This window comes from Achromobacter sp. 46006 (assembly GCF_059761975.1).
Map to the genome: position 1 here is coordinate 1 of NZ_JCBANN010000021.1, position 55,549 is coordinate 55,549.

The 55,549-nt window shown below is 66.2% G+C and carries 51 protein-coding genes (1 of these 51 cut by a window edge); 15 read left to right on the forward strand and 36 right to left on the reverse strand.

Going from position 1 to position 55,549, the window contains the following annotated elements:
- Positions 1 to 33: 33 nt before the first annotated feature.
- The 9 genes from AC6LKG_RS12565 to AC6LKG_RS12605 all read right to left on the reverse strand — a co-directional run bounded on the left by AC6LKG_RS12565 (position 34) and on the right by AC6LKG_RS12605 (position 9,035).
- Positions 34 to 867 (reverse strand): AraC family transcriptional regulator, encoded by an 834-nt coding sequence (locus AC6LKG_RS12565; RefSeq protein WP_498164817.1) that lies wholly within the window; start codon positions 865 to 867, stop codon positions 34 to 36.
- 383 nt (positions 868 to 1,250) lie between these two features.
- Positions 1,251 to 2,189 (reverse strand): 2-hydroxyacid dehydrogenase, encoded by a 939-nt coding sequence (locus AC6LKG_RS12570; RefSeq protein WP_498164819.1) that lies wholly within the window; start codon positions 2,187 to 2,189, stop codon positions 1,251 to 1,253.
- Positions 2,190 to 2,279: 90 nt separating this feature from the next.
- On the reverse strand, positions 2,280 to 3,347 hold the full coding sequence (locus tag AC6LKG_RS12575; RefSeq protein WP_498164821.1) for an ABC transporter substrate-binding protein: 1,068 nt from the start codon (positions 3,345 to 3,347) through the stop codon (positions 2,280 to 2,282).
- Positions 3,344 to 4,516, reverse strand: a complete 1,173-nt coding sequence (locus tag AC6LKG_RS12580) for an NAD(P)/FAD-dependent oxidoreductase (protein ID WP_498164822.1) — start codon at positions 4,514 to 4,516, stop codon at positions 3,344 to 3,346. Before AC6LKG_RS12580 ends, AC6LKG_RS12575 begins: the two co-directional genes overlap by 4 nt.
- Positions 4,513 to 5,898, reverse strand: coding sequence for an FAD/NAD(P)-dependent oxidoreductase (locus AC6LKG_RS12585; protein WP_498164823.1), 1,386 nt, complete (start codon positions 5,896 to 5,898; stop codon positions 4,513 to 4,515). Before AC6LKG_RS12585 ends, AC6LKG_RS12580 begins: the two co-directional genes overlap by 4 nt.
- Complete coding sequence (locus AC6LKG_RS12590; protein ID WP_498164825.1) at positions 5,895 to 6,233, reverse strand: (2Fe-2S)-binding protein; 339 nt, start codon at positions 6,231 to 6,233, stop codon at positions 5,895 to 5,897. Before AC6LKG_RS12590 ends, AC6LKG_RS12585 begins: the two co-directional genes overlap by 4 nt.
- A gap of 37 nt (positions 6,234 to 6,270) precedes the next feature.
- The gene (locus AC6LKG_RS12595) at positions 6,271 to 7,065 is read right to left on the reverse strand and encodes an ABC transporter permease (RefSeq protein ID WP_498164826.1); all 795 of its coding nucleotides are present in this window, start codon (positions 7,063 to 7,065) and stop codon (positions 6,271 to 6,273) included.
- Positions 7,066 to 7,075: 10 nt separating this feature from the next.
- Entirely contained in the window at positions 7,076 to 7,963 is an 888-nt protein-coding gene (locus AC6LKG_RS12600; protein ID WP_498164828.1) for an ABC transporter permease, read from the reverse strand.
- Between the two features lies 1 nt (position 7,964).
- Positions 7,965 to 9,035 (reverse strand): ABC transporter ATP-binding protein, encoded by a 1,071-nt coding sequence (locus AC6LKG_RS12605; RefSeq protein ID WP_498164829.1) that lies wholly within the window; start codon positions 9,033 to 9,035, stop codon positions 7,965 to 7,967.
- 198 nt (positions 9,036 to 9,233) lie between these two features.
- Between AC6LKG_RS12605 and AC6LKG_RS12610 the strand changes: the two genes are divergently transcribed.
- On the forward strand, positions 9,234 to 10,076 hold the full coding sequence (locus tag AC6LKG_RS12610) for an IclR family transcriptional regulator (protein WP_498164831.1): 843 nt from the start codon (positions 9,234 to 9,236) through the stop codon (positions 10,074 to 10,076).
- 334 nt (positions 10,077 to 10,410) lie between these two features.
- On the opposite strand, the gene AC6LKG_RS12615 is transcribed toward AC6LKG_RS12610, so the two are convergent.
- The gene (locus AC6LKG_RS12615) at positions 10,411 to 11,574 is read right to left on the reverse strand and encodes an alpha-hydroxy acid oxidase (RefSeq protein WP_498164833.1); all 1,164 of its coding nucleotides are present in this window, start codon (positions 11,572 to 11,574) and stop codon (positions 10,411 to 10,413) included.
- Positions 11,575 to 11,793: 219 nt separating this feature from the next.
- Entirely contained in the window at positions 11,794 to 12,690 is an 897-nt protein-coding gene (locus tag AC6LKG_RS12620; RefSeq protein WP_498164835.1) for a phytanoyl-CoA dioxygenase family protein, read from the reverse strand.
- A gap of 160 nt (positions 12,691 to 12,850) precedes the next feature.
- Here AC6LKG_RS12620 and AC6LKG_RS12625 point away from each other — a divergent pair, with 160 nt between their 5' ends.
- Positions 12,851 to 13,135, forward strand: coding sequence for an acylphosphatase (locus AC6LKG_RS12625; protein WP_498164836.1), 285 nt, complete (start codon positions 12,851 to 12,853; stop codon positions 13,133 to 13,135).
- A gap of 149 nt (positions 13,136 to 13,284) precedes the next feature.
- Here the strand turns inward: AC6LKG_RS12625 and AC6LKG_RS12630 are convergent, their stop codons facing one another.
- The 6 genes from AC6LKG_RS12630 to AC6LKG_RS12655 all read right to left on the reverse strand — a co-directional run bounded on the left by AC6LKG_RS12630 (position 13,285) and on the right by AC6LKG_RS12655 (position 18,542).
- Entirely contained in the window at positions 13,285 to 14,190 is a 906-nt protein-coding gene (locus AC6LKG_RS12630) for an EamA family transporter (protein WP_498164838.1), read from the reverse strand.
- Between the two features lie 40 nt (positions 14,191 to 14,230).
- Complete coding sequence (locus AC6LKG_RS12635) at positions 14,231 to 15,289, reverse strand: threonine aldolase family protein (protein ID WP_498164839.1); 1,059 nt, start codon at positions 15,287 to 15,289, stop codon at positions 14,231 to 14,233.
- Positions 15,290 to 15,294: 5 nt separating this feature from the next.
- A complete protein-coding gene (locus AC6LKG_RS12640) occupies positions 15,295 to 16,029 on the reverse strand; it encodes an amino acid ABC transporter ATP-binding protein (protein ID WP_498164841.1) in 735 nt (244 codons plus the stop codon).
- 51 nt (positions 16,030 to 16,080) lie between these two features.
- On the reverse strand, positions 16,081 to 16,770 hold the full coding sequence (locus AC6LKG_RS12645) for an amino acid ABC transporter permease (RefSeq protein WP_054431041.1): 690 nt from the start codon (positions 16,768 to 16,770) through the stop codon (positions 16,081 to 16,083).
- Positions 16,771 to 16,778: 8 nt separating this feature from the next.
- Positions 16,779 to 17,531 carry an amino acid ABC transporter permease gene (locus AC6LKG_RS12650; protein ID WP_498164842.1) on the reverse strand — a complete coding sequence of 251 codons (753 nt, stop codon included), beginning with the start codon at positions 17,529 to 17,531 and terminating at the stop codon, positions 16,779 to 16,781.
- 102 nt (positions 17,532 to 17,633) lie between these two features.
- Positions 17,634 to 18,542 (reverse strand): amino acid ABC transporter substrate-binding protein, encoded by a 909-nt coding sequence (locus AC6LKG_RS12655; protein WP_498164843.1) that lies wholly within the window; start codon positions 18,540 to 18,542, stop codon positions 17,634 to 17,636.
- Between the two features lie 171 nt (positions 18,543 to 18,713).
- Here AC6LKG_RS12655 and AC6LKG_RS12660 point away from each other — a divergent pair, with 171 nt between their 5' ends.
- Complete coding sequence (locus AC6LKG_RS12660; RefSeq protein ID WP_498164844.1) at positions 18,714 to 19,646, forward strand: LysR substrate-binding domain-containing protein; 933 nt, start codon at positions 18,714 to 18,716, stop codon at positions 19,644 to 19,646.
- A 78-nt stretch (positions 19,647 to 19,724) separates the two neighbouring features.
- Here AC6LKG_RS12660 and AC6LKG_RS12665 read toward each other — a convergent pair whose 3' ends face one another.
- From AC6LKG_RS12665 to AC6LKG_RS12690, 6 genes are all read right to left on the reverse strand, one after another.
- Positions 19,725 to 20,180, reverse strand: a complete 456-nt coding sequence (locus AC6LKG_RS12665) for a DoxX family protein (protein ID WP_498164846.1) — start codon at positions 20,178 to 20,180, stop codon at positions 19,725 to 19,727.
- 10 nt (positions 20,181 to 20,190) lie between these two features.
- Positions 20,191 to 22,086, reverse strand: coding sequence for an amidohydrolase (locus AC6LKG_RS12670; RefSeq protein ID WP_498164847.1), 1,896 nt, complete (start codon positions 22,084 to 22,086; stop codon positions 20,191 to 20,193).
- Positions 22,087 to 22,212: 126 nt separating this feature from the next.
- Entirely contained in the window at positions 22,213 to 22,473 is a 261-nt protein-coding gene (locus AC6LKG_RS12675) for a XapX domain-containing protein (protein ID WP_498164849.1), read from the reverse strand.
- A 25-nt stretch (positions 22,474 to 22,498) separates the two neighbouring features.
- On the reverse strand, positions 22,499 to 23,203 hold the full coding sequence (locus tag AC6LKG_RS12680; RefSeq protein ID WP_498164850.1) for a pirin family protein: 705 nt from the start codon (positions 23,201 to 23,203) through the stop codon (positions 22,499 to 22,501).
- Between the two features lie 43 nt (positions 23,204 to 23,246).
- A complete protein-coding gene (locus AC6LKG_RS12685) occupies positions 23,247 to 24,836 on the reverse strand; it encodes an MFS transporter (protein WP_498164852.1) in 1,590 nt (529 codons plus the stop codon).
- A 104-nt stretch (positions 24,837 to 24,940) separates the two neighbouring features.
- Complete coding sequence (locus AC6LKG_RS12690) at positions 24,941 to 25,627, reverse strand: hydrolase (RefSeq protein WP_498164853.1); 687 nt, start codon at positions 25,625 to 25,627, stop codon at positions 24,941 to 24,943.
- Between the two features lie 315 nt (positions 25,628 to 25,942).
- Between AC6LKG_RS12690 and AC6LKG_RS12695 the strand changes: the two genes are divergently transcribed.
- The gene (locus AC6LKG_RS12695) at positions 25,943 to 26,866 is read left to right on the forward strand and encodes a LysR family transcriptional regulator (protein WP_498164854.1); all 924 of its coding nucleotides are present in this window, start codon (positions 25,943 to 25,945) and stop codon (positions 26,864 to 26,866) included.
- Positions 26,867 to 27,052: 186 nt separating this feature from the next.
- Here the strand turns inward: AC6LKG_RS12695 and gyrB are convergent, their stop codons facing one another.
- The 3 genes from gyrB to dnaA form a co-directional block, all read right to left on the reverse strand.
- The gene (gyrB, locus tag AC6LKG_RS12700) at positions 27,053 to 29,500 is read right to left on the reverse strand and encodes a DNA topoisomerase (ATP-hydrolyzing) subunit B (protein WP_498164855.1); all 2,448 of its coding nucleotides are present in this window, start codon (positions 29,498 to 29,500) and stop codon (positions 27,053 to 27,055) included.
- A 95-nt stretch (positions 29,501 to 29,595) separates the two neighbouring features.
- Positions 29,596 to 30,705 (reverse strand): DNA polymerase III subunit beta, encoded by a 1,110-nt coding sequence (dnaN, locus tag AC6LKG_RS12705; RefSeq protein WP_049077351.1) that lies wholly within the window; start codon positions 30,703 to 30,705, stop codon positions 29,596 to 29,598.
- 2 nt (positions 30,706 to 30,707) lie between these two features.
- The gene (dnaA, locus tag AC6LKG_RS12710; RefSeq protein WP_498164856.1) at positions 30,708 to 32,171 is read right to left on the reverse strand and encodes a chromosomal replication initiator protein DnaA; all 1,464 of its coding nucleotides are present in this window, start codon (positions 32,169 to 32,171) and stop codon (positions 30,708 to 30,710) included.
- Positions 32,172 to 32,597: 426 nt separating this feature from the next.
- On the opposite strand from dnaA, the gene rpmH reads away from it, so the two are divergent.
- The 5 genes from rpmH (at position 32,598) to AC6LKG_RS12735 (ending at position 36,922) form a co-directional block, all read left to right on the forward strand.
- Complete coding sequence (rpmH, locus tag AC6LKG_RS12715) at positions 32,598 to 32,732, forward strand: 50S ribosomal protein L34 (protein ID WP_003816025.1); 135 nt, start codon at positions 32,598 to 32,600, stop codon at positions 32,730 to 32,732.
- A 46-nt stretch (positions 32,733 to 32,778) separates the two neighbouring features.
- Entirely contained in the window at positions 32,779 to 33,150 is a 372-nt protein-coding gene (locus tag AC6LKG_RS12720) for a ribonuclease P protein component (protein WP_498164857.1), read from the forward strand.
- Positions 33,147 to 33,470: a membrane protein insertion efficiency factor YidD gene (yidD, locus tag AC6LKG_RS12725; RefSeq protein WP_498164859.1), complete on the forward strand. Its 324-nt coding sequence runs from the start codon at positions 33,147 to 33,149 to the stop codon at positions 33,468 to 33,470. The genes AC6LKG_RS12720 and yidD overlap by 4 nt, the downstream gene beginning before the upstream one ends.
- 48 nt (positions 33,471 to 33,518) lie before the next feature.
- Complete coding sequence (gene yidC, locus AC6LKG_RS12730) at positions 33,519 to 35,207, forward strand: membrane protein insertase YidC (RefSeq protein ID WP_498164860.1); 1,689 nt, start codon at positions 33,519 to 33,521, stop codon at positions 35,205 to 35,207.
- A gap of 269 nt (positions 35,208 to 35,476) precedes the next feature.
- On the forward strand, positions 35,477 to 36,922 hold the full coding sequence (locus tag AC6LKG_RS12735; RefSeq protein WP_020925775.1) for a catalase: 1,446 nt from the start codon (positions 35,477 to 35,479) through the stop codon (positions 36,920 to 36,922).
- A 288-nt stretch (positions 36,923 to 37,210) separates the two neighbouring features.
- Here AC6LKG_RS12735 and AC6LKG_RS12740 read toward each other — a convergent pair whose 3' ends face one another.
- From AC6LKG_RS12740 to AC6LKG_RS12775, 8 genes are all read right to left on the reverse strand, one after another.
- Positions 37,211 to 38,137 (reverse strand): PLP-dependent cysteine synthase family protein, encoded by a 927-nt coding sequence (locus AC6LKG_RS12740; protein ID WP_498164862.1) that lies wholly within the window; start codon positions 38,135 to 38,137, stop codon positions 37,211 to 37,213.
- 113 nt (positions 38,138 to 38,250) lie between these two features.
- Positions 38,251 to 38,445 carry a hypothetical protein gene (locus tag AC6LKG_RS12745; RefSeq protein ID WP_498164864.1) on the reverse strand — a complete coding sequence of 65 codons (195 nt, stop codon included), beginning with the start codon at positions 38,443 to 38,445 and terminating at the stop codon, positions 38,251 to 38,253.
- A gap of 191 nt (positions 38,446 to 38,636) precedes the next feature.
- Positions 38,637 to 39,839 (reverse strand): M20 aminoacylase family protein, encoded by a 1,203-nt coding sequence (locus AC6LKG_RS12750; protein ID WP_498164865.1) that lies wholly within the window; start codon positions 39,837 to 39,839, stop codon positions 38,637 to 38,639.
- A 132-nt stretch (positions 39,840 to 39,971) separates the two neighbouring features.
- The gene (locus AC6LKG_RS12755; protein ID WP_498164866.1) at positions 39,972 to 40,988 is read right to left on the reverse strand and encodes an ABC transporter ATP-binding protein; all 1,017 of its coding nucleotides are present in this window, start codon (positions 40,986 to 40,988) and stop codon (positions 39,972 to 39,974) included.
- A complete protein-coding gene (locus tag AC6LKG_RS12760; RefSeq protein ID WP_498164867.1) occupies positions 40,985 to 41,980 on the reverse strand; it encodes an ABC transporter ATP-binding protein in 996 nt (331 codons plus the stop codon). Before AC6LKG_RS12760 ends, AC6LKG_RS12755 begins: the two co-directional genes overlap by 4 nt.
- An 11-nt stretch (positions 41,981 to 41,991) precedes the next feature.
- The gene (locus tag AC6LKG_RS12765; RefSeq protein ID WP_498164869.1) at positions 41,992 to 42,912 is read right to left on the reverse strand and encodes an ABC transporter permease; all 921 of its coding nucleotides are present in this window, start codon (positions 42,910 to 42,912) and stop codon (positions 41,992 to 41,994) included.
- Positions 42,909 to 43,883: an ABC transporter permease gene (locus tag AC6LKG_RS12770; protein ID WP_498164870.1), complete on the reverse strand. Its 975-nt coding sequence runs from the start codon at positions 43,881 to 43,883 to the stop codon at positions 42,909 to 42,911. The genes AC6LKG_RS12765 and AC6LKG_RS12770 overlap by 4 nt, the downstream gene beginning before the upstream one ends.
- Positions 43,884 to 43,905: 22 nt before the next feature.
- Positions 43,906 to 45,492: an ABC transporter substrate-binding protein gene (locus tag AC6LKG_RS12775; RefSeq protein WP_498164871.1), complete on the reverse strand. Its 1,587-nt coding sequence runs from the start codon at positions 45,490 to 45,492 to the stop codon at positions 43,906 to 43,908.
- 115 nt (positions 45,493 to 45,607) lie between these two features.
- Here AC6LKG_RS12775 and mnmE point away from each other — a divergent pair, with 115 nt between their 5' ends.
- The gene (mnmE, locus tag AC6LKG_RS12780; RefSeq protein ID WP_498164873.1) at positions 45,608 to 46,960 is read left to right on the forward strand and encodes a tRNA uridine-5-carboxymethylaminomethyl(34) synthesis GTPase MnmE; all 1,353 of its coding nucleotides are present in this window, start codon (positions 45,608 to 45,610) and stop codon (positions 46,958 to 46,960) included.
- A gap of 203 nt (positions 46,961 to 47,163) precedes the next feature.
- Here the strand turns inward: mnmE and AC6LKG_RS12785 are convergent, their stop codons facing one another.
- Positions 47,164 to 48,555 carry a ClcB-like voltage-gated chloride channel protein gene (locus AC6LKG_RS12785; RefSeq protein ID WP_498164875.1) on the reverse strand — a complete coding sequence of 464 codons (1,392 nt, stop codon included), beginning with the start codon at positions 48,553 to 48,555 and terminating at the stop codon, positions 47,164 to 47,166.
- Between the two features lie 492 nt (positions 48,556 to 49,047).
- On the opposite strand from AC6LKG_RS12785, the gene AC6LKG_RS12790 reads away from it, so the two are divergent.
- From AC6LKG_RS12790 to AC6LKG_RS12810, 5 genes are all read left to right on the forward strand, one after another.
- The gene (locus tag AC6LKG_RS12790) at positions 49,048 to 49,725 is read left to right on the forward strand and encodes a response regulator (protein WP_498164876.1); all 678 of its coding nucleotides are present in this window, start codon (positions 49,048 to 49,050) and stop codon (positions 49,723 to 49,725) included.
- Between the two features lie 97 nt (positions 49,726 to 49,822).
- Positions 49,823 to 51,199, forward strand: coding sequence for a sensor histidine kinase (locus AC6LKG_RS12795; RefSeq protein WP_498164906.1), 1,377 nt, complete (start codon positions 49,823 to 49,825; stop codon positions 51,197 to 51,199).
- Between the two features lie 111 nt (positions 51,200 to 51,310).
- Positions 51,311 to 52,309, forward strand: coding sequence for a Bug family tripartite tricarboxylate transporter substrate binding protein (locus AC6LKG_RS12800; protein ID WP_498164878.1), 999 nt, complete (start codon positions 51,311 to 51,313; stop codon positions 52,307 to 52,309).
- A 117-nt stretch (positions 52,310 to 52,426) separates the two neighbouring features.
- The gene (locus AC6LKG_RS12805) at positions 52,427 to 52,864 is read left to right on the forward strand and encodes a tripartite tricarboxylate transporter TctB family protein (RefSeq protein ID WP_498164880.1); all 438 of its coding nucleotides are present in this window, start codon (positions 52,427 to 52,429) and stop codon (positions 52,862 to 52,864) included.
- Positions 52,861 to 54,387, forward strand: coding sequence for a tripartite tricarboxylate transporter permease (locus tag AC6LKG_RS12810; protein ID WP_498164882.1), 1,527 nt, complete (start codon positions 52,861 to 52,863; stop codon positions 54,385 to 54,387). Before AC6LKG_RS12805 ends, AC6LKG_RS12810 begins: the two co-directional genes overlap by 4 nt.
- A gap of 144 nt (positions 54,388 to 54,531) precedes the next feature.
- On the opposite strand, the gene AC6LKG_RS12815 is transcribed toward AC6LKG_RS12810, so the two are convergent.
- Positions 54,532 to 55,549, reverse strand: the 3' portion of a protein-coding gene (locus tag AC6LKG_RS12815) for a pyridoxal phosphate-dependent aminotransferase (protein WP_498164884.1). Its footprint extends 149 nt past the window's final position; the window shows 1,018 of its 1,167 coding nt (coding positions 150-1,167); its start codon lies off the right edge, out of view; the stop codon is at positions 54,532 to 54,534.

Here is a 55,549-nt window from a genome sequence, read left to right on the forward strand (position 1 = left end):
GGTCCGGGCGGACGCCGCCGCCGGCGCCGACGCTTACTTCAGCGGCATGCAGATGCGCGTGCGCAATTGCGCCGGCGGTGTGGCGCGCGGGTCGTTCAAGTACTGCTCGAACATCGGGAAGTCGGCCGGCACCATGCCGCTGCCCGGCAGCCATTCCGAGAACATCCAGTTATAGGGTTTGTCCATCTCGTTGTAGGGACCGGTGTAGGTCAGCATGGCGCAGCGCAGGGCGGGAATCTCGAACCGCTCCAGCTCGTCGCCCAGGTCGGCGTCGGGCGCGACCGGCATGCCGGCCATGGAACGCAGCCTGGCCGGCGGCACCTGTTCGGGGTCGTCGAAATACACGCCAAAGCCGGTGGCCTCGGGGCCGGCCAGGCCACGGCTGGCGGCGAGCATGAAGGCGCGGGAAAAGACCGGGCCGATGTCCTGGTAGCTGCCGTGGTGCGGCAAGGCGGCCAACACGGCGCCGGGGAAGGTTTCGATGGTGATGGGATACATGCCTGGCTCCTTGGGGTTGAAGGGTCGGGAGCGGGCCGCGCGGTAGCGCCCCGGCGCAATGCCGAAGGTCGCGCCGAACGCGCGGTTGAAGGCGGCGTCCGACTCGTAGCCGGCGCGCTGCGCAACGTCACGCAAGGAATCCCCGGTTCTGCCCAGTGAAACGGCCGCGCGGTGCATGCGGATGCGCTGCACGGTGGCGTTCACGGTTTCGCCCATCACGGCGCGGTAGACGCGGTGGAAGTGATAGGGCGAGAGGCAAGCCAGGTCGGCCAACTGGTACAGGTCGGGGTCGGCGTCGGGGTGGCTTGCCAGCCAGCGCAGGACGGGGTCCAGGCGGTGGGCGTAGGTGGCGCGGGTTTGGGGTTTCAAGTGCGTAGCTCCTTGGGGAGCAAATGTAGGCGGCCTTGGTTTGCAGATTTTGCGGTTTTTTTTGTGGGGCGGATGGAGTTTTTTGCTGGTGGAGGGCGGAGTTCTTTAGACGCCAGGAGCGCCGTGCCGAGGGGTGGGCGGGGCTACGACTGCGGTCCGGAGCGTTCGCTCCGGACTGCCCCGTCCTCATCCTCGTTGTCGCCTGCGGCGACTGCCTTCGGATTCCGTCGGGCGCGTCTACACGCCCCGCCCACCCCTCGGCACGGCGCTCCTGGCTCTTGTTGATTTCACTTTACGGGCGCTGGTGGGGGAAAGCGAGTTTTCCACAGGCCTTGGTTTTCTTGCGCAACGCGCCGGCTGTGGATAAGTGCTTGGCGGGGTTTTCAGTAGCCGCGGATGGGGTCGTAGATGTTGGGCAAGGCCTCGCCGCGTTCGTTGGCGGTGATGAGCCAGGCGGTGTGGCGGGCGCGTTCCTGGCGGTCGGGGATGGCCGCGCAATGCGGGGTGATGATGATGTTCGGGTGGGTCCAGAGGGGGGACTCGGGGGGGAGGGGTTCGGGGTCGAAGACGTCCAGCAAGGCCTGGTGCAAGTGGCCGCTGTCGAGGGCGTCGAGAAGGTCCTGCGTGACCATGTGGCTGCCGCGGCCGGCGTTGATGAGGCTGGCGCCGCGCGGCAGGTGGGCGAAGGTGTCGCGGTTGAGGATGCCGCGGGTGGCTTCGGTGGCGGGCAGCAGGCAGACCAGCAGGTCGGTGCGGGACAGGAATTCGGGGAACTGGTCGGGGCCGGCGTAGGAGGGCAGGCCGTCGGGCAAGGTGGTGGCGCCGCGCGACCAGCCGCTGACGGGAAAGCCGACTTTGGCCAGCAGGCGGGCGGCGGCGATGCCGAGGTGGCCCAGGCCCATGATGCCGACGCGCACGTCGGCGGCCACGCGCAGCGATTCGTACAGCTCCCAGTGGCGGCGGGCCTGCTGGTCGATGGCGCGCTTGAGGTCGCGCGTCAGCATCAGCGCGCTGGTCAGGACGAACTCTGCCATCTCGGTTTCGGTGCGCGGCGTGACCATGCGGGCGATGGGCACCTGGCGCGGCCAGGCGGGGTCCGAGACGATGTGGTCGACGCCGGCGCCAGCGCTGATGATGAGCTTTAGGTTGGGGAAGGTGGCCAGGCGGCCGGGGTCCGGCGCCCAGACCAGGGCGTAGTCGATCGAGGCAGGGTCGACGTCGTCGAACCAGCTGACGATCTCCAGATCGGGCGCGTGGCGCTTGAACTGCTGGCGCCATGCTTCCATGGCCGATTCGCCGCCGGACCTGATGATGAGCCGCATGCCTGGCCTCCTGCGTTGCGGGCGCGCGCACCCTGGGTGTGATCGGCGCCGTGCCGCCCGCGATGCGCGGACGGCGCGGCGCGCCTGTCGTCAGCGTTCGACCGTGCGGTTCCAGCGCGCGTTGAAGGCGGGACGGGTGGCGTTGATCTGGTCCCAGTCGAGGATCTTGGCGTTGGCCATGTAGCCCTGGAAGCGCTTGAGCGATTCTTCGGTGCCGGCCGGCGGTTGAACGTTCTTATTGGACGGGAAATGGCCGCCCATTTCCAGTGCCTTGGCCTGCGCCTGCGGCGACAGCAGGTACAGCGCCAGCTTCTGCGCCAGTTCCGGCTCGCTGTTCTTGGCGATGACGCACTCGGCCACCATCAGGATCACCGAGCCTTCCTTGGGCTGGGCGTATTCCACCGGGATGTCGCGCTTCTTCAGGCGGGCAATGGCGGTCGGCGTCAGCGGGAAGATGGCGGCTTCATTGGACTGGATCATCTCGGCCAGCTTGGCCGAGTTGGGGATGTATTCCAGCACGTTGGGGCCGATGGTGGACGGCCACTGCTTGAAGCCGGGCTCGGTGTTCTGGTCGGTGCCGCCCTGGATGCGGTTGAACATCAGGAAGCCATGCAGGCCGAAGGTGCTGCTGGAGGCGGACTGGAACACCACCTTGCCCTTGAACTTGGGATCGGCCAGGTCCGTCCAAGAAGTGGGCGGCGCCCAGCCTTTCTCCTTGAACAGGCGCGTGTTGTAGCCCAGGCCGGTCATGCCGATGTCGATGCCGGCGGCCATGCGGTCCTTCATGACGGCCGTGGGATACAGATCCTTGAGCACGGGCGCGTCCTTCAGCGGTTCGCACAGGCCCATGGTGATGGCGCGCGCCATGATGCCGTCATCCAGGAACATGACGTGCATCTGCGGCTTGTCCTTGAAGGCCTGGGCCTTGGCCAGCACGTCAGTGGACGTGCCGGGCACCACCACGATCTTGACGTTGTTGGCCTTCTCGAAATCCGGGAAAACGTACTGCGTGAAGGCGCGCTCCATGTCGCCGCCGTTCATGCCGACATACAGCGTTTTCTGCTGCGCCATGGCGCCCGCCGACAGCGCGGCCAGCGCCAGGCCCAGCAGCCACTTCCCCTTGGACGGGCGGCGAACGCCCTGTTTCTTGTGCATCATGGTGACTCCAGCGTTTGCTCACGAACAGGACCCAACCGAGGCACGGCGCCGTGAGCGGCCCCCGTGTATCGTCCGATGCCGAAGGCGTCGATGGGAATGGAAGACCGGCCGTGCACGACCAGTTCGGAAAGCACTTCGCCCACGGCCGGGCCGATCTGGAAACCCGCGCCCGACAGTCCGAAGGCATGGAACAGGCCCGGCACGGTGGCGCTGGGGCCCAGCACCGGATTGTGGTCGGGCATATTGCCCTCCACGCCGGTCCAGAAGCGGATGACCTGCGCCCCGCGCAATGGCGGCAGCATGCGCGCGGCGCCGGCCAGCAGCGTGCCCAGCGCATCGCGGCCGGGGCGCGCATAGTCGGGGCCGGACGGCACGGCGCGGCCGCCGCCGATGACGCAGTTGCCACGCGACACCTGGCGCGCATAAATGCCGCCGCCCTGCATGCCCAGGCTGACGTCCATGAACAACGGCAGCGGCTCGGTCACCATCATCAGTGGATGGATCGCGGTCTCGGGCACGGCCTCGCCAAAGCCCTGCGCGAAGCGGCCGGCCCAGGCGCCGGCGCAATTGAGCAGGAAGCGCGCGCGCACTTCCAGCGTGTCGCCCGCGCGCAGGATGAAGCGGTCGCCGTCATGGACCGCGTCGGTAACGGTGGTGGACTCGCGCACGTCGGCGCCCAGCGCGCGCGCGGCGCGGCCGAAGGCGGGCGACACCAGGCGCGGGTTGGCATGGCCGTCCTCGGGGCAGAACGAGCCGCCCACCACGTGCGCGCCGAGCCAGCCGAAGCGTTGCGCCAGCGCGGCCCGGTCCAGCATTTGCAGATGCATGCCGAAGCCGCGCGTCTGCGCGCGGTAGGCGTGCAGCGCCTGCAGATCGGCTTCGGAACAGGCCAGCTTCAAGTGCCCCGAGCGCACATATTCGCCATCGATGCCGATCAATTGCGGCAGTTGGCCCCACAGTTCGTGGGCGCGGCGCGCCAGCGGCATCTGCTCCAGCCCGCGGCCCTGGCGGCGCACGCCGCCGTAGTTGACGCCACTGGCGCGCGCGCCGCACAAGGCGGCCTCCAGCAGCACCACCGGCACGCCCAGGCGGCGCAGGAACAGCGCGGCGCTGCCGCCGACAATGCCGCCCCCCAGAATGGCGACTTCGGTGTCGATGCGTTCGGTCATGGCGCGGCCTTTGCCGGACGGTCCAGGCAGACGATGTCCACGGGGATGGGCTTGACCGGCGGCTGGCCGCGCAGGCGGCCGACCGCATCCGGCCCGGCGCCGCAGGCGTGCGCCAGCACCTCGGCCGCGCCGGCGCCGCACATGCGGCCCTGGCAGCGGCCCATGCCGACGCGGGTCAGCGCCTTAAGGCGGTTCATCTCATGCGCGCCGGTGGCGTGGATGGCCGTGCGCATCGTGCCGGCGGTGACTTCCTCGCAGCGGCACACCACGGTGTCGTCGGCGATGTCCGCGGCCCAATCCGCGGGAAACGGAAAGGCGCGCTCCAGCGCGTCGCGGATGCGGCCATTGGCGGCCAGGCGCGCCTCCAGTTTCCGCGCCCGCGCCGGCGGCTGGACATGGCCGGCGTCTTGCAGCAGGGCCAGCGCGGCGCGTTCACCGGCCAGCTCGGCCGCGTCCGCGCCGCCAATGGCGGCGCCGTCGCCGGCCAGGTAGACGCCGGGAACGCTGCTGCGCCCCGCCGCATCCACCCGCGGCGTCCAGGCCCGGTCCCGCGCGTTGAAGGCAAACTGGCACCCCACCAGGCTGGCTAGCTGGGTCTCGGAGCGCAGCGACAGCCCATAGCCCAGCGCATCGCAATCCACCCGCCGCTGACGCGTCCCCTGGCGATACACCAGCCCGGCGACACGCGCCTCGCCTTCGACCCGCACCGGCCGCACGCCGCTCGCCATCGGCACGCCATGCGCGCGCAGCCAGGCCATGTAGTAAAGCCCCTTGGCCAGCAGGCCCGGCGCGCGCAGCATGCCGGGCAACGCCGTCAGGCGGTCGGCGAAGCGCGAGGTATCCAGCACCGCCGTCACCCGGGCGCCGGCCTTGGCGTACTGGTACGCAACCAGGTAGAGCAAGGGGCCGGTGCCCAGGAATGCGACGCGCGCGCCGATGGCGCAGCCCTGGTGCTTCAACGCCACCTGCGATCCACCCAGTGTGTAGACGCCCGGCGTCAGCCAGCCGGGGAAAGGCAACACGCGGTCGGTGGCGCCGGTGGCCAGGATCAGATGGGTATAGGGCACGGGCGCACTGGCGCCATCGCGCAGCACGTCCAGCGTCTTGCCTTCGGCGTTCCATACCAGGCTGCCGGGGCGGTAATCCACCTGCGCCAGCAACGCGTCCATCTGCCGATGCAGGGCATCGGCCTTGCGGTGTTCGAAACCGTACAAGGCCGTCTTGGGCCGGGCGAATCCCGGCGGCGGCTGGCGGTAGATCTGGCCGCCGGCGCGCGGCGCCTCATCCAGCAGCACGGGCCGCAGGCCCTGCGCCGCCAGCGCCTGCGCGGCCCGGACGCCGGCCGGGCCAGCGCCCACGATCACGGGCAGGATCATGTTCATGGCGCCTGCTCCCCGGCCACGGCGTCCGCCAGGGTGCCGGCCACGCAGGTAGCGGCCGGCGGCAGGCTGCGCAGGCGCATGCCCGCTTCGATATAGGTGGAACAAGCGCGCAGCCGGGTGCCGTCCTCGCACTGCATCCAGCAGTCCTGGCAGGCGCCCATCATGCAAAAGCCGGCGCGCGGCCCGCCGCCGAATTCCGACAGGCGCAGGCGATCGGCCTGTGTCAGCACCGCCGTCAGCACGGTGTCGCCGGCCAACGCGGTGCAGGGCTTGCCGTCCAGCGTGAAGGCGACAGCGGGCCGGGCGGTTTCGGCCAGGCGTTTCAGTATTGCCATGATGGCGGGGTCTCCCGTTGCGTACCCGGCTTGCTCGTCATTTCTGTCCCACCAGCACGCGATCGAGCCCATAGACACGATCGAGCAGCAGCATGGTGGCCGCGGTCAGGCCGATCACCAGCGCCGACACGGCCGCCATCATCGGATCGATCGACTCGGTGGCGTACATATACATGCGCACCGGCAGCGTGATGGTCGAGGGCGCGGTGATGAACACCGACATGGTCAGCTCGTCGAAACTGTTGATGAAGGCCAGCAGCCAGCCGCCCGACACCCCCGGGATGATGAGCGGCAGCGTCACCTGGAAGAACACCGTGGCGCGGCTCGCGCCCAGCGACAGCGCGGCGTGCTCGACCGAGCGGTCAAACCCCACCAGCGCGCCGATCACCAGCCGCATCACGTAGGGCGTGATCACCACCACATGGCTGAACACCAGCCAGCCGAAGCTGCCGGTGGTGCCCAGCAGCGCGAAAAAGCGCAGCAGCGCCACGCCCAGCACCAGGTGCGGGATCATCAGCGGCGACAGGAACAGGCCGTTGAGCGCATCGCGCCCGGGAAAGCGGTAGCGCGTGATGGCAATGGCCGCCGGCACCGCCAGGCACACCGCGATGCTGGCCGACAGGAACGCCAGCCACAAGCTGTTCTGGAACGCCTGCATGAAGTTGGAATGCTCGAACACCGCGCGGAACCAGCGCAGCGAAAACTGCGTGGTCGGCACCGTCAGCGTCGACTCGGGCGTGAATGCCACCAGGCACACGATGGCCAGTGGCGCCAGCACGAACAGCACCACCAGGGCGTTGAAGAGCAGGGCGAAGGGACCGTTTTTCTGCATGATTCCGTCCTCAGCCCAGGCTGCGCCGGTAGGAACGTTCCACCACGCGGTTGTAGGCCATCATGATGACGACGTTGACCACCAGCAGCACGATGGCGATGGCCGCGCCCAGCGGCCAGTTCAGTTCGGTCAGGAATTCGTCGTAGACCACCGTGGCCACCATCTTCAGGCGGCGGCCACCCAGCAGCGCGGGAATCGCGAAGGAACTGGCCGACAGCCCGAACACGATCAGGCTGCCCGACAGGATGCCCGGCATGGCCTGCGGCAGCACGATGCGCAGCAGCGTCTGCAAGCGCGAGGCATTGAGCGACAGCGCCGCGTGCTCCACGGTGGGGTCCAGCTTCTGCAGCGAGGTCCACACCGGAATCACCATGAACGGCAGCATCACGTGCACCAGGCCGATGATGACCGCGGTGGGCGTGTACAGCAGCGGCCCCAGGCCCAGCGCCGCGGCCGCGCGGCCGACGGCGCCGCCGGGGCCCAGCAGCATGCTCCAGCCGAAGGCGCGCACCACCAGCGAGATCAAGAGCGGCGACAGCACCACCAGCAGGAAGATCGAACGCCAAGGCTTGCCCATGCGCGACAGGATGTAGGCCTCGGGCGCGCCGATCAGCACGCAGATCAGCGTGGTCACGGCGGCGATCCAGAACGTGCGCCAGAAGATCTCCAGGAAATAACTGTCGGTCACCACCGCCAGGTAGTGTTCGAAGGTGTGACCCGGCAGAATGCCCGCGTTGTAGTCGAACGGGCGGAACGACAGCACCAGCGTCAACGCCAGCGGCGTCAGCACCAGCGTCAGGAACACGATCGCCAGCGGAATCGAACCGAGAATGGCCAGCAGCCCGTCGGTGCGCGGCTTGGGCGCGCGGGCGGCGCCGGGTTGGGTCAGCGTCGCCATGTCAGGCCTCTTCGGCAACCGCCGCCGCGGGCAGCACGCGCAGCACGCCCTCGGCCCAGTCCAGGCCGATCTGGTCGCCATCGTCGTGCGGGCGACGGCCATCGTTGGGCGTGAGCACCGTCAGCGCCCCCACCGGCGAATCCAGTCCGTACATCCACTGGCTGCCCAGGAAGTAGCGGGTGTTGACCACACAGGACAGCTTGCCCTGTCCCGCCGCCACCGGCACCAGCTTTTCCGGGCGCAGCGACAACTGCACGCTGTCGCCGTGCCGCAGGCCCGTGCCGTCGACCAGCACGCGCAGCGCGCCGGTTTCCACTTCCGCCTGCTCGCCGCAGCGCGTCACGCGGCCCGGCAGCAGGTTGGTCTTGCCAACGAAGCGCGAGATGAACTCGCTCTGCGGATGCTCGTACATGCGGTAGGGCGCATCCACCTGCGTGGCGCGGCCGTCCTGCATCACCACCACGCGGTCGCTGATCGACAGCGCCTCGGCCTGGTCGTGCGTCACCATCACGGTGGTGGTGCCGATCTGCTTCTGGATGCTGCGCAACTCGAACTGCATATCTTCGCGCAGCTTGGCGTCCAGGTTCGACAACGGTTCGTCCAGCAACAGCACCGGCGGCCGGATCACCAGCGCCCGCGCCAGCGCCACCCGCTGACGCTGGCCGCCCGACAGCTCGCGCGGAAAGCGGTCGGCATGCTTGTCCAGCTTGACCAGCGCCAGCGCCTCGCGCACCCGTGCCTGGCGCTCGGCGCGTTCGACCTTGCGCATCTTCAGCCCGAACGCCACGTTGTCCGCCACCGTCAGGTGCGGAAACAGCGCGTAGCTCTGGAACACGATGCCCAGCCCGCGCGTGTTCGGCTTGGCATGGGTGATATCGCGGCCATCGAGCGTGATGCTGCCGCGCGTCACGTCGGCAAAGCCCGCGATCATCTGCAGCGTGGTGGTCTTGCCGCAGCCCGACGGCCCCAGCAAGGACACGAATTCGCCCTTCTCGACCGCCAGGCTCAGGTCCGAGACCACCCGCAGGTCGCCGTAATTCTTGGAGACGTTGTCCAACCGCAGAAATGACATTTTCCAAACCCCGTGCCCGGTGAGGAGCGCTGCGCGGGGCCGGCCCGCGTTGCTATCGATGCAGGGCAGTCTAGGAGTCGCCGAAAAGGGCGGTCAATTAGGGTTTTCCGAATAATCGAATTTTTATCTTTGTAATTCCGTATAACTGAATTTCTTGATAAAAATACGCTTGTATATTTTGATTACCGGAATTGAACAATGAAGAAGTCAGAAGCCAACGAAGACACCGGCGCCCAGGGCGTCCTGCAACGCGCCTTTGCCGTGCTGCGCGCCCTGTCCGACGCCAAGGGCGAAAAGCTGCGCCTGACCGACATCGCCGCCCGCACCGGGCAGGCCCAGGCCACCGTGCACCGCGTGCTGCAGGGCCTGGTGCAGGAAGGCATGGTTGAACAGCCCGCCCAGAGCAAGGGCTACCAGCTCAGCGTCGCCTTCTTCTCCCTGGCCGCCGCCGCCGGCAACCACCAATCGACCCTGCGCGCGATCTACCGGCCCGTCATGCTGCGCCTGAGCGGCATGCTCAACGACACCATCTTCCTGCTGGTGCGCAGCGGCTTCGACGCCGTCTGCCTGGACCGCATCGACGGCGCCTTCCCCGTGCGCTCGCACACCGGTGACATCGGCGGCCGCGTCCCGCTCGGCCTGGGCCAGGGCGGCCTGCTGCTGCTGGCCAACCTGCCAGACGCCGAACGCGAAGAAGTCCTGCGCTTCAACATCCCGCGCCTGCACCACCTGGGCTTCGTCGACGAAATCTCGATGCGCGCCGGCATCAAGGAATGCCAGGAACTCCAATACGCCCGCAGCAAGGGCCAGGGCATCTTCCCCAACATCGCCGGCCTCGCCGTCCCCGTCCGCGACCCCAACGGCGTCACAGTTGCCGCCCTCAGCATCGCCGCCCCCGTCGAACGCATCAGCGACGAACGCCTGCCCCTCATCCTGGAAATCCTGCGCCGCGAAGCCGCCGGCATCAGCGCCCAACTCAACCCCTTCGACCCGGCGCTAAGACGTCCCAGCCAATTTCTGGGAACAGGCAACCGCGAGTGAGACAACCGGCCAAAGCACACACTCTCTCCCCACCCACGGCCGGACCACGACAAGCCCCGCGTCAACGCCGCGCAGCGCACATCACGCCCCCCCAAGACACCGCGTATGTCACTGGCGGCTGCCCGCGCAGCCGCCAGTGACGGGCAGCGCAAACCTTGCGCATGCCCCGCCAATCCCGCAACGCCACAACGCTCGACACCCGCAGGCCGCCCCTCGCCGCGCCGGCCGACCTACGAAGCACGACTCGCCAAGCAAAAACCCCAAAGCAAGAAAACAAAAAAGCCGGCAAGCCGCAATACGCGACCCACCGGCTTCCAGCCGATCAGAGAAACCTTCAGACCGGATAAGTCCCCGGCAGCAGAATGCTCCGATCCCCGACTTCGATATTGCGCCGCCCGCAAAGCGCCATCGTCGTATCCATTTCCTTGTAAAGGATCTCCAACACGCGAGTCACGCCCGCCTGCCCGTAGGCCCCCAACCCGTACAGGAAGGCCCGCCCAATCATCGCCCCGCGCGCGCCCAGCGCCACCGCTTTGAGGATGTCCTGCCCCGAGCGCACGCCGCCATCCATCCACACTTCGATCTTCGACCCCACCGCGTCGGCAATGCCAGGCAGCGCCGCGATCGACGACATCGCGCCATCGAGCTGGCGCCCGCCGTGGTTGCTGACGATCAGCGCATCCGCCCCGCTGTTGGCCGCCAACTGCGCATCCTCGACATCCAGGATGCCCTTGATGATCAGCTTGCCGCCCCAACGCTGCTTGATCCACTCAACGTCGTCCCAGCTCAGGCGCGGATCGAACTGCTCGGCCGTCCACGCCGACAGCGACGACAGATCGCTCACGCCCTTGGCGTGGCCGACGATGTTGCCGAACGTGCGGCGCTTGGTGCCCAGCATGCCCATGCACCAGCGCGGCTTGGTCGCCAGGTTGATGAGGTTGCGGATCGTCGGCTTGGGCGGCGTCGACAGCCCGTTCTTGATGTCCTTGTGGCGCTGCCCCAGGATCTGCAGGTCCAGCGTCAGCACCAGCGCCGAGCAACCCGCCGCCTTGGCGCGGTCGATCAGGTCGCCGACAAACTCGCGGTCGCGCATCACATACAACTGGAACCAGAATGGCTTGCCGGTGGCCGCCGCCACGTCCTCCAGCGAGCAGATGCTCATGGTCGACAGCGTGAACGGCACGCCGAAATCGGCCGCCGCCTTGGCCGCCAGGATCTCGCCGTCGGCATGCTGCATGCCGGTCAGGCCGGTCGGCGAAATCGCCAGCGGCATCACCACATCGTGGCCCACCAGCGTCGTGCGCAGCGAACGGCCTTCCATGTTCACCGCAACGCGCTGGCGCAGCTTGATCTTCTGGAAATCGCTTTCGTTGGCGCGATACGTGCCTTCGGTCCAGGCGCCCGAATCGGCATAGTCGTAGAACATGCGCGGCACGCGCTTGCGCGCGATCGCGCGCAGGTCTTCGATGCAGGTGATCGTGGAGAGGTTAGCGGTCATGGTTATTTTTCTGGGGAGAGTGGAACGTGACCCCGCGGCGCCCGGCCCCGCGCGAACCAGCCGCGCCTTCCGGGGCACGCGCCGTCCACGCCAGGCGGCAGGGCGCCGCGGCGCCGCCCAGTATACGCGCCGGGGCCGGCAAGCGCCCCCTGCCGGCCCCGACTCCCCCATTTCATGGCGACCGCGGCACATGGCTGCCGGACGGCCCCGCGCGCCGCGCTAACGCGGCCAGACCTTGCTGACCGCGCGGATCGTGGCCCACGCCACCCAGCGTGGACTGGTCAGCCGCGCCGCCGGCAGGCGCCGCATCACATCCACCGCCAGGCCGCCGCGCCGGTGCCATTCTTTCTTGCGCGTCTGGCTGTCGGTCCAGCGGCCTTCCAGCCACGGAAACTCGCGCCGTCCCGGCTTGTACACCGGCGGTGTGTTGTAGATCAGGATGTACGCCAGCCGCGGCTGCGGCGAGGTGTTGGCCCCCGTGAAATGCAAGGTGCGCGCGTCGTGCACGGTGCAGCCGCCCGGCCGCAGCGGCTCGGCCACCGCCTGGTGGCGCGGAAAATCGGCGCAGCATTCAAGCGGATGCAGCGCCTTGTCGCCGCCCGGCGAACGATGCTCCAGCACCTCGCCCTTGTTCGAGCCCGGAATAAACTGCATGCAGCCATTTTCCAGCGTGGCCGGCTGCAGCGCCAGCCAGATGCTCAACTCGTTGTAGACGAAGTCCGGCGAACGGAACGCCTCGTCCTGGTGCCACGGCGTCTCCGGCCCGACCAGCGCCGGCTTGAGCAGCGCATGCTCGCCATACAGCGCGGCATCGTCGCCCAGCAACTGCCGCGCCAGCTCCAGGGTTCGCTCGTGGTAGGCCGTCTTCAGCAAGCCCGGGGCATAATGGCGCGGATCATGCAGACTGGGAAACTTGGCCGGCTTGGACGGGTCGTCGCGGCTGATGAAGTCGTATTGCGCGCCCTCGTTGTAGCCGGTCTTGTTCGCGAACAATTCCAGCAGCGTGCGGCGGATGTAACCCACCTCGTCCGGCGGGCACATGTCCTGCAGGGCCAGGTACCCCTGGTCCCTGTAGCGCGCTGTTTCTGCTTCCGACAACAGACTGGTCTCTTCCATAATGGCTTCTCCAAGCTTTGCTTGCGGGGATCCCGTTGGCACGTTTTGACATGAGCTCTAACGTATCGCTTCGACGCCCGGGGGGCCTATCGACCATCCGCTGTAGCCGGAACCGCCTAGATAATTGGCGCGCTGCGGCGCATCACCCGAAGGAAATCCAATGCAAGACACCGCCATAGAAACCGTCCACGTCACCATCAGCGGTGCAGTGCAGGGCGTGGGCTATCGCCACGCGACCGTGCGCCGCGCGCACCTGCTGGGCGCCCGCGGCTGGGTGCAGAACATGCTGGATGGCACGGTCGAAGCGCTGGTGCAGGGCACGCCCGACCAGGTCGATCACATGCTGGAATGGCTGCGGCGCGGCCCGCCCGGGGCCAGCGTCACCGAGATGGTCACGCGCCGGGAGTACACCGACAAGCGTTACGCGCACTTCGAACAGTTGTAGGGCGCGCGCGAAAGGTGGGGCCGCTCATCCCAAAGGAGGTGGGAGCCCAGGCCGGCAAAGGATGACGCTCGCGGGATGAGAATCCCGCGGCCCGCACCGCGCCGGGCAACCCGCGCGGACGAGGAGCGCGGCACGGCGGCTGCGGCGCTTCAGCGGTTGCGCAGCCAGCGCCCGCCCACCTGGTTGATCACCAGCCCCGCCAGCACGCAGCCCGCGCCAGCCCACTGCAACGGCAGCAGTTGCTCGTCGAAAGCCGCGGACGCGGCCCACAGCCCCACCACCGGCACCAGCAGCGAGAACGGCGCGATCCTGGCCGCCGCGTGGCGCGTCAGCAGCCGGGTCCACAAGGTGTAGGCCAACAGCGTCGCCAACACCGCCAGGTACAGCACCGACAGCGCCTCGCGCCAACCGATGTCCAGGATCATGCCCGTCACCGCGTCCCAACCGTCCGCCAACACCGCCAGCAGCAGGAACGGCAAGACCGGCGCGGCGCTGCTCCAGGCGATGAAGGCGAAGGGGTCGTAGCCGGGCGCCTTGCGGCTGGCCAGCCGCACGACGATGTTGGACGTCGCCCACATGAAGGCGGCGCCCAGCGTCAGCACGAAACCCAGCATGGGCATCTGCCCCGGCCCTTCGCCGCGGCCGCCGGCGATCACCGCCAGCCCTAGCGCCGCCACGCCCAGCCCGGCCCAGTGATGCGGCCGGGCCCGCTCGCGCAGTGCCGGCGCCGCCAGCAGCAAGGTGAAGAACGCCTGGGTCTGGATCACCAGCGAGGCCATGCCCGCCGGCATGCCGAACTTGAGCGCCGTGAACAGCAGGCCGAACTGGCCCAGGCCCTGTAGCAGCCCGTAGGCGGCGATCCACTGCCACGGCAGGCGCGGCGGCCGCACGAACAACACCAGGGGGAACGCCGCCAGGGCGAATCGCAGGGCTCCCAGCATCATGGGGGACAGGCCCTTGAGGCCGATCTTCATGACGACGAAGTTCAGCCCCCAGATCACCACTACCGTCAATGCGCAGAGATAATCTTTCTTGGAGAGGTGGGTAGCGGACATGCGCGTATTATCGCATCGCCCGCCCCCGAAAAATGCCGATTCAGCGGCTTGCCAGCACCTTTTTGAAGGCTTCGACGGCGCGGTCGATGGCCGCGTCGTCGATGTGGCGATGGGTCACGCAGCGCAACCGCGTGCGGCCCCAGGGACGTGTCAGCAGGCCCGCGCCTTCCAGTGCCGTGACCCACTGTGCATTGGTCATGCCGGTATCGGCGGTCTCGACCTGCACGATGTTGGTCTGCGGCACTGTCGCCGACAGTGCCGGGGCCAGCCGGTTCAGGCCGTCGCTCAGGCGACGGGCGCGGGCGTGGTCCTCGACCAGCCGATCGCCCATGGCTTGCACGCCTTCCAGTCCGGCCGCGGCCATGATGCCGGCCTGGCGCTGGGTACCGCCCAGCATGCGGCGCAGCAAGCGGGCCCGCGCCATCACCGGCCGCGGACCGGTCAGCACCGCGCCCACCGGCGCGCTCAGGCCCTTTGACAGGCACAGCGACACCGTATCCGCGTGGCGCGTGATCTCGGCCGGCGCCACGCCCAGCGCCACGGCGGCGTTGAACAGGCGCGCGCCATCCAGGTGCACAGGCACCCCGGCGGCCTGCGCCATGCCATACACCGCCTGCATGTGCTCCAGCGGCAGCACCGCGCCACCCGCATTGTTGTGCGACGTTTCCATCGCCACCAGCGCGGTCTTGAGCTTGTGCCCGCCCGACTGCATGGCGTCCTCCAGCCGGTTCAGATCCATGGCGCCATCGGTACCGGGCACGCCCTGGTAGAACAGGCCGGTGAACGTCGCCGCGCCGCGCTCGGACGTATACATATGCGCGGCGGACTCCAGCACCACCTGTTCATTGCGCTGCGACTGCGCCAGCACCGCCAGCAGATTGGCCATGGTGCAACTGGGCACGAACAGCCCGGCCTCCTTGCCCAGCCGCGCGGCCACATGCGCTTCCAGCGCGCGCACGCTGGGATCGCCATCCAGCCCGTCATCGCCGATCGGCGCCGTGCGCATACGCTCATACATGGCGGCGGTGGGGTGGGTCACCGTATCGCTGCGCAGGTCGACGGGTGCGCTGGAGGGGTCGACGTGGGTCCGTTCAGTCATGACGATCAGTGCTGCAGAATTTTGGAAAGAAACTGGCGCGTGCGAGGCGCGCGCGCCTCGACATCATCGAAAAAGGCCGCTTTCGGGCAATCCTCGACGATCTTGCCGCCATCCATGAAGATCACGCGGTCGGCGACGCGGCGGGCGAACCCCATCTCATGGGTCACCACCATCATCGTCATGCCTTCGCCGGCCAGGTCGGTCATCACGTCCAGCACCTCGTTGACCATTTCCGGGTCCAGCGCCGAGGTCGGCTCGTCGAACAGCATCACCACCGGGTCCATCGACAGGGCGCGGGCAATCGCCACGCGCTGCTGCTGGCCGCCGGACAGCTCGCCCGGGTGCTTGTCCTTGTGCGCCGACAGGCCGACCCGCTCCAGCAGCGCCAGCGCGCGGGCGCGGGCCTCTTGCTTGCCGCGCTTGAGCACCTTGACCTGGCCCAGGCACAGGTTCTCGGTCACCGACAGGTGCGGGAACAGCTCGAAATGCTGGAACACCATGCCGGCCACCGAACGCAGCTTGGGCAAGTTGGTGCGCGGATCGCCCACCTGGATGCCGTTGACCACGATCTCGCCTTTCTGGAAGGGCTCGAGCGCGTTCACGGTCTTGATCAAGGTCGATTTGCCCGAGCCGGAGGGGCCGCACACCACCACCACCTCGCCACGGCCAACGGTGGTGGAGCAGTCATCCAGAACCTGGAATTCGCCATACCACTTGCTGACCTGCTTGATCTCGATCATCGGGGGTTTCGAAGAGAGTTGCATCGTTGGACCTGTGGATAACGTGGGCGCCTAGCGCAGCACCCGCACGCGCTTTTCCAGCCGTTTGACCAGACGGGATGCCGTGAAGCAGATCACGAAATACACCACCGCCACGAAGAGATAGAGTTCCACCAGCCGGCCGTCGCGCTGGCCGATCTTGGACGCCGCGCCCAGGAAATCGGTCAACGACAACACGTACACCAGCGAGGTGTCCTGGAACAGGATGATGACCCGCGTCAGCAGCGCCGGCACCATGTTGCGGATGGCCTGCGGCAGGATCACGTAGCGCATGCCCTGCCAGTGGTTCAGGCCCAGCGCCATGCTGGCCGACACCTGCCCGCGCGCGATCGACTGGATGCCGGCGCGCATGATCTCGCAGAAGTACGCGGCCTCGAACAGCGTGAACGTGACCACCGCCGAATTGAACGCCCCCACCCGCAGCGGCGTGGGCGAACCCACGATCCACGCCGCGATGTACGGCACCAGGAAGTAGAACCAGAAGATCACCAGCAGCAGCGGCACCGAACGCATCACGTTCACGTAGATGCCCGCCGGTACCGACAGGATGCGGTAGCGCGACAGGCGCATCATGGCCAGCACGGTGCCCAGCGCCAGCCCCATCACCGCCGCCAGCAGCGTCAGGGTCAGCGTGAACGTCATGCCGGTCTGGAACAGGTACGGCAGTGCGCTGCCGATCACGTCGAAATCGAATTTGCCCATGGCGGTTCCTAGCGTCCGTTCCTGGTCGCCGCGCCGATCAGGCCGGGCACCGCCACATGGCGTTCAAGCAGGCGCATGCCCAGCACCACCATGCCGTTCAGGATCAGGTAGATCACGGTCGCCGCCGAAAACGCCTCGAAGATATGGAAACTGAACTCCGCCATCGAGCGGGTCTGGCCGGTCAACTCCAGCAGGCCGATGGTCAGCGCCACCGACGAATACTTGATCGTGCCCATGAACTCCGAGGTCAACGGCGGCAGCACGATGCGATAGGCCTCGGGCAGGATGATGTAGCGGTACACCTGCGTCTCGGTCAGGCCGAGCGCGGTGCCCGCCTGGAACTGGCCGCGCGGCAGCGACTGGATGCCGGCGCGCAACTGCTCGGCCACGCGCGCCGACCCGTAAAAGCCCAGGCACAGCACCGCGGGCACGAACTGCCCCCAGGGCTGCGGCATTTGCTTCATGGCCAGGCCCCACGCATGCGGCAGCAGTTCCGGCAGCACGAAGTACCACAGGAACATCTGCACCAGCAGCGGCACGTTGCGGAAAATCTCGACATAGGTCGCGCCTGCCGCATTGGCCAGGCGCGACGAGGCCGTACGCATCACGCCCAGGCACGATCCCAGCAGCAGCGAAAACACCCACGCCGTCAGGGCCAGCGCCAGGGTCCAGCCCACGCCGATCAGGATGGTCTGCAGGAACGTATGCACGCCATCGGGCGACATGTCCAGGAATACGCTCCAGCTCCAGTTGTAATTCATGCTTCAGGACCTGTGGACAACGAAAGAAAAAGGCGCCGGCGGCCGGCGCCCTGGATCGCGCGGCAGCGCGGCGCCCACGCCGGGCCGCCGCGGCATACCGGCTTACTCGTAGGCCTTGGGGTCGCCAGAGTCGGTGGGATGCGCCAGCGCGCGCTTGAGCGCGTCGCTCATCGGGTACTTCAGGTTGATCTGCTTGGGCGGGATCGGCGAATTGAAGTACTTGTCGTAGATCGCCGCGACGCGGCCGGTCTTGATCATGTCCAGCACCGCATCGTCGACCACCTTCTTGAAGGCCGGGTCATCCTTGGGTTCCATGATGCCGTACGGGGCGATCTCCAGGCCCTTGGTGCCGATCACGAACACATCCGGGTTCTTCGACGAAGCCACCACGCCATAGGCGATGCCGTCATCGTTGGCCGAACCGGCGGCGCGGCCCGATTCCACCATCAGCAGCGTTTCCGCCGTATCCTTGGTGGGCGCCATGGTAATGCCCAGGTTGCCCTCGGCGTTCAAACGCGAAATCAGCTTGAAGGTCTGGCCGCCGGCCTGCGCCGCGATGGTCTTGCCGCGGAACGACGCCAGGTTGTTGGGGTCGACGCCGCCGTCCTTGCGCGCCACCAGCACCACCTGCGCCACGAAGGTCGTGGGCGCGAACGACACCAGCTTGTGGCGCTCCAGGTTGTTGGTGGTATTGCCGCATTCCAGGTCGATGGTACCGTTGGCCAGCAGCGGGATGCGGGTGGCCGACGTGGTCGGGTTGTAGCGCACTTCCAGCTTGGGCAGCTTGAGCGCGGTCTTGATGTGCTGGGCGATCTCCTGGCAGATCTCGACGGTGTAGCCGATCGGCTTCTGGTTGCCGTCCAGGTAGGCGAACGGCACCGAGGTCTCGGGGTGGCCGATGGTGATCACACCGCTGTCGCGGATCTTGTCCAGGCGGCTGGGACCTTCGGCGTGGGCGGCGGCGCTGCCGAACAGGGCGGCGGCGACCGAAATCGCGGCAAATGCTTTCATCGTATTCCCTTGGCGCCGGTCGAGCGGCGCGTGTTTATGTTCACGAACAGCGGTGCCGGATTGCATGGGTACCGCCGCGTCCCGCGATGAGCCCCGCGGCTGGCAAAAAGTATCAACTAGCGTTATGGTTTTATCCAGTTCCAATCGGGTATTCCTCTATACGGATTTGATATGGCCATTACACGAATGGGCTTGCGACACATCGAGGCTTTCCGAGCCGTCATGATGACCGGATCCATGACCGCCGCGGCACGCAGAGTGCATACCTCGCAGCCGCACGTTAGCCGCTTAATCGCGCAATTGGAAGCAATTACCCAGTTCCCCCTGTTCGATCGCAACGGCAGCCGCCTTACCCCGACGCAGGATGGTTCCCGCTTCTTCCAGGAGGTGGAAAAGACCTTCATCGGCCTGGCCGGCCTGGAATCCGCGGCCGCCAGCATCCGTTCGTTCAGCGCCAGCCGCCTGAGCGTGGCGGCCATGCCGCGCCTGGCCGGCGGCCTGCTGGCGCGCATCGTGGCCGCCTTCAAGACCGAATACCCCGACGTCATGGTCTCGATCCACTCCGGCAACGCCAGCGCCGTGCACAACTGGATCAGTTCCGGCTTCTGCGATACCGGCCTGGCCATGCTGTCGGGCGACAGCCCCGGCATCCAGGTCGAGCCGGTGCTAACCATGAACTGCGTGGCGGTACTGCCCCGCAACCACCGGCTGACCAAGCTGAAAAAGCTCAAGCCGGCCGACTTCGCCGGCGAACCCTTCATTTCCTTTCCCAGCGCGACCCCGCTGCGGGAAAAGATCGACGCCGTCTTCAAGGCCGCCAAGGTCGAACGCCAGACGGTGGCCGAGGCCGGCCTGGGTTCGTCAGTCTGTGCGCTGGTCGGCGCCGGCCTGGGCGTGGCGCTGATCAACCCCTTGGCCGCGCGCGAGGAATACGAGGCCAACGGCGTCGAAGTGCGCCCCTTCAGTCCCGCGGTGCCGGTCACAGTGGCGCTGCTGTACCCGCCGTACCATACCCGCACCCGGCTGGTCAGCGTGTTCTCGCGCTACGCGCACCAGTTGATGCAGGAAGAAATGGCGGACCTGAAAGCGCGGCCGGGGCGGTAGGGGCGGCGCGCCGCCTTGCCATGAACGCAGAAGGCCCCGTCTCCGGGGCCTTCTGCCGTTTGCCGGGAACGGGGTGGCTCAGGTCGCCGTGGCGGCCGGGCGGGACTCGCGCAGATCCAGCCACGCCACCAGCAGCAACCCGCCGGCCAGCCCCAGGTGCTCATGGAACGCATTGGCGGCCATGAAGCGTTCCTGGCCCACCGGCATCTCCCAGTAACGCAGGGCGATGCCCGTGGCCACCAGCGTGAATCCCGCCAGCGCCAACGCGCCGAGCCAGCGCAGCCGCCCCACGAGGATCATGGCGGACGCCGTCAGTTCCAGCGCAATCACCAGCACCGCGAACAACGGCGCGGGCGCCAGCCCGAAATGCGCCATCTCGGCCAGCGCGCCGGGAAAGTCGGTCAGCTTGACCAGCCCGCCCTGCAGATAGGCGGCGCACAGGCCCAGGTAGGCCAGGAACCGCACGGCGGCGGAACCGAACAGCGGCCGGGCCAGGCCAGCCAGCCGCCGCTCCCATTGAAAGGTCGCGTTCATGGCCGCCCCCTCAAACCGCCCAGCAGGAACACCCCAGGGCGCCGAAGAAGCCCTGCAGGTCGGAACTGGGTGCGTTCGAAGCCCAGGCCTTGGCATGGTCATGCCCATGCAAGCCACAGTTGCTGGCGCACGCGCAGGCCGCCATGTTGCGGTAGCCCAGCGAATTGCGGCCGGCGCCGTCCGGGTCGCCCCAGGCGGCATAGCCGCCGAACAGGCGCGTGGGCGACCAGTCCGGCATGGCGGGCGGCAGCGCGTTGTCGTCGAGCGGCCCGAATTCCCCCGCGCCGTAGACCACGCGGCCGCCGACCACCGTCAGATCCGAGGTCAGGAACGAGATCTCGTCTTCGCCGCAACGGAAGTAGTCCTTGTCCGGCACGATGAAATCGGCCAATTGGCCCGGCTCGATGCGGCCGCGCTTGCCCTCCTCGTTGGCGAACCAGGCCACATTCTCGGTCCACATGCGCAGCGCGGTCTCGCGGTCCAGGCAGTTGCGCGCCGGGTAGAGGCGGGTGCCGCCCACGGTCTTGCCGGTCACCATCCACGACAGCGACACCCACGGGTTGTAGGACGCGACCCGGGTGGCGTCGGTGCCGGCCGAGACCTTCACGCCGCGATCCAGCATCTTGGCGATCGGCGGGGTGGCCTCGGCCGCGGCCGCGCCGTAGCGCTCGATGAAATACTCGCCCTGATAGGCCATGCGGTGCTGCACGGCGATGCCGCCGCCCAGCGCGGCGATGCGGTCGATCGACTTGTCGGAAATGGTCTCGGCATGGTCGAAGAACCAGTTCAGCCCGGTCAGCGGCGTGTCCTGGTTGACCTTCTCGAACACATCCAGCGCGCGCGAAATGGTCTCGTCATAGGTGGCATGCAGCCGCCAAGGCCACTTGTTCTGCACCAGCACGCGCACCACTTCCTCCAGCTCGCCTTCCATCTCGGGCGGCATGTCCGGGCGTTCGACGCGGAAGTCCTCGAAGTCGGCGGCCGAGAACACCAGCATCTCGCCGGCGCCGTTGTGGCGGAAGTAGTCGGTGCCCTGCTTGTACTTCACGCTCGAAGTCCACTTGAGGAAGTCTTCCTTCTCCTGCTTGGGCTTCTGCGTGAACAGGTTGTAGGCCAGCCGCACCGTCATCTGGCCTTCGTCGGCCAGCTTCTGGATCACGGCGTAGTCGTCGGGGTAGTTCTGGAAGCCGCCGCCCGCGTCGATCACGCCGGTCACGCCCAGGCGGTTCAGCTCCCGCATGAAATGGCGCGTGGAATTGACCTGGTAGTCGAACGGCAGCTTGGGGCCCTTGGCCAGCGTGGCGTACAGGATGGTCGCATTCGGCTTGGCCAGCAGCAGCCCGGTGGGGTTGCCCTGCGCGTCGCGGATGATCTCCCCGCCGGGCGGGTTGGGCGTGGTCTTGGTGTAGCCCACCGCGCGCAGCGCGGCGCCGTTGAGCAGGGCGCGGTCATACAGGTGCAGCAGGAACACCGGCGTGTCGGGCGCGATGGCGTTGATTTCTTCGATCGTAGGCAGGCGCTTCTCGGCGAACTGGTGCTCGGTGAAACCGCCCACCACCCGCACCCATTGCGGCGCCGGCGTGATGGCCACCTGGCGCTTGAGCATCGCCATGGCGTCGGCCAGCGAGCGCACGCCGTCCCAGCGCAGCTCCATGTTGTAGTTCAGGCCGCCGCGCACCACATGAGTATGGTTGTCGAACAGGCCGGGCAGGGCGCCGCGCTGTTTCAGGTCGACGCGCCGGGTGGCCGGGCCGGCCAGCGCCATGACTTCGGCATCGGTGCCGACGGCGACGAAGCGGCCATCCTTGATCGCCACGGCGCTTGCCAGCGGCTTGGCGCGGTCCAGCGTGGTGATGCGGCCATTGTGGAAGATGACGTCCGGGTTGACGGTTGAGGCATTTTGCATGGGGGTTCTCCGTTGCAAGGGCGGCGGCCTATCCGCCCGAAATCTGTTCAGGGCAAACGTACGATCAACACCGGGGAGGTCGCGGCGGGCCGGCATGCGATTATCTCCCCAGGTGCGGCGCTGGGTTCAACCTTGATCCCGGTCCTGCGCCCGGCGGCCGGGCAACTGCCCGAATACATGGCTGACCGCCTTCTCCTTGTCGCAGGCGGCAACGAACGCCGTGCCGTTGAGCAGTTGCTTGCCTACCGGTACGATCTGCTCGCCGACCAGGATGCCGAGCAGGCCGACCAGCGCCACCAGCGGCGGCGCGGGCGAGCGCACCTGCAGCAGGCTGTACACCACCCCGACCAGCAGGCCGGCGCCCAGGGAAAGTAGATAGAGCTTCATGAATGTCCTCGTGTGTGTGATGGGGTCATGCGTGGGTATCTGCCAGCAGCAGCTCGGCGTCGTCCAGCGCGGTGATGCGCAGATCGATCTCGTCGCGGATGGCGGCGCCATCGCCGCTGCCGATCTCGACATCGTTGATGGTCAGGCGTCCCTTGGAAGAAACCAGGTAGCCACGGCGCCGGCCGCGCGCGAAACGGTAGGTGGCGGCTTCGCCCGCCTTGAGCGCCACCGCCAGCACCCGCGCATCGCTGCGGATCGGCAGGGCGTCGTCATCGCCCTCGATGCCGCTGGCGAGCGTGATGAAGCGGCCGTGGCAAGCTTCGCGCGCAAACGATTTGCGGCCCCAACTGGGCGGCACGCCGCGGCGATCCGGTTCGAGCCAGATCTGGAACACGCGCGCCGGCCCGCCTTCCATATTGAATTCCGCGTGCGTCACGCCGCTGCCCGCACTCATCACCTGCACATCGCCGGCGCGCGTGCGGCCGCGATTGCCCAGGTCATCCTCGTGCGTCAACGCGCCTTCACGCACGCAGGTGATGATCTCCATATCCGTGTGCAACAGCGGCGGAAAGCCCGCGCCGGGCGCGATGGTCTCGTCGTTCCAGGCGCGCAGCGCGCCCCAGCGCATGCGCGCCGGGTCCTGGTAATTGGCGAACGAGAAATGATGCTTCACATCGAGCCAGCCGCGGCGGGCGTGGCCCAGGGAGGTCAGGGGACGGCGCTCGATCATGATGCGGCTCCAGGACGATAGTCGGATGCGATGGCGATCGCCATCAAGGTTTCAAAGCCAGGAAGTGATGCACTTCGGGTTTGTCCGCGCCGGTATGGAAACGCAGCGCCTCGGCCTGCAGGTCGGCATCGGCATGCGACACGCGATGATGCTGGCGCAGGTGCTCGGCCCACGACTCCACGAAGAACCACTCCACCACCCGCTCCGGATCCCCCGTGTGCTCGACCACCCCCCAGGCGTATGCGCCATCGCGCAGGCGCTCTTGCGACAGGCGCCGCATCGCTTCCAGGAAGGCGGGGCGGTCCGCCTGGCGGATGCGGTACTCGACCTGGATCAGCACCGGCCCGCGGTCGTTCGCCACCGGCGCGGACACCAGCGGCTCGGGCCAGTGGTTCGACGCCTGCAGGTCGGCCTCGCCCACCGGCAGTTGCGCCCGGTGGAACAGCAGCGCCACGATCACCAGGCCCAGCGCGCTGGCCACCAGCGCATAGGGCACGCCGATCTCGCGCGCCACCAGCCCCCAGCCCAGGCTGCCGGCCGCCATCGCACCGTTGAACACCATCAGGTACACCGCCAGGCCGCGGCCGCGCACCCAGTTCGGCAGGATCGCCTGGGCCACGCCGTTGAAAGTCGTCAGCGCCGTGATCCAGCCCATGCCCAGCAGCACCAGCATCAGCACCGCCAGCCACTTGGGCGGCGCGAACACCAGCACGCCCATCACCGCCGCGCTGACCACCGAGGCCAGCAGCACCAGGCCGTCCGCATTGAGCTTGGCGCCCAGCTTCGGCATGACCAGGGCGCCGATGATGGCCCCCGCGCCCACCGCGCCAAGCAGCACGCCGTAGAACCCGGAAGACCCGCCCAGCATCTGCCGCGCCACCAGCGGCAGCAGGGCCCACACCGCGCTGGCGAACAGGAAGAACACGGCGGCACGCAGCAGCACGCGATGCAGCTCCTTGCTGGCCCGCGTGTAGCGCAGTCCGGCCCGGAACGCGCCGAAGAAATTTTCCGACAGGGCGCTGTCGACCTTGGCCGGGCGCTTCCACCACAGCAGGGCGGCGATCACGAACACATAGCTCAACACGTCCATGCCGTAGGTCACCGCCGCGCCGAAGCTGGCCAGGATCAGGCCGCCCGCCGCGGGACCGATGGCGCGCGCGATATTGATGCCCAGGGAATTGAGCGCCACCGCGCCCTTGAGGTCCTCGCGCGGCACCAGCTCGGGCACGATCGACTGCCAGGTCGGCCCCATCAGCGCCGCGCCGATGCCGCCGACAAAGGTCAGCGCGATCAGATAATCCACCGTCAGCGCGCCGAAGTGCGACAACAGCAGCAACGTGCCGCTGACCGAGGCCAGCAGCAACTGCACGAAAATCAGGAAGCGGCGACGGTCGAGAATGTCCGACAGCACCCCGGCGGGAATCGCCAGCAGGAAGATGGGCAGCGTGGCCGCCGTCTGGATCAGCGCCACCGCCGCCGGACTGGCCGACAGGTCGGTCACCAGCCACGAGCTGGCGACGTCACGCATGAAGCTGCCGACATTGCCCACCACCGCGGCCGCCCAAAGCACGGCAAAGACGGGTTGGCGCAGCGGTGCGAAGCCGCCCCGGGAGGGCGTGGAATTGACTGGCATGGAAACGTTCCTGGATCGCCAGGGGCCACTGGTCGCGCCCCCCGCCGTGTATGCGAAGAAATCGCCGCGGGCGGCCGGATCTCCGGTCGCCCGCGGCTTGCGTCTTACTTGGCCGGGTTGGGGCCGATGCGTTCACCGTGCTGCACGCGCTCGGCCAACTTGTGGACGTGGGTCACGGCGTAATCGATGCCCATGCCGTACGCGCCCGAATGTTCCTTGGCGATGCCGGTCACGGCGTCATAGGTTTCCTTGCGGGCCCAGTCGCGCTGCCATTCCAGCATGACTTGCTGCCAGGTCACCGGCACCACGCCGGCCTGGACCATGCGGTCCATCGCGTACTTGTGCGCATCCGCCGAGGTGCCGCCCGAAGCGTCGGCCACCATGTAGATCTCGTAGTCGCCTTCCAGCATGGCGCACAGGGCGAAGGTGGTGTTGCAGACTTCGGTCCACAGGCCGGCCACCACGATTTTCTTGCGGCCGTTGGCGGCCAGCGCGTCGCGCACGTTCTGGTCGTCCCACGAGTTCATCGAGGTGCGTTCCAGGATCTTGTTCTCGGGGAACACGGCCAGCAGTTCGGGATAGGTGTTGCCCGAGAAGCCATCGGTTTCCACGGTGGTGATGGTGGTCGGGATGTTGAAGGCGCGCGCGGCCTTGGCCAGGCCCACCACGTTGTTCTTGAGCGTCTGGCGGTCGATCGACTGCACGCCAAAAGCCATCTGCGGCTGCTGGTCGATGAAGATGATCTGGCTGTTCTGCGGGGTCAGGACTTCGAGGTACTTGTTGGCGGACATGGTGGCTCTCTCTTTCAAGGAATCGTTCAAGGAAATGCGGCTAGGTGAATTCGGGCACTGCGCAAACCGTTCCGGCTTGCCCCGCTGCCGTCGTGTCCGAATGCCGCTTGAGGGGTTTCGTTCACGTCGTCTGTCGGTATAGGCATATTAGGGACCCGCTCCCCGCCTGAGAATCCGCAACCGGGAATTGCATCCTTTCCATTTTTTGCATGATCCCCATGACAGGGCCATTTACCTGGCCTGTCCCCCAGAGGATTCTTGTTCGCCACATAGTCAGCCGCTATCATCGACGCGAATTTCTTTGCGAGAATCACCATGAACAAACTGCCGGATCTGGAAGGCTGGGCGATCTTCGCCAAGGTCGCCGACACGGGCTCGTTCGCCAAGGCGGCGGCCGAACTGTCCCTGTCCCAGGCCACGGTGTCCAAGACCATCACGCGTCTGGAAACCAAGATGAAGACCATGCTGTTCCACCGCACCTCGCGCAGCATGTCCCTGACCGAGTCCGGCTACGCGGCGCTGGAACGCGCCGCCCGCATCCTGGAAGAAGGCGAGGCGGTCGAGGCCGAGGTCACCGAGAAATCCACCAGCCTGCGCGGCAAGATCCGCCTGGCCGCGCCCATGTCGTTCGGCGTCACCCACCTGGCGCCGATGCTGCCGCCTTTCATGCAGGCGCATCCCGATGTCGACCTGGAGATCGAATTCAACGACAAGCAGTCGGACCTGGTGTCCGAACGCTTCGACCTTGCCCTGCGCATCTCCAACCTGGTGGACTCGACGCTGCTGGCGCGGCGCCTGTGCTCGGTGCGCATCCTGCTGGTAGGCGCGCCCAGCTACTTCAAGCGCGCCGGCAAGCCCAGGCATCCGCGCGACCTGGCGCAGCACACCGCGCTGCAATACATGTACGCGCGCAACGGTTCGAGCTGGCGCTTTCGCCACGACAAGCACGGCGAGTTCTCACAGTCGCTGCCGGTGCAGTTGAACGTCAACAACGCCGAGGCGCTGTCACCCGCGTTGCAGGCCGGCCTGGGCCTGGCGCTGCAACCGGAATTCCTGGCCTGGGAAGACCTGCAATCGGGCGCGCTGGAAACCGCCATGGACGACTGGCGGGTCGACCCCATCGCGCTGCACATCGTCACGCCGCCCGGGCGCCGGCGGCCGGCGCGGGTGCAGGCGCTGATTGAATACCTGGCGGAACGGTTGACGGCGGAACCTTGGGCGAGTGACGTGCAGGGGTAGGGCGCAAGCACCGCGCGGCCCCCCCCCGCTCGCCAAACAAGAAGGGGCTGCACGAGTGAACTGACCCCCAGAAGTTGGACACTGATCCAACCTTCGGGGGGCACGTCAGTTCACACGAATGCAGCCCCTTTCTCTTACTTCTTGCACGCCGGATGGCCTGTCGGACACCCGGGCCGTGCCGGCAGATCAAACGTCGATGTTCCCCGCCGACAGCGCGTGCGTCTCGATGAAGTTGCGGCGCGGTTCGACGTCGTCGCCCATCAGCGTGGTGAAGACCTCGTCGGCCGCGATGGCGTCCTCGATCTGCACGCGCAGCAGGCGGCGCACCTTCGGATCCATGGTGGTTTCCCACAACTGATCGGGGTTCATTTCGCCCAGGCCCTTGTAGCGCTGCTTGGAGATGCCGCGTTCGGCTTCGCTGCGCAGCCATTGCATGGCCTCGCGGAAGTCGGAAACGTTCTGTTCCTTGCGCTTGTCGCCTTCGCCACGCGCCACCAGCGACTGCGGGCCGACCTTGCCGGAGAAGCTCTTGGCCGCCTTCGACAGGACAGCGTAGTCGGAGCCGCCGATGAAGTCGGCGTCGATGATGCTGACGCGCACGTTGCCATGGTGCATGCGCTGGATCGACAGGCGGTGGCGCTCGGTCGTGGCGTCGAACTCGGGCACGACCTCCACGCCATTGCCACTGACCGGATCGCGCATGGCGTCGGCCAGGCGCTTGGCCGAATCGGCGGCGGCCTCGGCCGTGTCCAGGTTGATTTCCACGCCCTCGGCCATGGCCGACAAGGCGGCCACGTCGAACACGCGCGACAGGCGCGCAATGACGCCGTCGGCGGCCACGTACTGGCGCGCCAACTCGCTCAGCTCCTCGCCGCGGATGATGTTGCCGCCCGCGATGATCTCGGCGTCCTTCAGGGCCTGCTGCAGCATGAACTGCGCTTCTTCCTGGTCATCCTTCAGGTAGCGCTCTTCGCGGCCGACCTTGACCTTGTACAGCGGCGGCTGCGCGATGTAGACATAACCGCGCTGCACCAGCTCGGGCATCTGGCGGTACAGCAGCGTCAGCAGCAGCGTGCGGATGTGCGCGCCGTCCACGTCCGCGTCGGTCATGATGATGAGGCGGTGGTAGCGCAGCTTGTCGACGTTGAAGTCCGGACCGATGCTGGTGCCCAACGCGGTGATCAGCGTGGCGATCTGCTCGCTGGCGATCAGGCGGTCGAAGCGCGCCTTCTCGACGTTCAGCACCTTGCCGCGCAGCGGCAGGATGGCCTGGAACTTGCGGTCGCGGCCCTGCTTGGCCGAGCCGCCTGCCGAGTCGCCCTCGACGATGTACAGCTCGCACAGCGCCGGGTCTTTCTCCTGGCAGTCGGCCAGCTTGCCGGGCAGGCCGGCGCCTTCCAGCACGCTCTTGCGGCGCGTCATCTCGCGCGCCTTGCGGGCGGCTTCGCGCGCGCGGGCGGCTTCGACGATCTTGCCGCACAGCGCCTTGGCGTCGTTCGGATGCTCCAGCAGCCAGGTTTCCAGCGTGCGGGCCACGGCTTCTTCAACGGCCGGCCGCACTTCGCTGGACACCAGCTTGTCCTTGGTCTGGCTGCTGAACTTGGGTTCGGGCACCTTCACCGACAGCACGCAGGCCAGGCCTTCCCGCATGTCGTCGCCGGAGGTCTCGACCTTGGCCTTCTTGGCCAGTTCGTTGTCGGTGATGTACTTGTTGATGATGCGGGTCATCGCCGCGCGCAGGCCGGTCAGGTGCGAGCCGCCGTCGCGCTGCGGGATGTTGTTGGTGAAGCACAGCACGCTTTCGCTGTAGCTGTCGTTCCACTGCATCGCCACTTCCACGCCCACCGGCACGCCGCCCGCCGACGACTCGGTGGTAACCGAGAACACGTTCGGGTGCAGCACCGTCTTGGCGCGGTTGATGTATTCGACGAAGCCCTTCACGCCGCCCGAGAAGGCGAAGTTCTCTTCCTTGCCCTGGCGCTGGTCGATCAGGCGGATCTTGACGCCGTTGTTCAGGAACGAGAGCTCGCGCAGGCGCTTGGAGAGGATCTCGTAGTGGTACTCGATGTTGGTGAAGATGATCGGGTCGGCCAGGAAGCGCACTTCGGTGCCGCGCTTGTCGGTCGTGCCGGTCACGGCCAGGGGCGCAACGCGCTCGCCCTGGCGGAATTCCATCTGGTGCACTTCGCCGTTGCGGCGGATGGTCAGGCGCAGCCACTCGGACAGCGCGTTCACGCACGACACGCCCACGCCGTGCAGGCCGCCGGACACCTTGTACGAGTTCTGGTCGAACTTGCCGCCGGCATGCAGTTCGGTCATGACGATTTCCGCCGCGCTGCGGTGGAATTCGTCGTCCTTGTGGATATCGGTGGGAATGCCGCGGCCGTTGTCGGTCACCGAGATCGAGTTGTCGGTGTGGATCGTGACGACGATGTCGTCGCAATAGCCGGCCAGCGCTTCGTCAATGGCGTTGTCGACGACTTCGAACACCATGTGGTGCAAGCCGGTACCGTCGGACGTGTCGCCGATGTACATGCCGGGGCGCTTGCGCACGGCCTCCAGCCCCTTGAGCATCTTGATCGAGTCCGCGCCGTAGCCGCTGTTCTCGGGAGTGGTGTTCTGCTGATCTGACATGTCTGTATCGATAACGCTTTAAAGAACGGCCTGGCGGCCGGACCGCCGGCGGGCCATCGGGCCCGCGGGCGGCACAAACCCACAGTGGCGCGGACTCAGATCCGCATGGGCATGACGACGTACTTGAACTGGTCGTCTTCGGGCAGGGTGATGAGCGCCGACGCGTTGGCATCGGGCATGACCGACCACTGGATGTTGTCCACCTTGACGTTGGACAGCACGTCGAGCAGGTAGCCGACGTTGAAGCCCACGTCCAGCGGCTCGTGGCCGTAGTCGATGTCGATTTCTTCCTGCGCCTCTTCCTGCTCGGCGTTGGAAGAAGAGATCTTCATCTGGTTCTGCGCCAGTTGCAGGCGCACGCCCTTGAACTTGTCGGTGGTCAGGATGGCGGCGCGCTGCAGGCTGCCCTGCAGGGCTTCGCGGTTCACCAGGAAGTGGCGCGTGTAGTTGGTCGGGATGACACGGGTGAAGTCGGGGAACTTGCCTTCGACCAGCTTGGACACCAGCTCGACGTCGCCGAAGCGGAAACGGATCTGGCCCGGCGCCACGTCGATCGAGACGGGCTCGTCGGAATCTTCCAGCAGGCGCTGCATTTCCAGCACGGTCTTGCGCGGCACGATGACTTCATGGCGTTCGCTGATGCCGTCGGCCTCGGTGGAGCAATGCGCCAGGCGGTGGCCGTCGGTGGCGACCGCGCGCACGCGGCCCGGCTCGAACACCAGCAGCATGCCGTTCAGGTAGTAGCGGATGTCCTGTTGCGCCATGGCGAAGTGCACCATGTTGAACAGGTGGCGCAGCGTGCGCTGCGGCATGGTCAGCGACACGTCCCACTGCTCGGGCTGGGCCACGGTGGGGAATTCGCTGGCGGCCAGCGTCTGCAGCGCGAAGCGGCTCTTGGCCGACTGCACCGACAGCTTGTTGCTGGCCAGCGCCAGGCGCACGTCGCCGGTGTCCGGCAGGGCCTTCAGGATGTCCAGCAGCTTGCGCGCCGCGACCGTGGTGGACTCGTTGTCGTGACCCACGCCGAAGTCGGCATGCGTGGTGATCTGCACTTCCAGGTCGGTCGCAATGAAAGCAACCTTGTTGCCTTCCTTGCGCATCAGGATGTTCGCCAGGATGGGCAGGGTATGGCGTCTTTCGACGATGCCCGCCACGGTCGACAGCGGTTTCAGCAATGCATCGCGTGTGGTTTGTACGAGTTGCATGGTCATCCTTTTAGAGTTTGTTCCAACACGTGCAGGGTATGGTTGAGCTCCGCTTGCTTGGCGCGGGCGTCGGAAATCTTGCGTACGGCATGCAATACGGTGGTGTGGTCACGGCCACCGAACAGATCGCCGATTTCCGGCAGGCTTTTCTGGGTCAGCTCCTTGGCCAGGTACATGGCGACCTGGCGCGGCAAAGCGATATTGGCCGGCCGGCGTTTCGAATACATGTCGGCCACCTTGATCTTGTAGAAATCCGCCACCGTCTTCTGGATGTTCTCGACGGTGATCTGGCCGTTGGACACGGACAGCAGATCCTTCAGGGCTTCCTTGCAGACGTCCACGGTGAGCACGTCGCGGCCATGGAAGCGGGCATAGGCCAGCACCTTGCGCAACGCGCCTTCGAGCTCGCGCACGTTGCTGCGCAGGTGCTTGGCGATGAAGAACGCCACTTCCTCGGGCATCGGCACGCCTTCGGACTCCGCCTTGCGCAGCAGGATCGCCACGCGCATCTCGAGTTCGGGCGGCTCGATCGCGACCGTCAGGCCGGAATCGAAGCGCGAGATCAGGCGGCTGTCGATGCCCGACAGTTCCTTCGGATAGGTATCGCTGGTGATGATGATCTGCTTGCGCTGCGCCACCATCGCCTCGAACGCATAGAAGAATTCTTCCTGCGTGCGGTTCTTGCCGGAGAAGAACTGGATATCGTCGATCAGCAGCAGGTCGAGCGAATGGTAGTAGCGCTTGAAGTCATCGAACGCCTTGCGCTGGTAGGCCTTGACCACGTCGGACACGTATTGGTCGGCGTGCACGTAGCGCACGCGCACCCCGGTGCCCGCCGCCACCATGGCGTTGCCGATGGCGTGGATCAGGTGGGTCTTGCCCAGGCCCACGCCGCCGTACAGGAACAGCGGGTTGTACGAGGTGCCCGGATTCTCGGCCACCTGCAGCGCGGCGGCGCGCGCCAACTGGTTGGCCTTGCCCGTCACGAAGTTCTCGAACGTCAGGTCGGTGTTCAGGCGCGAGCGCTCGTACACGATGTTGGCGGCGTCCGCGTTCACGGCCGCGGCCGCCGCGGTGGTCGCGACGGGTGCGGGGGCGGCGGGCTGCTGCGCCGGCATGCCAGGTGGCGGCGCCCCGCCCAGGGGCGCGGCGGCCGATGGCGCGGTCGGCACGGGCGGCTGCGCGCGCACCGGCGCCACCGGCATGCGCGGGGTGGTGCCTTGCGTGGGCAATTCGAACAGGACCTGTACCGGACGCTCGAACCACTCCGCGGCCAACGCTTCGATCTGGTGGGAGAAGTTCTTGCGCACCCAGTCCAGCTTGAACCGGTTGGGGGCGGCAACGCGCAGCACCGCCTGCGTTTCGTCATACGCAAGCGGGACCAGCGGTCGTATCCACGCGCTGATTTGTTGGGGGGGGAGTTCCTGCTCAAGACGACTGACGCAGGTCTGCCAGAATTCTTTCATGTCGCTCTTATTCAAACCTCGATTCTACCTTGCCTGGGCACGGGTTATCCACAGGGTAGGGCATGAGCCTGCACAGTGCCGCCCCTTAACTGTTTGACAAGACAGGGAAAACTTGCTGAAATGGTGGGCTTTTCCGAATTCTGTCTGTCAGAAGGTTTCGCAGAAGGCCCAGATTCGCACGGGTAATAGGGTAATGGTTACACTTACCCCGTCCCCGGCACTGTGCCTTGCTGAATAGGTCGCCCGGGGATTACCCGGACCAGAGCCCCGTCTACAAGCCTGTCTTTGCCAGTGAATCCGCATGTGCATGTCAATGTCACATACGGATTCGCAGCGAAACGCTTACTAGATACCCGCTACCGGATTTGCGACCAGGAACCCTCCGGGCAGGTCCCTTCTGACTTTTGTTCTTTTTGTGGATCGTCCATGAAACGCACCTACCAACCTTCCGTTACCCGCCGCAAGCGCACCCATGGTTTCCGCGTGCGCATGAAGACCCGCGCTGGCCGCGCCATCCTGAACGCCCGCCGCGCCAAGGGCCGCAAGCGTCTGGCCGTCTAAGTCTTGCCGTCGCGCAGACGCCAGACCCACGCCTGACCCGCAGTCCATGCCGCGCGCCACGCTTCCGCCGGAGGCGCGGCTGCATCGCCCCTCCGAGTTCGCCGCCGCCCTCAAAGGCCGGCGTCTTGCCCGAGGGGCGTTTTTCGTTGTGAGCGCCGCTTCCAACGATCTGCCTTCCGGCCAGGACGCCTGTGCCCGCCTGGGCCTGGTGATCGCCAAGCGCTTCGCCGCCCACGCCACCACGCGCAACGCCATCAAGCGGGTCATCCGCGAGGCGTTCCGTCACCGGCGGCTTGGGCTGCCGGCGAAAGACTACGTCGTGCGGCTGCACAGCAAAGTGACACCCGCCACGCTCACCGCCCTGAAACAGGCGGCCCGGGCCGAAGCGGACGCTCACTTCGAGCGGATCGCGCGATGAGCGCGCCCGGCCCCCGGCAGGCTGGCCGCCCGCGACGCGGGCGTTCCGTGGGGGCCGCAATTCTCATTGCCCCGATCCGGTTCTACAGGTTTTTCCTGAGCCCCTGGATCGGCCGGCAGTGCCGCTTCACCCCGACTTGCTCGGCCTATGCGATCGAAGCCATTGAACGCCACGGCCCCTGGCGCGGCTTCTGGCTGATGCTGAGGCGCATCGGCCGCTGCCACCCCTGGTCGCCCGGCGGCTGGGACCCGGTTCCGCCGTCCAAGGGAACCAATGGCGGTGCCTGCTGTTCCCATGGCCACCGCACCGAGCATGATTGACGCTAAACTGGCGGGCTTTGCTGGCCCGTATTCACTTCAGTAGGCACCATGGATATCCGACGAACCGTCCTCTGGATGATTTTCTCCTTCTCGCTGTTGCTCCTTTGGAACAACTGGCAGATCCATAACGGCAAACCGTCGTTGTTCGGGGGCCCCACGCCCACGGCCAGCGCGAACGCCAACGGCACGCCGGCCGCCGCGAACAACGCGACGCCCTCGGTGCCCACTGCCCCGGCCGCCAGCGCCGCGGCCGCGCCGTCCACGGTGCCGGGCGCCGCCACGCCGGCGCCGACGCGCTCCGAAGAGGTGGTCGTCACCACCGACGTGCTGCGCCTGACCTTCGACACGCTGGGCGCCCAATTGGTGCGCGCCGAGCTGCTGAAGTACCCGGCCACCGGCCAGCCCGACAAGCCCACTGTGCTGCTCGATCGCTCCGCCGGCCTGAACTACGTCGCCCAGACCGGCGTGGTCGGCGCCGCCAACGGCCAGAACTTCCCGACCCACCTGACGCCGTTCCGCGTCGTCTCGACCGAGCGCCAGATGACCGGCGACAGCCTGGTGGTGACCTTCGAAGCGGAATCGGGCGGCGTCAAGGTCACCAAGACCTTCACCCTGCATCGCGGCCGCTACGACATCGACGTGCGCCACGATCTGGCCAACGTCGGCTCCGCTCCCGTGACGCCCGCGCTGTACCTGCAGCTCGAGCGCGACGGCAACGACCCGGCCGACACCTCCAGCTTCTATCACACCTTCACCGGCATCGCCGTCTACTCGGAACAGGACAAGTTCCAGAAGATGACCTTCGCCGACATCGAGAAGAAGAAGGCCAACTACATCAAGCAGGCCGACAACGGCTGGATCGCCGTGGTGCAGCACTACTTCGCCACCGCCTGGGTGCCGCCGCAAGGCAAGCCGCGCAACAACGAAGTGCTGGAGGTGCAGAAGAACCTGTACGCCGCCCGCACCATCGAAGCCGTGGGCGAGATCGCCCCGGGCGCCGCCGCCCGCGTCGATTCGCACCTGTGGGTCGGTCCGCAAGACCAAAAGGCCATGGCCGCGCTCGCCCCCGGCCTCGAACTGGTGGTGGACTACGGCTGGCTGACCATCATCGCCAAGCCGCTGTTCAAGCTGATGACCTGGCTGCACTCCATCCTGGGCAACTGGGGCTGGACCATCGTCGCCCTGACCGTGCTGATCAAGGCGCTGTTCTACCCCCTGGCCGCTGCCAGCTACCGCTCCATGGCCCGCATGAAGCAGGTGGCCCCGCGCCTGCAGGCCCTGAAGGAAAAGTACGGCGACGACAAGCAGAAGCTCAACGCGGCCATGATGGAGATGTACCGCACCGAGAAGATCAACCCGCTGGGCGGCTGCCTGCCGATGGTGGTGCAGATCCCGGTGTTCATCTCGCTGTACTGGGTGCTGCTGGCCAGCGTTGAAATGCGCGGCGCGCCGTGGATCCTGTGGGTGCACGACCTGTCGATCCGCGATCCGTACTTCATTCTGCCCGCCATCATGATGGCCACCATGTTCCTGCAGATCAAGCTGAACCCGACGCCGCCGGACCCCGTCCAGGCCAAGGTCATGATGATCATGCCGCTGGTGTTCGGCGGGATGATGTTCTTCTTCCCGGCCGGCCTGGTGCTCTACTGGTGCGTCAACAACACCTTGTCGATCGCGCAGCAGTGGTCCATCACCCGCGCCATGCAGCGCAAGACGGAAGCCGCGGCCAACCGCTGATTACCGCTCGCGCCATGAAGAACCGGCCCCTGGGGGCCGGTTTTTTTTGTCCCGGTTGTACGCAGGTTTGGCGGCGATGCGCGCCAAGTCGCGCCATCGATAGTTATTTTCAATTAAATTGGAAAGATCAATCAACTTCACACTACAAGCATTGACCCCTATGATGTGTCGGAGATATACCCCGGCCGGCAATGTCCCGGGGCGGTATCCGATCACGTTGCGCGGCCCCGGTGCCGCGCATTCCAGGAATTTCGTAGGGAGTGTGTGCCATGACCGACAAGAAGCATCTGACCACCGCCTCGGGCGCCCCGGTGGCCGACAACAACAACACGCTGACCGCCGGCCCGCGCGGCCCGGCGCTGTTGCAGGACTTCTGGCTGATAGAAAAGCTCGCCCATTTCGACCGTGAACGCATCCCGGAGCGGGTGGTGCACGCCAAGGGTTCGGGCGCTTATGGCACCTTCACCGTCACCCACGACATCACCAAGTACACCCGCGCCAGCATCTTCTCCAAGGTCGGCAAGCAGACTCCGCTGTTCCTGCGGTTTTCGACCGTGGCTGGCGAACGCGGCGCCGCCGACGCCGAACGCGACGTGCGCGGCTTCGCCATCAAGTTCTACACCGACGAAGGCAACTGGGACCTGGTCGGCAACAACACCCCGGTGTTCTTCATCCGCGACCCGCTCAAGTTCCCGGACTTCATCCACACCCAGAAGCGCGATCCCAAGACCAACCTGCGCAGCGCCACCGCGGCCTGGGATTTCTGGTCGCTCAGCCCCGAATCGCTGCACCAGGTCACCATCCTGATGAGCGACCGCGGCATTCCCGCCAACCTGCGCCAGCAGCACGGCTTCGGCTCGCACACCTTCAGCTTCGTCAATGCCGAAGGCGAACGCTTCTACGTGAAATTCCACTTCAAGTCGCAGCAGGGCATCGCCTGTCTGACCGACGAGGAAGCCGCGCAGGTCGTGGCCCACGATCGCGAGAGTTCGCAGCGCGACCTGTTCGACAACATCGAGCAGGGCAACTTCCCGAAGTGGACGCTGAAGGTGCAGATCATGCCCGCGGCCGAAGCCGAGACCTATCACATCAATCCGTTCGATCTGACCAAGGTGTGGCCGCACGGCGATTACCCGCTGATCGAAGTGGGCGTGCTGGAACTGAACAAGAACCCGGAGAACTACTTCGCCGAGGTCGAACAGGCCGCCTTCACGCCCGCCAACGTGGTACCGGGCATCGACTTCTCGCCGGACAAGATGCTGCAGGGCCGCTTGTTCTCCTACGGTGACACGCACCGCTACCGCCTGGGCATCAACCATCACCAGATCCCGGTGAACGCCCCGCGCTGCCCGTTCCACAGCTATCACCGCGACGGCGCGGCGCGCGTGGACGGCAATGCCGGCGGCACGCTCAACTACGAGCCCAACAGCGCCGGCGAATGGAAGGAAACCCCGTCGGCCGGCGAACCGCCGCTGCCCCTGGACGGCCAGGCCGCCGCGCGCTGGAACCACCGCGTCGATGACGACTACTACTCGCAGCCGGGCGCCTTGTTCCGCCTGATGACGCCGGCGCAGCAGGAACTGCTGTTCGGCAACATCGGCCGCCACATGGCCGGCGTGCCCGAGGAAATCCAGCGCCGCCAGCTTGAGCACTTCCGCAAGGCCGATCCGGCCTACGCGGCCGGCGTGGCCAAGGCGCTGGGACTGAAGCTGTAGCCACGACATTCGCGCACGGCAGGCGCCGCGCGGCGCACATCGGGCGGCCCCACGGGGCCGCCCGTTTTCTTTCTGCTGCTATTTTTTGGCCGCGTGTATGGCTGGTTTTCTGCCCAAACCTGCTTGTTTCGCCCGCTTTTTGCTCCGAAAACCGCCGCGGGCGACTTTTCCACAACTAGGTCGAAAAAAGTTATCCCCATTCGTCCACAGCCAATTCACAGGCAATCCACAGGAATTCCACAGGCGTGTGGATAGCGTTTTCCGCGAAAGCTGTGGAAAACCCGCTTTCTAGTACTTCAGGCCCGTATCGCACAGCACCGTGACCACCGTCGCATCCGCAGGCAGCCGACCCGAGCCCAACAGCTTGGCCGCCGCGCACACGTTGGCAGCAGCGGAATAGCCTACGTACAGCCCTTCGCGCACGGCCAGCCGCCGGCGCCATTGCTGCGCCTCGTCGTCGGTCACCGCGATACTCAGGTCCATCAGGGTCGGATCCCAATGCGGCGGCACGGCGCCGTAGCTGGTGCCCTGGATCAAGTGGCGCGCCTTGGTCACCGGCGTTCCCGCCAGCACTTCGCAGCCCAGTGGCTCGACCGCCGCACAAACGGTCGCGGCGCTCGCCGCCTTGAGCGCGCGCGCCACGCCCATGAAGGTGCAGCCGGTACCGACGGCCGCGACCCAGCCGTCCACCGGGGCGCCGAGCTGTTGCAGGATTTCGCGGCCGGTGCCGGTTTCGTGCGCGGCGATGCATTCAACAGCATTGAACTGGTCGACGTAGAAACCGCCGCGTTCGCGCGCCAGCGCGGCGGCCACCCGGGCCGCCGCCTCGACGTCGGCGCCAGTGACCTGCCCGGGGGCGCCATCGACCTGCGGCACCAGCACCACCTCGGCGCCCAGGCCTTCCAGCATGCGGGCGCGGGCGGGGCTGTTGCCCACCGACATGGTGACCACCAGCGGATGCCCCAGCGCGGCGCAGGCCACGGCCAGGCCCGCCCCCATGTTGCCGCTGGTCATCTCAACCACCGGCATGCCGGGCGCCAGCCGGCCATCGGCGCGCGCGGCCAGCAGGATGGCCTTGGCGGCGCGATCCTTGACGCTGCCGCCCGGTTGCAGGAATTCTGCCTTGGCCAAGATGCGGCCGGGGCCGTCATGCACGCGGGTCAGGGTAATCAGGGGGGTATTGCCAATCAGGTCTATCGAAGAGGTCGCCAGCATGTCGGGTCCGGTAGGCGCACCCGCGCCACAGCCGGCGGATGCGGGGGCGCAGTGGATGCGTACCGGACTATTTTAGGGATACCGGAATATCCACAGGTCGGCACGGATGCGGCTCAACCGTGGAGGGATGCGAGACAGTCCAATGCACCGGCCGCGTGCGGCGCCAGCGCCACGCCGTGGCTGGCGGCGGCGCCCGCAGCCAAGGCAGGGGTGGGCGAGGCCAGGGCCACCAGCGCCAGCGCCAATGCCACGCCGGCACCGCTGGCGGTGCGAATCAGCCGTTCGCGCAGGTCGGAAGACAGTTGCATGGCATTCCTCGAGGATAGGCCGCGGGCCAGCCAGCCCGGGCGCGGATGGATCAGGAATGACCAATTATGAAAAGCGCGCTGCCTATCTCAAACGAAGTTCTGGGCGTTTGAACAAAGCCTGGCGTCATATAGAAAAAAGCCGCCCGGGCACAGGCGGGCGGCTGGTTGTCGCTCTGGCGGCCGGAATGCCGCTATTTCCGCGCCGGCAGATAAGCCTCGACCAGTTTGACCCAGTAGGTCGCGCCCACCGGCAACAGCGCGTCGTTGAAGTCGTAGTTGGGGTTGTGCAACTGGCAGGGGCCCATGCCGTGATACGTCTCCATGCGGTGGTCGCCATCGCCATTGCCCAGGAACAGGTAGGCGCCCGGCAGGGCCTCCAGGAAGAACGAAAAGTCCTCTGCGCCCATGAAGGGCGGCATGTCGCGCACCACGTTCTCGGCCCCGAACGTGTCCTCGGCCACCTGCGCGGCAAACGCGGTTTCCTTGTCCCAGTTCACCAGCGGCGGGTAGGCGCGCACGAAATCCAGCGTGCCGGTGCCGCCGTACACCTGCGGCAGCGTGGTGGCGATACGGCGCATGTCTTCCTCGATCTTGTCGAGCACCTCGACCGAATAGGTGCGCACCGTGCCGCGCAGCACCGCCTCGCCGGGAATCACGTTGTAGGCGTCGCCGGCATGGATCTGCGTGATCGACAGCACGGCCTGTTCCAGCGGATTCTTGCTGCGCGAGATCACAGTCTGCAAGGCGTGCACCATGTCGGCCGCGACGATGATCGGATCGACCGACGCATGCGGTTGCGCGGCATGGCCGCCCACGCCCTTGATGACGATATCCCAGCGGTTGCTCGACGCCATGGTCGGCCCCGACCGAAAGCCGAACTGATTGACCGGCATGCCAGGCATGTTGTGGATGCCGAACACCGCGTCACAGGGAAATTTGTCGAACAGGCCGTCCTGCATCATGGCGCGCGCGCCGGCGTTGCCGCCTTCCTCGGCCGGCTGGAAGATGAACACCACGGTGCCGTCGAAATCGCGATGCGTGGACAGGTATTGCGCCGCGCCCAGCAGCATCGCGGTGTGGCCGTCGTGGCCGCAGCCGTGCATGCGGCCGCTGATGGTGGACTTGTGCGCGAAGCGATTGTGCTCGGGCATGGGCAGCGCATCCATGTCGGCGCGCAGGCCGATGGTCTTGCCGCCGCTGCCAGCGCGCAGGATACCGACCACGCCGGTTTTCCCCAGCCCCGTGTGGACTTCCAGGCCCCATTGCCGCAGGCGCTCGGCCACCAGGTTGGAGGTGCGCGTTTCCTGGAAGGCCAGTTCGGGATGGGCGTGGATGTCGCGGCGCAGTTCGGTCAGCTCACCGTGGGCGCGTTCGATTTCGGCTAGGGTTTTCATGGCGGTGGATAGACGGAAGGAAATAGGGCGAAAAGAGCGGGACGCAACGAAGAGAACGGATGTCGTATGACGGCTTATCGGCAAATTCTCGCGCCCGTCGCCGGTTGCGTCCAGCGTTGTTACGGATTATGGCTAGGCCGCGTCGTTCAGGTGACAGGCGCTGAACTGCATTGGCGCGACCTCGCGCAACAGCGGCCGTTCGGTCTTGCAGCGCGCCATGGCCTGTGGACAACGCGGGTGGAACGCGCAGCCGCCCGGCGGGTCCAGTGGCGAGGGCAATTCGCCCTTGATCGGCTGGTAGCTGCGGCGCCCCGGCGTCAGCGTCGGCAGTTCCTTGAGCAGCGCCTGCGTATACGGATGGTTGGCGCGCTGGAACACCGCGTCGGTCGGCGCCAGCTCGACCACGCGGCCCAGGTACATGATGGCGACGCGATCCGAGATATGGCTGACCACGCTCAGGTTGTGGCTGATGAAAAGGTAGGTCAGGTCAAGGTCATCGCGCAGCTTTTCGAACAGGTTCAGCACCTGCGCCTGGATCGACACGTCCAGCGCCGCCACGGCCTCGTCGCAGACGATCACCGAGGGTTTGAGCGCCAGCGCCCGCGCGATGCCGATGCGCTGGCGCTGGCCGCCCGAGAACTGGTGCGGATATCGCTGCGCGAAGGCCGGATCGAGCCCTACCTGGCGCATCAGGCCGGCCACGTATTCGCTCTTGTCGCGCGCCCCGATCAGCCCATGCGCCACCGGCGCCTCGCCGATGATCTCGCGCACCCGCATGCGCGGGTTGAGCGATGCATACGGATCCTGGAAGATCATCTGCACGCCCAGCTCATAGGCGCGACGCTGTGGCGCCGCCAGGCTATTGACCGCCTGTCCCTGGTAGTGCACCTCGCCCGCCGTGGGCGGCAAGATGCCCGACACGACACGCCCCAGCGTCGACTTGCCGCAACCCGATTCCCCGACAATGCCAATGACCTCGCCCGGTTGCACGTCCAGGTCCACGCCGGCCACGGCGTGCACCACCTGGGTCTTCAAACCCGCGCCGAGCAGGTTGGCGATGCGGCCGGCCAGGTCCACGTGTTGCGTGAAGCGCAGCTCCACACCGCGCAGCGACAGGATGGGGGCGGTGGCGTGATCCGAAGTGCTCATTGGACCTCCGGGGCGCCGGCATGCCAGCAACGCACCCATTGCGACGGACGCACTTCCACGGGCTGCGGTTCGGCCGTACAGGCCTCGCTGGCGCGTGGACAGCGTCCACGGAAAGCGCAGCCCTGCGGCAGATTGAGCAGCGACGGCGTCATGCCGGGAATCGGCACCAGCGGCCGGCCGCGCGATTCCGGGGTGGGAATCGAGGCGATCAGGCCGTGCGTGTACGGATGCATCGGATGGCTGATGACGTCGCGCGTGCTGCCGGTCTCGACCACGCGGCCGGCGTACATCACGGATACGCGATCGGCCAGCCCGGCCACCACCGCCAGGTCGTGCGTGATCCACACCAGGCCGGTGCCGGTCTCGCGGCACAGCTTCTGCACTTCGAACAGGATCTGCCCCTGGATGGTCACGTCCAGCGCCGTGGTGGGCTCGTCGGCGATGATGACGCGCGGCGAATTCAGCAGAGCAATGGCGATCGCCACGCGTTGCCGCATGCCGCCGGACAACTGGTGCGGATACGCGCGCAGCCGCTCCTGCGGCGACGGAATGCCGACCATCGTCAGTGTCTGCAAGGCGCGCTCGCGCGCCTGTTCGCGCGACACCTTGTGGTGCGCCCGCACCGCCTCGATCATCTGCGTATCGACGCGCAGCACCGGGTTCAGCGTCATCATGGGGTCCTGGAAGATCATGGCAATCTCCTGGCCGCGCAATTGCCGCCAGCGCGCCGGCGAAGCGCCGCGCAGGTCTTCGCCGTTCAGGCGCAGTTCGCCTTCGACGATGCGCCCCGGTTCATCCAGCAGGCCCATCAGCGAGAAACCGGTGATGCTCTTGCCCGAGCCGGATTCGCCCACCAGTCCCAGGATCTCGCCCTCGGCCAGCGCCAGGTCGACCCCGTCCACCGCCTTGACCACGCCGTTGCGCGTGAAGAAGTGCGTTTTCAGGCCGCGCACATCGAGCACCGGCGGTTTATCCACAACGTGTGTCTGCATCGCGTCCGCCCTCAATTCGCGTGGCGCGGGTTGAGCACATCGCGCAAGTGGTCGCCCACCAGGTTGATGGCGATGATGGCCAGCGCCAGCGCGATGCCAGGAAAGAACGAAATCCAGTACTGGCCCGACAGCAGGTACTCGAAGCCGTTGTAGATCAGCATGCCCAGCGACGGTTCGGTTACCGGCACGCCCACGCCCAGGAACGACAGCGTGGCCTCCAGCGCAATGGCGTGCGCCAGGTCGATGGTGGCGATCACGATCAGCGGCGGCATGCAGTTGGGCAGCACATGGCGGAACAATACCCGCCCCCAGGACAGCGACATGCAGCGCGCCGCCTCGACGTATTCCTTGCCGCGCTCGACCAACGCGGCGCCGCGCGCCGCGCGGGCGAAATAGGCCCACTGCACCACGATCAGCGCGATGATCACCTTGTCCACACCCTTGCCCAATATGGCCAGCAGCATCAATGCCACCAGGATCGCCGGGAACGACAACTGGATATCCACAATGCGCATCAGCAGCGCGTCGATGCGCCCGCCGAAATACGCCGCGATCAGCCCCACCGTGGCGCCGATGCCGAAAGCCGCCAGCACCGACACGGTAGCCACCAGCAGGCTGGTGCGCATACCGTAGAGAATTGCCGAAAACAGGTCGCGCGCCTGGCCGTCGGTGCCCAGCCAGTAATGCATGCTGCCGTCGCCGCTTTCGCTGCCGGGCTTGAGCTTGGAATCCATGATGTCCAGCGTCGCCAGGTCATACGGATTCTGGGGCGCGATCCACGGCGCCAGCAATGCCGCGCCGACGATAAGCACCAGCATCACCAGGCCCAGCGTGGCCAGCTTGCTGGCGAAGAAATCGCCCAGGAAACGGCGCCACGGAGTCTGTTCCTTGGCCGCGCCGGTCGGCACGGTGGTGGTCGCGGGCGAATTCATCGACGGCTATCCAGGCGTACGCGGGGATCCAGCACCGTATAGATGATGTCCACCACGAGGTTCAGCATCACAAGGAAGAACACGATCAGCAGCAGATAGGCCACCACCACCGGCCGGTCCAGGTTGATGATGGAATCGATCAGCAGCTTGCCCATGCCGGGCCACGAGAACACCGTCTCGGTCACCACCGCGAAGGCCATCACCTGGCCGAACTCCAGGCCCGCCACCGTCACCACGGGGATCAGGATGTTCTTGAGCAGGTGCACGCCCAGCACGCGCTTTTCCGACAGCCCCTTGGCGCGCGCGAACTTGATGTAGTCCATTGGCAGGGCTTCGCGCGTGGCGGCGCGCGTCACGCGGATGATCATGGCGCACTTGGCAAAGGCGATGGTGGCGGCCGGCAGGGCCAGGCTCAGCCAGCCGTCCAGGGTCAACACGCTCAACTGCAGCGAGCCGATGCTGACGGTGTCGCCACGGCCGCCGGCCGGCACCCAGCCCAGCATCACCGCGAACACCATGATGAGCATCAGGCCAACCCAGAAATTGGGCAGCGAGAACCCCAGCACCGATCCGGTCATGATGGCGCGCGAGCCGACCGCCTTGGGCTTGAGCCCGGCCAGGATGCCCAATGGCACGCCGATCAACACCGACAGCAGCATGGCCACGCTGGCCAGTTCGACGGTGGCAGGCATGCGCTCCAGGATCAGGCGCATGGCCGGTTCGCCGGTCAGGAAGCTGTTGCCGAAGTCGCCGCGCACCGCCTGGCCCATGAAGATCAGGTATTGCCGCCACAGCGGCAGATCCAGGCCCAGCGACGCGCGGATCGCGGCGCGCTGGGCCTCGGTGGCTTCCGGACTGGCCAGCATCGACACCGGATCGCCGATCATGTAGATGCCGGCGAAGACCAGCGCCGACATCACCAGCATGACGACGATGGTTTGCAGCAGCCTTCGTACGATTGTCGCTAGCACGTCATACCGCCCGCTGCGCGCATTACTTCTTCAGCGTCGCAAACTGCGCCAGCGTGACCTGGTCGGGACGACCCTGGTAGCGGATATCGTTCTTCATCGCCCACACCGACAGCTCGAAATGCACCGGCAGCATCGCATAGTCGTCCATGGCCAGGTTGCTGGCCTTGGACAACAGCTCGGCACGCTTGGTGTCGTCCATGGTGGAGGAGGCCTGCTTGACCAGCTCATCCATCTTCGGGTTGGAATAGCGGCTGCGATTGGTGGTGCCCAGGCCGGCTTCAGGATTGCGCGTCACCAGCAGCGAGGTCAGGGCGTTCGACATTTCGCCGCTGGTCACGGACCATCCCGCCAGGTAGGCCGAGAAGGCATAGCTGTCGCGGCTCTTGAAGAACACCGGGGGCGCCAGGGCATCGACGCTGGTTTTCACGCCCACCCGCGTCCACATCGAGGCAATGGCCTGCGCCACCTTGGAATCATTGACGTAGCGGCCCGACGGCGACCCCAGCGTGATCGAAAAGCCGTTGGGATAGCCGGCTTCCTTCAGCAAGGCCTTGGCCTTTTCCACGTCGGCCTTGGGCGCCTTGGAATGTTCCTTGCTCGATCCGAACATGGGGTAGGGCAGCAGGTTGCCGGCGGGCAGGGCCACGCCGCCCATCACCCGCTCGACCAGCGCGTCGCGGTTGATCGCCAGCGACAGCGCCTCGCGCACGCGCTTGTCCTTCAACGGGTTCTTGTCAGTGCCCTGGATGCCAGGCGACGGCTCCGCATACTGGTCCAGCGCCACGTATATCACGCGCACCGAGGGCGTCTCTTCGACAAACAGCTTCTTGTCGGCCTTGAGCTTGGGCAAGTCGTCGGTCGGGGGATCCTCGATCATGTCGACGTCGCCGGCCAGCAGGGCCGCCACGCGCGCCGCGGCATTGCTGATCGGGCGGTAGATGACCTTGTCCCAGGCCGGCTTCTTGCCCCAGTAGTTTTCATTGCGCGCCAGGACGAATTCGGCGCCGCGCTTCCATGATACGAATTTGTACGGACCGGTTCCGACCAGTCCATCGCCGCTGTTCAGTTCAGTGGTGGTCTTGCCCTCGGCGGCGGGGCCGGACGCGGCCTTCTTCGACATGATGGGCAATTGCGCCAGATTCACCAACAGATTGGGCGCCACGTCCTTGGTGGTGATGCGCAGCGTCAGCGGATCCACCGCTTCGGTCTTGGCCACCGCGCCCAGGTACAGCGTGAATGGCGACGGGCTGTTCGGCACCTTCGGCACGCGATCATAGGTAAAGACCACGTCTTCAGCGGTGAAGGGCGAGCCATCCGAGAACTTGACCCCGGGCCGCAGCTTGAAGGTCCATACCTTGCCGTCGACGGTCCAGGATTCGGCCAGCGCCGGCACCGGTTTGAGCTGCGCGTCGGTGGCGACCAGCGGATCGAAGATGGTCTGGGAGATCTGGGTATTCGGGGTCAGCGCGTGATACTGCGGATCCATCGATGATGGTTCGGTCTTGAGCCCGATCACCAGATCGCGCGCCAGCGCCGAATTGAGGGTGCCAAAGGCCAGCAGGACGGCCACCGAGCCACAGGCCAATACACGCGAAAACCGAGATGCCATCATGATCTCCCAGGGATGTTTCAGGTTCTAAACCTCTGGCGCACCTTAACCAGCAAACAAGGCCCCGCGCAACAGTTATATTCCCCTATTGTCCTAGCCTCGCGTTGTCCCCGATATGTCCGCCCACGCCCCCATCGCCGCCATTGCAACCGCCCCCGGAAGAGGGGGCATCGGCGTGGTGCGCGTTTCTGGTGCAGACCTGTCCGAATTGGTGCGCCGCCTGTTCCAGCGCGGTCTCACGCCGCGCCACGCGCACTATCTGCCATTCAAATCGGCCGACGGAGAATTGCTGGACGAAGGCATCGCGCTGTATTTCAAGGGGCCGCATTCCTACACCGGCGAAGACGTACTCGAACTGCAGGGCCATGGCGGCCCCGCGGTGCTGCGCCGCGTGCTCGACAGTTGCCTGGCGGCGGGCCGCGACCTCGGCCTGCGCCTGGCCGAACCGGGTGAATTCACCCGCCGCGCGTTTCTCAATGACCGCATGGACCTGGCACAGGCCGAGGCCGTCGCCGACCTGATCGAAGCATCCTCGGTGGCCGCCGCGCGCGGCGCCATGGCTTCGTTGTCGGGTGAATTCTCGGCGCGCGTCAATGACCTGTCCGACCGCATCGTCCATCTACGCATGCTGGTCGAGGCCACACTCGATTTCCCCGAAGAGGAAATCGACTTCCTCGAAAAGTATCAGGCGCGGCCCACGCTGGAAAAGCTGGCCGGCGATCTCGACCAGCTTATCGCTCAGGCAAGACAGGGCGTGATCCTGCGCGAGGGCCTGCACGTCGTGCTGGCCGGGCAACCCAACGTGGGCAAATCCAGCCTGTTGAACGCGCTGGCCGGCGACGACGTCGCCATCGTCACCCCGATCGCCGGCACCACGCGCGACAAAGTGGTGCAGCAAATCCACATCGATGGGGTGCCATTGCATATCGTCGACACCGCCGGCCTGCGCGAAACCGAAGACACGGTGGAAAGCATCGGCATCGCCCGCAGTTGGCAGGAGATCGAACGCGCCGACGTCATCCTGCACCTGCAGGATGCCACTCAGCCGGGCGACGAACTCGACGCGCAGATCACCGCGCGCCTGCCGCCGCGAACGCCGGTGCTGAAGGTTTTCAACAAGGTGGACCTGTTATCCACAAAGTTTGCCGCCCGCCCCGGCGAACTCGGCATTTCCGCCAAGCGCGGCGCCGGCCTGGACGCGCTGCGCGCCGAACTGTTGCGGATCGCGGGCTGGAACCCGGGCGCCGAATCCCCCTGGCTGGCGCGCGAACGTCACCTGCACGCGCTGCAGGAAGCCGCCGATCACCTGGCGCTGGCGGCCGGACACGCCGAACAGGACGACCGCGTGCTCGACCTGTTCGCCGAGGAGCTACGGCTGGCGCATGACAGCCTGTCTAGCATCACCGGAAAATTCACTAGCGACGACCTGCTGGGGGAGATATTTTCGAGCTTCTGCATCGGGAAGTAGTGCCACAATTACCTGACACTTCCGACCCAGCCTTTCCGCGCAGCGCAACCGTCTTGGTCAAAGGCCGATCTTTCCCGCCTGGACTGATTGAATTCGCCGCTCTTGGCCTGCCCTCTTAACGCGCCTTCAGATATTTCTTTCAAAAATATATGAGCTTTTGCTCATACCTATTTTTACGACTGTTTTCGACAGAAATCCGCAATTCAGCCGCCTTTTGGCTTACCCTGCGGCAACACCGGAGCCGCCTTCAGCGCCTCGCGCGCGATACGATTGCTGGCCAGAGATTTCGCATAGACGGACTCGGGCCGGATGCGCTGCGCAATCACGAATCCGGTAATGCACGCCAGCATCAACGGCAGCATCACCTCGTAGCTCAACGTCATCTCGAAGATCATCAATATCGACATCAGCGGCGCGTGCGTCGTCGCCGCCAGTAGCGCCCCCATGCCCACGACCGCATAGCTCGACACCGCCGACAGGTCGCCGGCCGGGAACAACGCATGCAGGCCGGAACCATACAAGGCGCCGACCGCCGCGCCCACGAACAGCGTGGGCGTGAATACCCCGCCAATCGCGCCCGATCCCACGCTGGCGCCGGTGGCCACGATCTTGAACAACAGGATCGCCGCCACCGCCTGCCAGGCCCATTCCGAATGCAGCATGCTGTTGACCACGCTGTAGCCATTGCCCCAGACCTCGGGCTTGAACACCGACAGCGCGCCGACCACCAGGCCGCCAATCGCCATCTTGGTCCACAACGGCAGCGACAGGCGCCGGAACAGCGCCTTGGACGCATCGAGAAAGCGCAGGAATTGCGGCGCCACCATCCCCGCGATCAGCCCCAGCCCCAGGTAATTGGCGACCTCCCAGCCCGATACGAAATCGAACGGCGGCATGTGGAAGACCGCGTCATAGTGCAGGATCTGGCGCGTCACGATATTGGCCACCACCGACGACACCACCAGCGGCACCAATGTCGCCGAGGAGATCGCGCCATAGACGATCTCGGAAATGAACAGGGCGCCGGCGATCGGCGCGTTGTAGGCCGCGGTGATCCCCGCGGTCGCGCCACAGGCCACCAACAATCGCAGATGCCGCGGCGGCAGCACCAGGTAACGGCCTGACAGCGACGAGAACATCGCCGCCAACTGCACCATCGGCCCCTCGCGCCCGATGGAAGCACCCGAACCAATTGAAAACAAAGAAGAAATGCTGCGTGCCACGGTCTGGCGGAAACCGATCACGCCGCGCCCGATGGCAATGGCTTCCATATAGTCGGCGGCGCCACGTGGCGGCAGACGGCTGGCGGCGAGCTGCAGGATCAGCCCGGCGATCGCGCCCCCGGCGGCCGGCAGCAGGAATCGCTCCCAGGGCGCCAGGCCTCGCGCCAGGGAAACCATGCCGTGCGGCGAATCGGCGCCACCGAGCAGCATCTGGATCCAGCCCAGCAGTTCCCGAAAAATCACGGTTGCCAGGGCGCCGGCCAGTCCCATCAGGGCGGCCGCGCACAGCGTCGCGGGCAAATTGTCGGCCAGCAAACGGCCTCTCAGCCAGGTTGCCCAGGCCGGTTTCTTGATTCTGAGTTGTCGTGCCATGGGCGGATTCTACGGCGGAAACCTGCTCACTTTTTGTTCAGCCGGGCGTCAACCAGGCGAAGACGCCTCCCCCCCGCATGCGCGATTGCCACGGCGCCTCCAGGCCCCTCTAAGGCCTCCGGAAACGGCGAAAACGAGGGTAGGCAAGTATCGATTTTTCGCGGTAAAAGGGCCGCTGCCGACCCCGGTTTGGCAAGAACGGGCTGTGGATAACTCCTAAGGCGACAGGTTGTGCACATTGTGTGGAGGCAAGTTGAACAAGCCGGGCTTTTGGGCAGGGTCCGAAATCTTGTCCAACTTCGGCTCTTTTCCCACACAGAGTTCTTGCACAGCCAAAAACGGCCGCAAGTCGATGAAAAAAAACAGGTTTTCAAGGTTAAGGTAGTTATCCACAGGCCTTATTAATCATTAGTCTTTATATAAAGAGAAATACAGGGAAAAGACAAACATGCTTTCTCCTACCTCCCAGCCACACCCCCCCGGACTCCGTCCATGCGCATCCTCCTGATAGAAGACGAAGCCGAACTTGCTCGCTGGCTTTCGAGAAGCCTGGCCCGGCATGCGGGCTTCGTTGTCGAATGGGCTGATGACGGATTGATCGCCGAACGAAGGTTGGCGGTCGAAGAATTCGATGCGGTCATCCTTGACCTGGGACTTCCCGGCATGGACGGCCATACCTTGCTGGCGAAGATCCGCGCGCGAGACGACCGTACGCCGGTGCTGGTCCTGACCGCGCGCGATTCACTGGCCGAAAAAATCGGGACGCTTCATGAAGGCGCCGACGACTTTCTGCCGAAACCGTTTGTTGTGGAAGAGTTGGAAGCGCGCCTGATGGCCTTGGTGCGCCGCAGCCGTGGCCGCGAACATCCCCGGCTGGCTCTGGGAAACCTGGTTTTTGACACCGCCGCGCAGAAATTCACTGTTTCAGGACAGACTTTGCAGTTATCCCCACGTGAACACGCAGTACTGCGGGTGTTGATCCAGAAAAGCGGCGAACCCATCAACAAGCAACAGATCCTCGACCGCATCGTGACCGACGATGCCGACATCAACCTCGAGGCTATCGAGGTGCTGGTGCATCGCTTGCGCAAGAAATTGGCGGACACCGGCGTGCAGATCATCACCATGCGGGGCATGGGCTACTGCCTGGAGAACGCTGTTGACAACTAGTTTTCCGGAAAAAGCCCCGGTTTCCAGGAAAAAAACCCGCAACCGCACCCTGAAAACGCAGTTGCTCTGGTGGCTGATCCCGACGTTGGTATTGGTGATGATGGGCGCCCTGTGGCTGTCCAACCACCAACTGCGAAACCAGGTCGACATTGCCTATGACCGGTCGCTCGCTGGCGCGCTGCGCGCGATCGACCACAACATATCCACAGCCAGCGGTGGATTAGCCATGGAGCAGCCGTACCTGATGCTGGAATTCTTCGAGCTGACGGCCAATGGCAGCGTTTTCTACCGGGTGGCCACCGAGGACGGGCTGGCCGAGATCGGCCACCCTGGACTACCCATGCCGACCCAGCCGCTGGTTTCGGGCGAACCGCAGTTTTTCTACGCCACCTATCTGGGCGCGCCGGTGCGGGTTGCGGCCCTGGCCCGCGCCATGGATCCGCCGCTCTATGCAAACAAAGGGGGACGGGTTATTGTCCAGGTCGCCGAAGGCCTGGAAAGCCGCCAGGCCTTCCTGCACCAGGTGTTGCTGCGCTCGGTCGAGCGCGACCTGGCCGTGATCCTGATCAGCGTCCTGGTGATCGTTCTGGGGGTCTTTATGGCCCTGCGGCCCCTCGAACGCCTGCGCCAGGAAGTGGAAAGGCGTTCTGCGGACGATTTAAGCCCCGTCAGCGCGTCCGAGATGCCAGGGGAGGTCCTACCCCTGGTGGCGGCCGTAAACCTCCACATGGCCCGCTACGCGGCTCAGGCGAGGGTCCAGAGCCAGTTCCTGGACGACGCCTCGCACCAATTGCGTACGCCACTGTCGGTGTTGCGGACCCAGACCGCCTATGCCTTGCGCGAAACATGCCCCCAGGAGGTCCGTACAGCCCTTCTGGCGATGCAGGAGGGGTTGGACAGGGCGGTACGCACCACCAACCAGATGTTGGCCCTGGCGCGCGCTAAAGACGCTTCACTGGCCGAAGGCGGACTGGCGGCCGAACCGGTCGACCTGGCCGGGCTGGCCCATGGCGTCATCCGCGCCCTGCTGCCCACCGCCCGCGCGCGGCAGATCGACATTGGCCTGGATGCCGGTGACTCCCCAGTGCTGGTTGCGGGCGTCGACTGGCTGCTGCGCGAAGCGGTCAGCAATCTGGTCGACAACGCCATCCGCTATACCGCGCCCGGGGGCGTGGTCACCGTGGTGGTGCAGGCTGGTGGCGGTCAGGCCCGGCTGGCAGTGGAGGACAGTGGCCCGGGCATGTCGGTGGAGGACATCGCCCGGGCCGGCATCCGCTTTCGCCGCGGCGCCGCCGGCAAGAACAAGCCGGGCGCCGGCCTCGGGCTGGCCATCGTCGGCACCATTGCCGAACTGCTGGGCGCGCGGCTCGTGCTGGAAAACCGCGCGCCGCTGCCCGGCCTGCGCGCCGCGCTGGTGTTTTCCCTGGAGCCTCCCTCGAATGCTGCGTTGCATCAAGAAAATGGCGATTTTTGAAAGGGTTTGGAAAGCTTCAATTTTGTACGGTTGCATCCGCTGGACCGTGATCGGGCGGCGTACCCCCTGATCGCCAGCCATGCCCAGACCTATAAATTCGGAGACGCAAGAATGCAGACCAGCTTCAAGCTGCGCCTGGCCGCCGTCGCGGCGCTCGGCGCGATCACCCTGTCCGTGGGCGCCGCCCATGCCGCCGACGAGCCGCGCCGGCCTGAATGCATCGCGCCGGCCCAGCCCGGCGGCGGCTTTGACCTGACCTGCCGCCTGGCCACCGAGGGACTGAAGCAGAGCGGGGCGCTCAAGAGCGCCATGCGCATCGTCTACATGCCCGGCGGCATCGGCGCAGTGGCCTACAACAACATCGTTGCGCAGCATCCCAACGAGCCCGGCACCATCGTCGCGTTCTCGGGCGGATCGCTGCTGAACCTGGCGCAGGGCAAGTTCGGCAAATACAACGTCGATGACGTGCGCTGGCTGGCCGCCATCGGCACCGACTATGGCGTGGCCGTGGTGCGCAATGATTCGCCGTACACCGATCTGAAGGGCCTGATGGAAGCCTTCAAGCAGGATCCGACCAAGATCGTGCTGGGCGCCGGCGGCACCGTCGGCAGCCAGGATTGGATGAAGGCCGCGCTGACCGCCAAGGCGGCCGGCGTCGACTTCAAGAAGATGCGCTTCGTGGCCTTCGAAGGCGGCGGCGAGGCCGTGACGGCGCTGCGCGGCGGCCATATCCAGGCCTACATGGGCGATGCGGCCGAGGCCTTCACCATGCTCGAGGGCGGCGCCCCCATCCGCGTGCTGGCGGTGTTCAACGACCAGCGCCTGCCGGGCAAGCTGGGCACCGTGCCGACCGCGAAAGAGCAGGGCTACGACATTGTCTGGCCCATCATCCGCGGGTTCTACGTTGGTCCCAAGGTGTCGGACGCCGATTACCAGTTCTGGGTCGACGCCTTCAACCGTGTCGCCGCCGCGCCCGAATTCGCCAAGTTGCGCGAACAGCAGGGCCTGTTCCCCTTCAACAAGACCGGCCCGGACCTGGACGCCTACGTGAAGGATCAGGTCAAGAAGTACGCCGAATTGGCCGACAGCTTCGGCCTGATCAAGAAATAAGCCGCGAGGCTTGCCTTCCGATCGCGCGGGGTTGCCCGCAGCTTGCGCCGCCGGCCGATGCCGGCGGCCAGGGCGGGTGCGCGCCGCGCGGTCCCCTTTACCAACGGAACGCTGATCATGAACGATCGAACTCTGGGCATCGCGGCGCTTGCGCTGGCGGCCTTCATGACCTGGGCGGGATGGGGCATCGAAGCGCCGTTCGCCTATGAGCCGGTGGGCCCACGCGCCTTCCCGCTGCTGCTGGCGCTGATCATCGGCCTGTGCGGACTGCGCCTGGCCTACAAGGGGGGCAACGCGGTTGAACCGAACCCCGCCGGAGCCAACGGCCGCATCGTGTTGATGGTGGCTTTCGCCACTGCCTACGCATTCCTGTTCCAGTGGCTCGGCTTCGTCATTGCGACGGCGTTGATGACGGTGTTCGTCGGCCGGCTGTTCGGCGGCGGCTGGGTCAAGTGCGCCATCGGCGGGCTCGTCATGAGCGCTTTCTTTTTCGTCCTGTTCGACAAGGTGCTGGACGTGGTGCTGCCCGGTGGGCTGCTGGAGAATCTGATATGAGCGGCATTCTTGATCATCTGGCGATCGGCTTCGGCGTGGCGTTCTCCTGGACCAACATCCTGGTGGCGGCGATTGGTTCGTTCTTTGGCACCATGGTTGGCGTGCTGCCGGGCCTGGGGCCGATCAACGGCGTAGCGATGCTGATCCCGATCGCATTCGCCATGAACCTGCCGCCCGAGACCGCGCTGATCCTGCTGGCGGCCGTATATGTGGGCGCCGAGTATGGCGGGCGCATTACCTCGATCCTGCTGAACGTGCCCGGCGAGGCCAGCGCCATCATGACCACGCTGGACGGCTATCCGCTGGCGCGCCAGGGCCTGGCCAACGTGGCGTTGTCGCTGTCGGCCTGGTCGGCGTTCTTCGGCGCCATCGTATCGGTGGTCGGCATCATCCTGTTGGCGCCGTTACTGGCCAGGTGGGCGCTGGCCTTTGGCCCGGCCGAATACTTCGTGCTGATGGTGTTTGCCTTCTGCTGCCTCACCAGCCTGCTGGGCAAGCAACCTGTCAAGGGCGTGCTGGCGGCCATGATAGGCCTGTCGATCTCGGTGATCGGCGTCGATGCAAACTCCGGCGTGTATCGCTACACCTTCGATTCCGTGCACCTGGCCGATGGGATCGATTTCGTGGTGGTGGTGATCGCCTTGTTCGCGGTCAGCGAGATGCTGGAAATGCTCGAGAAAGTGGCGGCGGGCCAGAGTGTCGAGGTCAAGTCCAGCGGCCGCAAATTGTTCAACCTGAAGGAACTGGCGTTTACCTGGTGGAGCGTGGTGCGCAGTGCCTTCGTCGGCTTCGGCGTGGGCGTGCTGCCCGGCGCGGGCGCCAGTGTCGCCGCGGCCGTGGCGTACTCGCAGGAAAAGCGCATCATCGAGGCCAAGGACCCCGATGCCAAATTCGGCAAGGGCGATATGCGCGGCCTGGTCGCTCCGGAAGCGGCTGCCACCTCGTCGGCCATCGGTTCGTTCGTGCCGATGCTGACGCTGGGCGTGCCGGGGTCGGGCACGACGGCGGTGATGATGGGGGCGCTGACGCTCTACAACATCACGCCGGGGCCGGTGCTGTTCGACACCAAGCCGGAGCTGGTGTGGGGCCTGATTGCCTCGCTGTTCGTGGCCAATGTGCTGTTGTTCGTCATGAATGTGCCGATGGTCCGCCTGTTCTCGAAGGTGCTTTCGGTGCCGGGCTGGCTGATGGTGCCAGGCATCCTGTGCATCAGCTATATCGGCGTGTACGCGATCAACGCCGGGACCTTCGATCTGTTGCTGGTGGCCGGCATCGGTACGCTGGGTTATTTCCTGCGCAAGTTCGGCGTGCCGATGGCGCCACTGGTGCTGGGCGTGGTGCTGGGTGACATGATGGAACAGAACTTGCGCCGCGCCTTGTCGATCACCGATGGCAATGTGTCGGTGCTGTTTGGCAGCCCGGTTGCCATCGGGCTGTGGATCGCCGCGGCCGCGGTAGTGGTGGTGCCGCAGTTGCTGCGCCGCATGCGCAAGACCAGGAAGGTTGCCGCCGAATCGGTGTGACGCCGGCTGGCGCAGGCCCGCCCGTCAGGGCCGGCGGGCCCGCCTTGCGTGACGGCACCGGTTATTGCACAGGAGCGCTGCGGCGCTCCTTTTTTTTCGGCCGGAGAAATCCGCCCGGTGGCAGGGAAACGCCGGCGCTCACCGTCAGACCTGTGCCAATCGTTCCAGTGCCGCGTCCAGCGTGGCGTCTTGCTTGGCGAAGCAGAAGCGCACGATGCGATGATTCGACTCGGCCGCATCGGGCCGTTGATAGAAAGCGGAAACCGGTATCACCGTCACGCCGTGGCGCACCGTGAGATCGCGGGCGAAGTCGGCTTCGTCCTGCCTGGAGATCTCGCTGTAATCCGCCAGCAGGAAGAACGTGCCGGGACTGGGCAGGGGCTTGAAGCGTGTATTGGCCAGGCCTTGCGCCAGGCGGTCGCGCTTGGCCTGGTAAAAGGCAGGCAGGGCCAGATAGGGCTTGGGATCGCGCATGAACTCGGCGAGCGCGAACTGCATCGGCGATGGCACCGTGAACACCATGAACTGGTGCACTTTGCGCAATTCGGCGCTGAGCTGGCGCGGCGCGCAGCAGTAGCCGATCTTCCAGCCGGTGGTGTGGTAGGTCTTGCCGAACGATGAGATGACGAAAGCATGTTCGGCCAGCACCGGACGGCGCGCCACGCTCGCATGCGGCTTGCCGTCGAACACGATGTGTTCATAGACCTCGTCCGACACCAGCAGCACGCCGGTATCGCGCACGATGGCTTCGAGCGCATCGAGGTCGCTATCGTCCAGCACGGCGCCTGTCGGGTTATGCGGAAAGTTCAGCATCAACAGGCGGGTCTTGGACGTGATGGCATCGCGCACGCGCTGCCAATCGATGCGGTAGTACGGATCGTCCGCCGTCGGCGCGCGCAGCGGCACCGGCACGGCGGTGCCGCCGGCCAGCCGGATGGCCGGCAGGTACGAGTCGTAGCAAGGCTCGATGACGACGACCTCGTCGCCGCTGCCGACGGCGGCCAGCACCGTGGCCATGAGCGCTTCGGTCGCGCCGCTGGTGACGGTGATTTCGGTTTCGGGATCATAGGCGTGGCCGTACAGGGCCTGCGCCTTGGCGGCGATGGCCTGGCGCAGCGGCGCCACGCCGGGCATGTAGGGATACTGGTTGTGGCCTTCTGCC

What these genes read in the sequence shown, in the direction of transcription:
- dnaN (WP_049077351.1), bottom strand. Translation starts at nt 30,705, where the DNA reads ATGCAACTCGTACAAACCACACGCGATGCATTGCTGAAACCGCTGTCG.
- AC6LKG_RS12630 (WP_498164838.1), bottom strand. Translation starts at nt 14,190, where the DNA reads ATGTCCGCTACCCACCTCTCCAAGAAAGATTATCTCTGCGCATTGACG.
- AC6LKG_RS12740 (WP_498164862.1), bottom strand. Translation starts at nt 38,137, where the DNA reads ATGCTGGCGACCTCTTCGATAGACCTGATTGGCAATACCCCCCTGATT.
- AC6LKG_RS12685 (WP_498164852.1), bottom strand. Translation starts at nt 24,836, where the DNA reads ATGCCAGTCAATTCCACGCCCTCCCGGGGCGGCTTCGCACCGCTGCGC.
- AC6LKG_RS12805 (WP_498164880.1), top strand. Translation starts at nt 52,427, where the DNA reads ATGAACGATCGAACTCTGGGCATCGCGGCGCTTGCGCTGGCGGCCTTC.
- AC6LKG_RS12600 (WP_498164828.1), bottom strand. Translation starts at nt 7,963, where the DNA reads ATGGCGACGCTGACCCAACCCGGCGCCGCCCGCGCGCCCAAGCCGCGC.
- AC6LKG_RS12635 (WP_498164839.1), bottom strand. Translation starts at nt 15,289, where the DNA reads ATGACTGAACGGACCCACGTCGACCCCTCCAGCGCACCCGTCGACCTG.
- AC6LKG_RS12745 (WP_498164864.1), bottom strand. Translation starts at nt 38,445, where the DNA reads ATGCAACTGTCTTCCGACCTGCGCGAACGGCTGATTCGCACCGCCAGC.
- gyrB (WP_498164855.1), bottom strand. Translation starts at nt 29,500, where the DNA reads ATGTCAGATCAGCAGAACACCACTCCCGAGAACAGCGGCTACGGCGCG.
- AC6LKG_RS12645 (WP_054431041.1), bottom strand. Translation starts at nt 16,770, where the DNA reads ATGGGCAAATTCGATTTCGACGTGATCGGCAGCGCACTGCCGTACCTG.
- AC6LKG_RS12680 (WP_498164850.1), bottom strand. Translation starts at nt 23,203, where the DNA reads ATGATCGAGCGCCGTCCCCTGACCTCCCTGGGCCACGCCCGCCGCGGC.
- AC6LKG_RS12750 (WP_498164865.1), bottom strand. Translation starts at nt 39,839, where the DNA reads ATGAAAACCCTAGCCGAAATCGAACGCGCCCACGGTGAGCTGACCGAA.
- AC6LKG_RS12790 (WP_498164876.1), top strand. Translation starts at nt 49,048, where the DNA reads ATGCGCATCCTCCTGATAGAAGACGAAGCCGAACTTGCTCGCTGGCTT.
- AC6LKG_RS12665 (WP_498164846.1), bottom strand. Translation starts at nt 20,180, where the DNA reads ATGAACGCGACCTTTCAATGGGAGCGGCGGCTGGCTGGCCTGGCCCGG.
- AC6LKG_RS12650 (WP_498164842.1), bottom strand. Translation starts at nt 17,531, where the DNA reads ATGAATTACAACTGGAGCTGGAGCGTATTCCTGGACATGTCGCCCGAT.
- AC6LKG_RS12720 (WP_498164857.1), top strand. Translation starts at nt 32,779, where the DNA reads ATGCCGCGCGCCACGCTTCCGCCGGAGGCGCGGCTGCATCGCCCCTCC.
- yidC (WP_498164860.1), top strand. Translation starts at nt 33,519, where the DNA reads ATGGATATCCGACGAACCGTCCTCTGGATGATTTTCTCCTTCTCGCTG.
- AC6LKG_RS12810 (WP_498164882.1), top strand. Translation starts at nt 52,861, where the DNA reads ATGAGCGGCATTCTTGATCATCTGGCGATCGGCTTCGGCGTGGCGTTC.
- AC6LKG_RS12610 (WP_498164831.1), top strand. Translation starts at nt 9,234, where the DNA reads ATGAAGAAGTCAGAAGCCAACGAAGACACCGGCGCCCAGGGCGTCCTG.
- dnaA (WP_498164856.1), bottom strand. Translation starts at nt 32,171, where the DNA reads ATGAAAGAATTCTGGCAGACCTGCGTCAGTCGTCTTGAGCAGGAACTC.
- AC6LKG_RS12575 (WP_498164821.1), bottom strand. Translation starts at nt 3,347, where the DNA reads ATGATGCACAAGAAACAGGGCGTTCGCCGCCCGTCCAAGGGGAAGTGG.
- AC6LKG_RS12765 (WP_498164869.1), bottom strand. Translation starts at nt 42,912, where the DNA reads ATGAATTCGCCCGCGACCACCACCGTGCCGACCGGCGCGGCCAAGGAA.
- AC6LKG_RS12625 (WP_498164836.1), top strand. Translation starts at nt 12,851, where the DNA reads ATGCAAGACACCGCCATAGAAACCGTCCACGTCACCATCAGCGGTGCA.
- AC6LKG_RS12690 (WP_498164853.1), bottom strand. Translation starts at nt 25,627, where the DNA reads ATGTCCGCCAACAAGTACCTCGAAGTCCTGACCCCGCAGAACAGCCAG.
- mnmE (WP_498164873.1), top strand. Translation starts at nt 45,608, where the DNA reads ATGTCCGCCCACGCCCCCATCGCCGCCATTGCAACCGCCCCCGGAAGA.
- AC6LKG_RS12590 (WP_498164825.1), bottom strand. Translation starts at nt 6,233, where the DNA reads ATGGCAATACTGAAACGCCTGGCCGAAACCGCCCGGCCCGCTGTCGCC.
- yidD (WP_498164859.1), top strand. Translation starts at nt 33,147, where the DNA reads ATGAGCGCGCCCGGCCCCCGGCAGGCTGGCCGCCCGCGACGCGGGCGT.
- AC6LKG_RS12585 (WP_498164823.1), bottom strand. Translation starts at nt 5,898, where the DNA reads ATGAACATGATCCTGCCCGTGATCGTGGGCGCTGGCCCGGCCGGCGTC.
- AC6LKG_RS12800 (WP_498164878.1), top strand. Translation starts at nt 51,311, where the DNA reads ATGCAGACCAGCTTCAAGCTGCGCCTGGCCGCCGTCGCGGCGCTCGGC.
- AC6LKG_RS12605 (WP_498164829.1), bottom strand. Translation starts at nt 9,035, where the DNA reads ATGTCATTTCTGCGGTTGGACAACGTCTCCAAGAATTACGGCGACCTG.
- AC6LKG_RS12570 (WP_498164819.1), bottom strand. Translation starts at nt 2,189, where the DNA reads ATGCGGCTCATCATCAGGTCCGGCGGCGAATCGGCCATGGAAGCATGG.
- AC6LKG_RS12615 (WP_498164833.1), bottom strand. Translation starts at nt 11,574, where the DNA reads ATGACCGCTAACCTCTCCACGATCACCTGCATCGAAGACCTGCGCGCG.
- AC6LKG_RS12620 (WP_498164835.1), bottom strand. Translation starts at nt 12,690, where the DNA reads ATGGAAGAGACCAGTCTGTTGTCGGAAGCAGAAACAGCGCGCTACAGG.
- AC6LKG_RS12785 (WP_498164875.1), bottom strand. Translation starts at nt 48,555, where the DNA reads ATGGCACGACAACTCAGAATCAAGAAACCGGCCTGGGCAACCTGGCTG.
- AC6LKG_RS12795 (WP_498164906.1), top strand. Translation starts at nt 49,823, where the DNA reads ATGATGGGCGCCCTGTGGCTGTCCAACCACCAACTGCGAAACCAGGTC.
- AC6LKG_RS12660 (WP_498164844.1), top strand. Translation starts at nt 18,714, where the DNA reads ATGGCCATTACACGAATGGGCTTGCGACACATCGAGGCTTTCCGAGCC.
- AC6LKG_RS12735 (WP_020925775.1), top strand. Translation starts at nt 35,477, where the DNA reads ATGACCGACAAGAAGCATCTGACCACCGCCTCGGGCGCCCCGGTGGCC.
- AC6LKG_RS12775 (WP_498164871.1), bottom strand. Translation starts at nt 45,492, where the DNA reads ATGGCATCTCGGTTTTCGCGTGTATTGGCCTGTGGCTCGGTGGCCGTC.
- AC6LKG_RS12640 (WP_498164841.1), bottom strand. Translation starts at nt 16,029, where the DNA reads ATGATCGAGATCAAGCAGGTCAGCAAGTGGTATGGCGAATTCCAGGTT.
- AC6LKG_RS12675 (WP_498164849.1), bottom strand. Translation starts at nt 22,473, where the DNA reads ATGAAGCTCTATCTACTTTCCCTGGGCGCCGGCCTGCTGGTCGGGGTG.
- AC6LKG_RS12595 (WP_498164826.1), bottom strand. Translation starts at nt 7,065, where the DNA reads ATGCAGAAAAACGGTCCCTTCGCCCTGCTCTTCAACGCCCTGGTGGTG.
- AC6LKG_RS12755 (WP_498164866.1), bottom strand. Translation starts at nt 40,988, where the DNA reads ATGAGCACTTCGGATCACGCCACCGCCCCCATCCTGTCGCTGCGCGGT.
- AC6LKG_RS12760 (WP_498164867.1), bottom strand. Translation starts at nt 41,980, where the DNA reads ATGCAGACACACGTTGTGGATAAACCGCCGGTGCTCGATGTGCGCGGC.
- AC6LKG_RS12580 (WP_498164822.1), bottom strand. Translation starts at nt 4,516, where the DNA reads ATGACCGAACGCATCGACACCGAAGTCGCCATTCTGGGGGGCGGCATT.
- AC6LKG_RS12655 (WP_498164843.1), bottom strand. Translation starts at nt 18,542, where the DNA reads ATGAAAGCATTTGCCGCGATTTCGGTCGCCGCCGCCCTGTTCGGCAGC.
- AC6LKG_RS12695 (WP_498164854.1), top strand. Translation starts at nt 25,943, where the DNA reads ATGAACAAACTGCCGGATCTGGAAGGCTGGGCGATCTTCGCCAAGGTC.
- AC6LKG_RS12670 (WP_498164847.1), bottom strand. Translation starts at nt 22,086, where the DNA reads ATGCAAAATGCCTCAACCGTCAACCCGGACGTCATCTTCCACAATGGC.
- rpmH (WP_003816025.1), top strand. Translation starts at nt 32,598, where the DNA reads ATGAAACGCACCTACCAACCTTCCGTTACCCGCCGCAAGCGCACCCAT.